Origin of the sequence: Pelomonas aquatica, from assembly GCF_026712205.1 — a bacterium.
GTDB classification, from domain to species: Bacteria; Pseudomonadota; Gammaproteobacteria; order Burkholderiales; family Burkholderiaceae_C; genus Pelomonas; species Pelomonas aquatica.
The window spans coordinates 1-57,671 of the sequence record NZ_JAPPUW010000023.1 but is presented as its reverse complement, the minus strand read 5'-3'; the positions used below and the strand labels follow the sequence as shown (position 1 = coordinate 57,671).

General features: G+C 69.5%; 48 protein-coding genes (1 of these 48 running past the window's edge). 14 read left to right on the top strand and 34 right to left on the bottom strand.

Annotated elements, in window-relative coordinates; all coding sequences use genetic code 11:
• On the bottom strand, window positions 1-365 hold the 5' end (the start) of the coding sequence (locus NYP07_RS20100) for a BMP family lipoprotein (RefSeq protein WP_268153517.1). The gene continues 613 nt to the left of window position 1, outside the view; only the first 365 of its 978 coding nucleotides appear in the window; its start codon is at window positions 363-365; the stop codon falls past the left edge of the window.
• A 158-nt stretch (window positions 366-523) separates the two neighbouring features.
• The gene (locus tag NYP07_RS20095; RefSeq protein WP_268153516.1) at window positions 524-1,873 is read right to left on the bottom strand and encodes an MATE family efflux transporter; all 1,350 of its coding nucleotides are present in this window, start codon (window positions 1,871-1,873) and stop codon (window positions 524-526) included.
• Between the two features lie 345 nt (window positions 1,874-2,218).
• Between NYP07_RS20095 and acnA the strand changes: the two genes are divergently transcribed.
• Entirely contained in the window at window positions 2,219-4,930 is a 2,712-nt protein-coding gene (gene acnA, locus NYP07_RS20090; protein WP_268153515.1) for an aconitate hydratase AcnA, read from the top strand.
• 76 nt (window positions 4,931-5,006) lie between these two features.
• Window positions 5,007-5,483, top strand: coding sequence for a cupin domain-containing protein (locus NYP07_RS20085; RefSeq protein ID WP_268153514.1), 477 nt, complete (start codon window positions 5,007-5,009; stop codon window positions 5,481-5,483).
• 50 nt (window positions 5,484-5,533) lie between these two features.
• Here the strand turns inward: NYP07_RS20085 and NYP07_RS20080 are convergent, their stop codons facing one another.
• The 17 genes from NYP07_RS20080 to NYP07_RS20000 all read right to left on the bottom strand — a co-directional run bounded on the left by NYP07_RS20080 (window position 5,534) and on the right by NYP07_RS20000 (window position 26,075).
• Complete coding sequence (locus tag NYP07_RS20080; protein ID WP_268153513.1) at window positions 5,534-7,201, bottom strand: ATP-binding protein; 1,668 nt, start codon at window positions 7,199-7,201, stop codon at window positions 5,534-5,536.
• Between the two features lie 2 nt (window positions 7,202-7,203).
• Window positions 7,204-8,184 carry a type 1 periplasmic-binding domain-containing protein gene (locus NYP07_RS20075; RefSeq protein WP_268153512.1) on the bottom strand — a complete coding sequence of 327 codons (981 nt, stop codon included), beginning with the start codon at window positions 8,182-8,184 and terminating at the stop codon, window positions 7,204-7,206.
• Between the two features lie 55 nt (window positions 8,185-8,239).
• Window positions 8,240-10,324, bottom strand: a complete 2,085-nt coding sequence (locus NYP07_RS20070; RefSeq protein ID WP_268153511.1) for a TonB-dependent receptor plug domain-containing protein — start codon at window positions 10,322-10,324, stop codon at window positions 8,240-8,242.
• A gap of 32 nt (window positions 10,325-10,356) precedes the next feature.
• Complete coding sequence (locus NYP07_RS20065) at window positions 10,357-11,181, bottom strand: citrate synthase family protein (RefSeq protein ID WP_268153510.1); 825 nt, start codon at window positions 11,179-11,181, stop codon at window positions 10,357-10,359.
• Window positions 11,178-11,975 (bottom strand): citrate synthase family protein, encoded by a 798-nt coding sequence (locus tag NYP07_RS20060; protein WP_268153509.1) that lies wholly within the window; start codon window positions 11,973-11,975, stop codon window positions 11,178-11,180. Before NYP07_RS20060 ends, NYP07_RS20065 begins: the two co-directional genes overlap by 4 nt.
• Window positions 11,972-13,801: a thiamine pyrophosphate-binding protein gene (locus NYP07_RS20055; RefSeq protein ID WP_268153508.1), complete on the bottom strand. Its 1,830-nt coding sequence runs from the start codon at window positions 13,799-13,801 to the stop codon at window positions 11,972-11,974. Before NYP07_RS20055 ends, NYP07_RS20060 begins: the two co-directional genes overlap by 4 nt.
• Before the next feature lie 376 nt (window positions 13,802-14,177).
• Entirely contained in the window at window positions 14,178-14,615 is a 438-nt protein-coding gene (locus NYP07_RS20050; protein WP_268153507.1) for a Rid family detoxifying hydrolase, read from the bottom strand.
• 117 nt (window positions 14,616-14,732) lie between these two features.
• Window positions 14,733-15,410: a response regulator gene (locus tag NYP07_RS20045; RefSeq protein ID WP_268153531.1), complete on the bottom strand. Its 678-nt coding sequence runs from the start codon at window positions 15,408-15,410 to the stop codon at window positions 14,733-14,735.
• A 17-nt stretch (window positions 15,411-15,427) separates the two neighbouring features.
• Entirely contained in the window at window positions 15,428-18,121 is a 2,694-nt protein-coding gene (locus NYP07_RS20040) for a DUF4118 domain-containing protein (protein WP_268153506.1), read from the bottom strand.
• Window positions 18,121-18,747: a potassium-transporting ATPase subunit KdpC gene (kdpC, locus tag NYP07_RS20035; RefSeq protein ID WP_268153505.1), complete on the bottom strand. Its 627-nt coding sequence runs from the start codon at window positions 18,745-18,747 to the stop codon at window positions 18,121-18,123. The genes NYP07_RS20040 and kdpC overlap by 1 nt, the downstream gene beginning before the upstream one ends.
• A gap of 14 nt (window positions 18,748-18,761) precedes the next feature.
• Complete coding sequence (locus NYP07_RS20030) at window positions 18,762-19,487, bottom strand: TorF family putative porin (RefSeq protein ID WP_268153504.1); 726 nt, start codon at window positions 19,485-19,487, stop codon at window positions 18,762-18,764.
• A gap of 17 nt (window positions 19,488-19,504) precedes the next feature.
• Window positions 19,505-21,559 carry a potassium-transporting ATPase subunit KdpB gene (gene kdpB / locus NYP07_RS20025; RefSeq protein ID WP_268153503.1) on the bottom strand — a complete coding sequence of 685 codons (2,055 nt, stop codon included), beginning with the start codon at window positions 21,557-21,559 and terminating at the stop codon, window positions 19,505-19,507.
• Window positions 21,556-23,352, bottom strand: a complete 1,797-nt coding sequence (gene kdpA, locus NYP07_RS20020; protein WP_268153502.1) for a potassium-transporting ATPase subunit KdpA — start codon at window positions 23,350-23,352, stop codon at window positions 21,556-21,558. The genes kdpB and kdpA overlap by 4 nt, the downstream gene beginning before the upstream one ends.
• Window positions 23,349-23,441 (bottom strand): K(+)-transporting ATPase subunit F, encoded by a 93-nt coding sequence (gene kdpF, locus NYP07_RS20015; RefSeq protein WP_268153501.1) that lies wholly within the window; start codon window positions 23,439-23,441, stop codon window positions 23,349-23,351. Before kdpF ends, kdpA begins: the two co-directional genes overlap by 4 nt.
• A 177-nt stretch (window positions 23,442-23,618) precedes the next feature.
• Window positions 23,619-24,323: a riboflavin synthase subunit alpha gene (locus NYP07_RS20010; protein ID WP_268153500.1), complete on the bottom strand. Its 705-nt coding sequence runs from the start codon at window positions 24,321-24,323 to the stop codon at window positions 23,619-23,621.
• A 46-nt stretch (window positions 24,324-24,369) separates the two neighbouring features.
• Window positions 24,370-25,575, bottom strand: coding sequence for an ammonium transporter (locus tag NYP07_RS20005; RefSeq protein WP_268153499.1), 1,206 nt, complete (start codon window positions 25,573-25,575; stop codon window positions 24,370-24,372).
• 131 nt (window positions 25,576-25,706) lie between these two features.
• Complete coding sequence (locus NYP07_RS20000; protein WP_268153498.1) at window positions 25,707-26,075, bottom strand: arsenate reductase; 369 nt, start codon at window positions 26,073-26,075, stop codon at window positions 25,707-25,709.
• A gap of 51 nt (window positions 26,076-26,126) precedes the next feature.
• On the opposite strand from NYP07_RS20000, the gene NYP07_RS23990 reads away from it, so the two are divergent.
• From NYP07_RS23990 to NYP07_RS19980, 3 genes are read left to right on the top strand one after another with little or no spacing between them, the layout of a single operon-like run.
• On the top strand, window positions 26,127-27,932 hold the full coding sequence (locus tag NYP07_RS23990; protein ID WP_276597550.1) for a methyl-accepting chemotaxis protein: 1,806 nt from the start codon (window positions 26,127-26,129) through the stop codon (window positions 27,930-27,932).
• The gene (locus NYP07_RS19985; RefSeq protein WP_268153497.1) at window positions 27,929-28,663 is read left to right on the top strand and encodes a leucyl/phenylalanyl-tRNA--protein transferase; all 735 of its coding nucleotides are present in this window, start codon (window positions 27,929-27,931) and stop codon (window positions 28,661-28,663) included. Before NYP07_RS23990 ends, NYP07_RS19985 begins: the two co-directional genes overlap by 4 nt.
• Window positions 28,660-29,400, top strand: coding sequence for an arginyltransferase (locus NYP07_RS19980; RefSeq protein ID WP_268153496.1), 741 nt, complete (start codon window positions 28,660-28,662; stop codon window positions 29,398-29,400). The genes NYP07_RS19985 and NYP07_RS19980 overlap by 4 nt, the downstream gene beginning before the upstream one ends.
• Here the strand turns inward: NYP07_RS19980 and NYP07_RS19975 are convergent.
• Together NYP07_RS19975 and NYP07_RS19970 are read right to left on the bottom strand one after the other, a co-directional pair.
• On the bottom strand, window positions 29,397-30,659 hold the full coding sequence (locus NYP07_RS19975) for a pyridoxal-dependent decarboxylase, exosortase A system-associated (protein WP_268153495.1): 1,263 nt from the start codon (window positions 30,657-30,659) through the stop codon (window positions 29,397-29,399). The genes NYP07_RS19980 and NYP07_RS19975 overlap by 4 nt on opposite strands.
• Entirely contained in the window at window positions 30,656-32,245 is a 1,590-nt protein-coding gene (locus NYP07_RS19970; RefSeq protein WP_268153494.1) for an acyl-CoA ligase (AMP-forming), exosortase A system-associated, read from the bottom strand. The genes NYP07_RS19975 and NYP07_RS19970 overlap by 4 nt, the downstream gene beginning before the upstream one ends.
• A 134-nt stretch (window positions 32,246-32,379) precedes the next feature.
• On the opposite strand from NYP07_RS19970, the gene NYP07_RS19965 reads away from it, so the two are divergent.
• From NYP07_RS19965 to NYP07_RS19925, 9 genes are read left to right on the top strand one after another with little or no spacing between them, the layout of a single operon-like run.
• On the top strand, window positions 32,380-32,640 hold the full coding sequence (locus tag NYP07_RS19965; RefSeq protein ID WP_268153493.1) for an acyl carrier protein: 261 nt from the start codon (window positions 32,380-32,382) through the stop codon (window positions 32,638-32,640).
• On the top strand, window positions 32,637-33,452 hold the full coding sequence (locus tag NYP07_RS19960; protein ID WP_268153492.1) for a hydrolase 2, exosortase A system-associated: 816 nt from the start codon (window positions 32,637-32,639) through the stop codon (window positions 33,450-33,452). Before NYP07_RS19965 ends, NYP07_RS19960 begins: the two co-directional genes overlap by 4 nt.
• On the top strand, window positions 33,449-34,294 hold the full coding sequence (locus NYP07_RS19955) for a hydrolase 1, exosortase A system-associated (protein WP_268153491.1): 846 nt from the start codon (window positions 33,449-33,451) through the stop codon (window positions 34,292-34,294). The genes NYP07_RS19960 and NYP07_RS19955 overlap by 4 nt, the downstream gene beginning before the upstream one ends.
• Before the next feature lie 31 nt (window positions 34,295-34,325).
• Complete coding sequence (locus NYP07_RS19950) at window positions 34,326-35,276, top strand: hypothetical protein (RefSeq protein ID WP_268153490.1); 951 nt, start codon at window positions 34,326-34,328, stop codon at window positions 35,274-35,276.
• Between the two features lie 35 nt (window positions 35,277-35,311).
• Entirely contained in the window at window positions 35,312-36,046 is a 735-nt protein-coding gene (locus NYP07_RS19945; protein WP_268153489.1) for a tetratricopeptide repeat protein, read from the top strand.
• 3 nt (window positions 36,047-36,049) lie between these two features.
• Window positions 36,050-36,994: a glycosyltransferase family 2 protein gene (locus NYP07_RS19940; protein ID WP_268153488.1), complete on the top strand. Its 945-nt coding sequence runs from the start codon at window positions 36,050-36,052 to the stop codon at window positions 36,992-36,994.
• Complete coding sequence (locus tag NYP07_RS19935) at window positions 36,991-38,097, top strand: glycosyltransferase family 4 protein (RefSeq protein WP_268153487.1); 1,107 nt, start codon at window positions 36,991-36,993, stop codon at window positions 38,095-38,097. Before NYP07_RS19940 ends, NYP07_RS19935 begins: the two co-directional genes overlap by 4 nt.
• Window positions 38,094-39,203: a GNAT family N-acetyltransferase gene (locus tag NYP07_RS19930; RefSeq protein WP_268153486.1), complete on the top strand. Its 1,110-nt coding sequence runs from the start codon at window positions 38,094-38,096 to the stop codon at window positions 39,201-39,203. The genes NYP07_RS19935 and NYP07_RS19930 overlap by 4 nt, the downstream gene beginning before the upstream one ends.
• Window positions 39,204-39,219: 16 nt before the next feature.
• Window positions 39,220-40,893: an asparagine synthetase B family protein gene (locus NYP07_RS19925; RefSeq protein WP_268153485.1), complete on the top strand. Its 1,674-nt coding sequence runs from the start codon at window positions 39,220-39,222 to the stop codon at window positions 40,891-40,893.
• 39 nt (window positions 40,894-40,932) lie between these two features.
• Here the strand turns inward: NYP07_RS19925 and NYP07_RS19920 are convergent, their stop codons facing one another.
• From NYP07_RS19920 to NYP07_RS19860, 13 genes are all read right to left on the bottom strand, one after another.
• Window positions 40,933-42,735, bottom strand: coding sequence for a hypothetical protein (locus NYP07_RS19920; protein WP_268153484.1), 1,803 nt, complete (start codon window positions 42,733-42,735; stop codon window positions 40,933-40,935).
• Window positions 42,736-42,800: 65 nt separating this feature from the next.
• A complete protein-coding gene (locus NYP07_RS19915; protein WP_268153483.1) occupies window positions 42,801-43,898 on the bottom strand; it encodes a DegT/DnrJ/EryC1/StrS family aminotransferase in 1,098 nt (365 codons plus the stop codon).
• Window positions 43,899-44,486: an N-acetyltransferase gene (locus NYP07_RS19910; protein WP_268153482.1), complete on the bottom strand. Its 588-nt coding sequence runs from the start codon at window positions 44,484-44,486 to the stop codon at window positions 43,899-43,901.
• Window positions 44,487-44,489: 3 nt separating this feature from the next.
• Window positions 44,490-45,560: a Gfo/Idh/MocA family protein gene (locus tag NYP07_RS19905; RefSeq protein WP_268153481.1), complete on the bottom strand. Its 1,071-nt coding sequence runs from the start codon at window positions 45,558-45,560 to the stop codon at window positions 44,490-44,492.
• 5 nt (window positions 45,561-45,565) lie between these two features.
• Window positions 45,566-47,059, bottom strand: coding sequence for a lipopolysaccharide biosynthesis protein (locus NYP07_RS19900; protein ID WP_268153480.1), 1,494 nt, complete (start codon window positions 47,057-47,059; stop codon window positions 45,566-45,568).
• Window positions 47,056-48,330 carry a glycosyltransferase gene (locus NYP07_RS19895; RefSeq protein WP_268153479.1) on the bottom strand — a complete coding sequence of 425 codons (1,275 nt, stop codon included), beginning with the start codon at window positions 48,328-48,330 and terminating at the stop codon, window positions 47,056-47,058. Before NYP07_RS19895 ends, NYP07_RS19900 begins: the two co-directional genes overlap by 4 nt.
• Complete coding sequence (locus tag NYP07_RS19890; protein WP_268153478.1) at window positions 48,330-49,289, bottom strand: polysaccharide deacetylase family protein; 960 nt, start codon at window positions 49,287-49,289, stop codon at window positions 48,330-48,332. The genes NYP07_RS19895 and NYP07_RS19890 overlap by 1 nt, the downstream gene beginning before the upstream one ends.
• Window positions 49,286-50,599: a putative O-glycosylation ligase, exosortase A system-associated gene (locus NYP07_RS19885; protein WP_268153477.1), complete on the bottom strand. Its 1,314-nt coding sequence runs from the start codon at window positions 50,597-50,599 to the stop codon at window positions 49,286-49,288. The genes NYP07_RS19890 and NYP07_RS19885 overlap by 4 nt, the downstream gene beginning before the upstream one ends.
• The gene (locus tag NYP07_RS19880; RefSeq protein ID WP_268153530.1) at window positions 50,592-51,788 is read right to left on the bottom strand and encodes a glycosyltransferase family 4 protein; all 1,197 of its coding nucleotides are present in this window, start codon (window positions 51,786-51,788) and stop codon (window positions 50,592-50,594) included. Before NYP07_RS19880 ends, NYP07_RS19885 begins: the two co-directional genes overlap by 8 nt.
• A gap of 5 nt (window positions 51,789-51,793) precedes the next feature.
• Window positions 51,794-53,017, bottom strand: a complete 1,224-nt coding sequence (locus tag NYP07_RS19875) for a glycosyltransferase family 4 protein (RefSeq protein ID WP_268153476.1) — start codon at window positions 53,015-53,017, stop codon at window positions 51,794-51,796.
• The gene (locus NYP07_RS19870; RefSeq protein WP_268153475.1) at window positions 53,014-54,330 is read right to left on the bottom strand and encodes a nucleotide sugar dehydrogenase; all 1,317 of its coding nucleotides are present in this window, start codon (window positions 54,328-54,330) and stop codon (window positions 53,014-53,016) included. Before NYP07_RS19870 ends, NYP07_RS19875 begins: the two co-directional genes overlap by 4 nt.
• Before the next feature lie 22 nt (window positions 54,331-54,352).
• The gene (locus tag NYP07_RS19865) at window positions 54,353-56,272 is read right to left on the bottom strand and encodes an XrtA/PEP-CTERM system amidotransferase (RefSeq protein WP_268153474.1); all 1,920 of its coding nucleotides are present in this window, start codon (window positions 56,270-56,272) and stop codon (window positions 54,353-54,355) included.
• A 126-nt stretch (window positions 56,273-56,398) separates the two neighbouring features.
• Window positions 56,399-57,556: a TIGR03088 family PEP-CTERM/XrtA system glycosyltransferase gene (locus NYP07_RS19860; RefSeq protein WP_268153473.1), complete on the bottom strand. Its 1,158-nt coding sequence runs from the start codon at window positions 57,554-57,556 to the stop codon at window positions 56,399-56,401.
• Window positions 57,557-57,671 lie beyond the last annotated feature (115 nt).

Below are 57,671 nucleotides of genomic sequence, written 5' to 3'. Positions count from 1 at the left end.
ACGGACTGCACGTTGGGCAGGTCGACCTTGGCGTCGATGATGGCGAACTGGGTCTTGGGGAAGTCCTTGGCCACCTGCTGCAGCGCCGACGCCTGCGCGAAGCCGATGCTGATGATGGGGCTGGCGCCGCGCTCGGCCATGCGGCGGATGGCCTGCACGCGCTGGGTGTCGTTGCTGATCTCGAACTCGAGATAGGCCTTGCCCGTTTCCTTCCTCCACTGCTCGGCGCCCTGGTAGCCGGCCTGGTTGAAGGATTTGTCGAACTTGCCGCCCATGTCGAAGATCACCGCGGGCTGCTGGGCCTGGACCAGGGCCGAAGCGGCGACCAGGGTCAAAGCCGCAAGACGGGGCAGGGAAGACTTCATGGGATTGGCGTGGGCTGGGCGAAAGGGGCGCATTGTAGAAAACATCCCTCAAGTTTTACTGGTCAGGAAAACACCGACCCCTCGACCGCCTTTCGGCGTTCGGTCCCCCAAGGGGACGCAGGCCGGCTTGGGGCGGCCCGGCGCTCGGCCTGACGGATTCACCCCGCCTTGGCACGGCGCAATTTGCGATGCGAGGCGCGGGCATGGGGCAGCCAGCCGAGTGTCGCCCATCGCCGCCACATCAACAGGCCTCGAATCCACTCGTCCGCCGCGTAGGCGATCCAGACACCCACCAGGCCCCAGCCCAGGTACACGCCGAGGAACCAGCTGCCGCCCGCCAGCACGATGGCCATCGAGGCCGCCCCGGCCATCACGGGGTAGCGCGCGTCGCCCGTCGCCCGCAGCGCGTTGATGACGACGAGGTTGAAGCTGCGCCCCGGCTCCAGCAGCACGGTCCACCACAGCAGCGTGCAGCCGAGCGCGATGATCTCGGGGTCGGACGTGAAGCGCGCCAGCAGCCAGGGCCCAGCCAGCGCGAAGCTGCCGGCCACGACGAAGGCGACGACGAAGCCCAGGGCCAGCGAGCGCCGCACCAGCCGGTGGGCCGCGTGCAGTTCCCCGGCGCCGATCATGTGGCCCACCAGGATCTCCACCGCGAAGCCAATGGCCAGGCTGAACATCAGGATGACGTGCAGGAACTGCATCGTGTAGGCATGCGTGGCCAGCGCGTGCGCGCCGAGCTGGGCCACGGCGGCCAGGCTGGTCATGAAGGCCAGGCGCCAGGAGATGTTCTCGGCCGCGCCCGGGATGCCGATGTGCAGCACCGTGGCCAGCGGCGCGCGCACCAGGCGCCACCAGTCGGCCGCGCGCAGCCGCAGGTCCAGCCGCAGCCGCCACAGCGCGATGTGCAGGCCCAGGCCGATGCCGCGCCCGCAGATGCAGGCCAGCGCATAGCCGACGAGGCCCAGGTGGGGCATGGCCAACAGGGCGACCGCCAGCGTGACGACCTGGATCGCGACGACGACCACCAGCGCCTCGCGGCTGCGCAGATGGGCGCGCATGACGCTGGACATGGTGGCGTTCAGCGCGTCCAGCAGCAGGGCCGGCGCCAGTGCCTGCAGCAGCGTGCGCGCCAGCGGCGCCACCTCGGGCGGCGTGTTGACGACGGCCAGCAGCGGCCCGGCCGCCACCAGCGCCAGCAGCGCGCCCGCCAGGCCCAGCCAGGTGCTGGCACCGACGACGGCGCGGGCCACGGCGTCGGCCTGGTCGCGCCGGCCGGCGCCCAGGGCCTGGGTCACGGCCACGCTGACGCCCGCGCCGATGACGCGGAACAGCACGAACAGCGCCGCGAACACCTGGTTGGCGATGCCGAAGGCCGCGCCGCTGTCGTCCGACAGCCGCGCCGCCAGCGCCGTGCCGATGATGCCGATGCCGATGCCCAGCAGCAGCTCCAGCAGCAGCGGCCAGGTCAGGGGGAACAGCCGGGGGCGAGCGGACGGAGCCGTCAAGGCCGACTCCGTTCAAAGGTATTCACACAAGTCACGACAAGCTCGCCAGAATCATTAGGGTCTGTTGACCTATGAATCGTCCCCGCGTGAGGCCCCGCTCAGGGCCAAATCTAGGCGCAAGGCGGAGCCGGGATGGGCACCCGGCGAGCACTTGCAACAACGAGTTGGCCCTGAGCGGGGCCTCACCCTTCGGGCTGGGGCGGCCAAGGGCGCAGCGCGTTGTTGCAACCCTTGCCCAGGCGTCCAGCCTGGGCGGCGGACTGCGCCTAGCTCTGCGCCCTTGGCCGCCCCAGCGCGGGGACGATTCATAGGCCAACAGACCCTCTGCATCCTAAAGGAGTAACCATGCCGAAACCCGCCGCGCACGCCTTCGCCCACACCCAGGCCGAATTCAAGACCGCTTCCGGCAAGGCCGGCAGGCTGTTCTCGCTGCCCAGGCTGGCCAGGACCTTCCCCAACGTGGGCCGCATGCCCGTGTCCATGCGCATCGTGCTGGAGAGCGTGCTGCGCAACTGCGACGGCCAGAAGGTCACGAAGGAGCACGTCGAGCAGCTCGCGAACTGGCAGCCATCAGCCGAGCGCGTGGACGAGATTCCCTTCGTCGTCGCCCGAGTCGTGCTGCAGGACTTCACCGGCGTGCCGCTGCTGGCCGACCTGGCCGCGATGCGCAACGTGGCCGCCAAGCTCGGCAAGAACCCCAAGACCATCGAGCCGCTGGTGCCGGTGGACCTGGTGGTGGACCACAGCGTCATGGTCGACTACTACGGCACCAAGAAAGCGCTGGACCTGAACATGAAGCTGGAGTTCGAGCGCAACCGCGAGCGCTACGAGTTCATGAAATGGGGCATGCAGGCCTTCGACACCTTCGGCGTCGTGCCCCCGGGCTTCGGCATCGTGCACCAGGTCAACCTGGAGTACCTGGCCCGCGGCGTGCACAAGACCAAGGGCGGTATCTACTACCCGGACAGCCTCGTCGGCACCGACAGCCACACGACGATGATCAACGGCATCGGCGTCGTCGCCTGGGGCGTGGGCGGCATCGAGGCCGAGGCCGGCATGCTGGGCCAGCCGGTCTACTTCCTGACGCCGGACGTCGTCGGCTTCGAGCTGACCGGCCGGTTGCGCGAAGGCGTCACGGCCACCGACCTCGTGCTGACCGTCACCGAGATCCTGCGCAAGCACAAGGTCGTCGGCAAGTTCGTCGAGTTCTTCGGCGAAGGCACCGAGAACCTGTCGGTGCCCGACCGCGCGACCATCGCCAACATGGCGCCCGAGTACGGCGCGACGATGGGCTTCTTCCCGGTAGACGACAAGACCGTCGATTACTTCAGGGGCACGGGCCGCAGCAAGGCCGAGATCGAGGCCTTCGAGGCCTACTGGAAGGCACAGAAGATGTTCGGCATCCCGAAGAAGGGTGAGCTGGACTACTCTGCGGTCGTCACGCTGGACCTCGGCACCGTCGCGCCCAGCCTGGCGGGCCCCAAGCGCCCGCAGGACCGCATCGAGATCACCCACCTGTCGACGAAGTTCGGCGAGCTGTTCAGCAAGCCCGTGGCCGAGAACGGCTTCAACCAGCCGGCGGACAAGCTGGCCAAGACCTTCAAGACCGAGTCCGGCCTGGAGATCAGGAACGGCGACGTGCTGATCGCGGCCATCACGTCCTGCACCAACACCAGCAACCCCGGCGTGCTGCTGGCCGCCGGCCTGCTGGCCAAGAAGGCCGTGGAGGCCGGCCTCAGGGTCCAGCCCCACATCAAGACCTCGCTCGCGCCCGGCTCGCGCATCGTCACCGAATACCTGGAGAAGGCCGGCCTGCTGCCCTACCTGGAGAAGCTCGGCTTCAACGTCGCCGCCTACGGCTGCACGACCTGCATCGGCAACGCGGGCGACCTGACGCCCGAGCTGAACCAGTTGATCCAGGAGAACGACCTCGTCTGCGCGGCCGTGCTGTCCGGCAACCGCAACTTCGAGGCGCGCATCCACCCCAACCTGAAGGCCAACTTCCTCGCCAGCCCGCCGCTGGTCGTCGCCTATGCGATCGCCGGCAATGTGACGCGCGACCTGATGACCGAGCCCGTCGGCGTCGGCAAGAAGGGCCGTCCGGTCTTCCTCGGCGACATCTGGCCGAGCAGCGACGAGATCTACAAGCTGATGAAGTACGCGATGGCGCCCAAGGCCTTCAAGGCCAACTACGACAAGGTCGGCACCAAGCCCGGCAAGCTCTGGGACGCGATCAAGGGCGTCAAGGGCCAGGTCTACGACTGGCCCAAGAGCACCTATATCGCCGAGCCGCCCTTCTTCCAGGGCTTCGCGATGGCGCCCAAGGCGCTGGAGGCCGGCGTCAAGGGCGCCAAGGTCATGGCGCTGTTCGGCGACTCGATCACCACCGACCACATCAGCCCGGCCGGCTCCTTCAAGGAGACCACGCCCGCCGGCAAGTTCCTCATCGAGAACGGCGTGCTGAAGGCCGACTTCAACTCCTACGGCGCGCGCCGCGGCAACCATGACGTGATGATGCGCGGCACCTTCGCGAACGTGCGCGTGAAGAACCTGATGCTGCCCGCCAAGGCCGACGGCTCGCGCGAGGAAGGCGGCTACACGCTGAAGGACGGCCGCCAGATGGCCATCTACGACGCGGCCATGGAATACATCGCCGAGGGCACGCCCACGGTGATCTTCGCCGGCGAGGAATACGGCACCGGCTCCAGCCGCGACTGGGCCGCCAAGGGTACGCAGCTGCTGGGCATCAAGGCCGTCGTGGCCAGGAGCTTCGAGCGCATCCACCGCAGCAACCTGATCGGCATGGGCGTGCTGCCGCTGCAGTTCAAGGCCGGCGACTCATGGGAGGGCCTGGGGCTGACGGGCAGCGAGACCATAGACATCGCGCTGGCCGACGAGATCAGGCCGCAGGGCGACGCGCTGATGACGATCACCTGCACCGACGGCACGACGCAGTCCGTGCCGCTGACGCTGCGCATCGACACCGCCATCGAGGTGGACTACTACAGGCACGGCGGCATCCTGCCTTTCGTACTGCGCCAACTGCTCGCGGCCTGAGGCCGCGGCTACCCGCGCCGCGAAGCACGGTCGCGGCGGCGGGCCCCATCGTCGACCGTGCGACAAGGAGATCGAGATGAGCCGTCCTTCCGGTCCTGTTCTTCTGTCCTGCGCCGCGGCTGCGGTGCTCGCGCTGGCCGTGCCCGCCTGGGCCGTGCACGGCGGCGACGGCATGCACTGGGGCGACCCGCCGCCGGCCCTGGCCAAGGGGGCCAAGCTCGCCGTGCTGATGGGCGACCCCGGCAAGCCGGGGCCCTTCGTCATGCGCCTGAGCGCGCCGGCCGGCTACAAGGTGATGCCGCACTGGCACAGCCAGACCGAGAACGTCACCGTCATCTCGGGCACGCTGATGATCGGCATGGGCGACAAATTCGATCCCAAGGCCATGAAGACGATGAAGGCGGGCAGCTTCGGCTCCGTCCCGGCCAAGGAACACCACTTCGCCGCCATGAAGACGGCGACCGTCATCCAGATCCACGGCGAAGGCCCCTTCGACCTGACCTACGTCAACCCTGACGACGACCCGCAGAAGGGCGCGGCCGCGCCGAAGTAGGCGCCGTTCGCGGTCCACGCGGCGGACTGCTGCCGGCGTGTGAGCAGGCCCTAGGCCGCTGGCTGAACCGGCACGCTGATCTCGAACCAGAAGCAGCTGCCCTCGCCCGGCCGGCTCTCGAGCCGGATCTCGCCGCCCATCATGCGCACGAGCTGCCGGCTGATGGCCAGGCCCAGGCCGGTGCCGCCGGTGCGCTGCTCGGCATTGCCGGCCTGCTCGAAAGGCTCGAACAGGCGCACGACCTGGTCCTCGGCGATGCCCACGCCGGTGTCCCTCACCTCGAAGCGCAGCAGCGCCTCGCCGGCCGCGCCGCCGGCCGGCACGGCGACGGCGGCGCGCAGCGTCACGCCGCCCGCATGGGTGAACTTCACCGCGTTGCCGAGCAGGTTGATGAGCACCTGGCTCAGGCGCTTGTCGTCGGCCTGCACGACGGCCGGCAGCGCGGGGTCGAGCTCCAGCGCCAGGCCGATCTGCTTGCCCTCGGCCATCACGCGCACGATGTCGGCGACCGCGTTCAGCCGCGCCGGCAGCTCGACCGGCGCGACGCGCAGCTCGGCCTTGCCCGCCTCGATGCGCGCCAGGTCGAGGATGTCGACGATCAGCGTCAGCAGATGCTGGCCGCTGCCGTGGATGATGTCCAGGCCGTTGCGCTGCTTGGGGCTGAGGCCGTCGTCCATCTTCAGGATCTGGGCATAGCCCATCACCGCGTTCAGCGGCGTGCGCAGCTCGTGGCTCATGCGCGCGAGGAACTGGCTCTTGGCCTGGCTCGCGATCTCGGCGCGCTCCTTGGCGTCGCTGAGCTCCAGCGTGCGCTCGCGCACCAGATCCTCGAGGTGGTCCCGGTGCGCGGCCAGCTCGGCCTCGCGCTCCTGCAGCGCGGCGATCATGCGGTTGAAGGTGTGGGCCATCGCGGCGATGTCGCGCGGCCCGCCGGCCGGTGCGCGCGCGTCGCTGTCGCCGCGCTCGACGCGCTGCATCGCATCGGACAGCGCCGCCAGCGGCCGGGTCAGGCGCAGCGCCAGGAAGCGCACCGCAAGCAGGAACAGCGCCGCGAACAGCAGGGCCACACCAAAGTTCGCGACGAACAGCGAGGCCTGGGCGCGATGCAGCGCCGCCTTGCTCTGGATGATGCGCACCTGGCCGAGCAGCTGCGGCGGCTTCAGCGTGACGTCGAAGGGCGAGGGTTCGGGCCGCGTCCAGACCGGCGCCGCGAAGGCCCAGCTGTCCTCGGTCTCCTGGTCCAGCCAGGGCACGCTGGCGGCGCGCTCGGGCAGCGCGGCGACCGTCGCGGCGGGCAGGCGGTCGCGCTCCGCCCCCAGCGCCAGCAGCAGCCGCGCCTGCGTGTCGCGGATCTCGATGGCCATCACGTCGGGGAAGGCCAGCGACGCGCGCACGGCCTCGTCGGCGTTGTCGGCCGCCGCGTAGAGCAGGGCCAGCGAGCTGTTGGAGGCCAGGTTGGCCGCGACGCGCCCGCCCTGCTCCATCAGCATCGCACGCACCTGGCGCCCGCCCTGCCAGGCGTTGACGGCGGCCAGCAGCAGGGCCAGGCCGAGCGCGCCCAGCATGACGGCCACGCTGAGCTGGCGGCGGAACGAGGCCTCGCGCAGCCAGCGCGCGTACACGCGCTGCAGCCACGGCCGGGGCGGCGCCGCGGGCGGGCTCGCCGCCTCGTCCTGCAGCAGGAGCGGCGGCTGGCTGTCGAGTGGGTAGAGCGGCATCTTCAGTTGTTGGGGTAGACGAGGTCGAACCCGGGCTGCACCGCTGCCACGTCGATGCCGAGGTGGGCGGCGGTGCGGATGTTGATGGCGGCCAGCGCCTGGCGCAACGGCAGCACCCCGGCCGCGCCGGCCGCAGCCTTTGGGCTGCCCAGCAGGCGCTGGGCCGACGCGGCCAGCGTGCGGCCGAGCTCGCGGTTGTCGGGGTAGAGCGAGAACAGCGCGCCGCGCTTCACATGGGCCAGGTGGCTGGAGAACACCGTGATGCCGCGGTTCCAGCTCTCGCGCAGCACCAGCGGCAGCACGGCGTTGTCGTCCACGGTGGTCGGATCCTGCGGCAGCCACAGCGCGTCGCGCGCGGGGTCGGCGCCGGCCAGCAGCAGGGTGTAGGCGCGCAGGGCCTCGGCCTGGTCGGCGGCCTCCTGGGCCAGCAGCTCCAGGCCTTCCACGCGCGCGGCCTCGCGCGCCAGCCGCGCCAGCCAGCCGTTGAGCCTGGCGTCGTGGACCAGGTGCACGCGGCGCGCGGCCGGCCGCAGCCGCCGCAGCCGTGCCAGCAGCAGGGCCGGGTCGGGTGCCAGCGTGTGGACCGGGAAGGCGCGCGCCTCGGACTCCTGCACCGACACCACGCAGCCGACCAGCACCGCCAGCTCGCCGGCCAGCGCGGCGGCCACGCGCATGCCGCCGCGGCCCAGGCCGATCAGCGCCTGCGCATCGCGCCTGCGGACGTCGTCGGCGACCTGGGCCGGGTTGGCATTGCCGCCCATCGCGAAGCTGGCGACGGCGCCGCCGGCCCGGTCCGCGATGCCTTCGATGATGGCGGCGAAGACCTGCCGGAACGGTTCGCCCAGGTCGGGGTAGGCCACGGCCAGCGGGCGCGCACCCTCGGCCGCGAACGCGCCCTTCCCCGCCAGCCACACGGCGCCGCCCAGGGCCTGCTGCAGCAGCGCGCGGCGTGTGGCTTGGGCGGGGCAGCCGTGCTCAGTCAAGTGGGAAATGCCGCGAGGCGGAGGCCGAATGGAGGTGCGGCATTATGCAAAGGGATCAGTAGTGGTACTGGGCCTGCACATAGGCGGCCCGCGGCACCACGGGCAGGTCGTTGACGATGCCGCTGCCGGCCAGGCTGGGCTCGCGCGCGTCGGCGTTGAAGACGTTGCGCAGCATCGCGGCGAGTTCCCAGTGCGACGCGCCGAGCCGGGTCCGCGCCGACAGGTCCAGCGTCGTGTAGTCCCTGACCGGCGGGCGCGCGTCGCCGGCCGGCCGGCAGCGGCCGGCCACATGGTTGATTTGGGCGCTGAGCGTGGCACCGCGCACCCCGGCCCAGTCGGCCTGCACATAGGCGTGCTGGTGCGGCGCGTAGCCGGCGTCCAGCCGCGTCGCCTCGTCCACGGAACGCTGGTAGGCGTAATTGCCCGTCAGGCGCAGGCTGCGCGACGCGTCCCAGACGGCCTCCAGCTCGGCGCCGTGGCCGTCCTGGCCGCCGCGGTTCTGGATCAGGTTGGCCGGCGGCGCGGCGGGGTTGGGCGCGCCGCGGATGATGTCGCGCATCGCGTAGCGGAACAGGCTGAGGTTGAGCTGCAGGCCTTCGGACGGTGCCCAGGCCAGCGCGGCCTCGGCGGTGCGGATCTTCTCGGGCTTGACGGCCGGGTTGCCGCCCAGCACCGGGTTGTTGATGCTGTGCTGCTCGTTGAAGGACGGCGCCCGGAAGGCCTGGCCGTAGAGCAGCTTGGCCGTCAGGTCGTAGGCCGCGCTCCAGACCAGGGCCAGGCGCGGGTTGGTCGTCGAGCCGAAGTCGGAGTAGTGGTCACGGCGCACGCCGGCGGTCAGGATCCAGTCCGGGTGGAAGCGCCACTCGTCCTGCGCATAGGCATAGTCCACGCGGCGGCGCTGCGGCAGCATGAACTTCAGCAGCGTGTCGGAGAAGTCGGTCACGTCGGCGAAGGAGCCGGTGCCGATGCGGCTGTAGTTGGGATTGAAGTTCTTGTATTCGGTGGTCTTGTAAAGGTCGAGGTCGTCATGGCCCAGGCCCAGGCGCAGGCTGTGGCCGCTGAAGCCCGTGTAGGTGGCGAAGCCCGACAGGCGCAGCTGCCGCTCCCATTTGTTGGGCCCGCCGATCAGGCCGTCGGTGAAGCCATTGCCCGGCCCCAGCGTCGTGCCGGCCGGCAGCAGCACGTAGTTGGTCGTGGCCTGCTCGACATAGCGCAGCACGCTGGCCTGCAGGCCGGCGCCCCAGTCGGCGGCCAGCCGCGGCTCGGTCCACGACAGGTCGCCGTTGATGCGCTCGCTGCGGCCCTTGCCGACCGGATCCAGCGCCGACGCGACGCCGGCGCCGCTGCCGACATGGCTGCGCAGCTTGTAGCCGAGGCGCCCGCGCCAGGCTCCCTGCCCCACCTCCAGATTGCCGTCGACCGCGTCGTGGCCGACGTTGATCGGCCCCGGCGCGCGCGTGACGGCCGGGCGGGCGGCGTCCTTGTCGATGAGGCTGCGCGCGCCGTCGGTGCTGCCCACGCGCAGATAGGCCGACACGTCCAGCGGCCCGAGCTTGCCGCCGTGCAGCACCCAGCCGTCGGCGCTGCCGAAGGAACCGCCGCGCAGGCCGACGCGCGTGCCCGGCGTGTCGGCCGAGGACTTGGTGATGATGTTGATGACGCCCGCGAAAGCGTCGGCGCCGTAGAGCGCCGAGCCCGGGCCGCGAATGAGCTCGATGCGCGCGATGTGCTCGACGGGATAGCCGGCCCAGACATTGCCCTTGTTGCCGACGAAGAGGGTCGTCATCGGCACGCCGTTCTGCAGCACCAGCACCTGCGACGTGAACTGGCTGTAGATGCCGCGGAAGATGTAGAGCGGCATGTACTGGTTGGCCGCGCGCCCGACATGCAGGCCGGCGACCGACTCCAGCACCTCGTCCAGGTCTGCCGCCCCCATCGCCTGGATGGCCTCGGCCGTGATGACGCTGGCCACCGCGGGCGCCTGGCGCAGCGGCTGCACGCTGCCGGCCGCGATGCTGACGGAGCGCTGGTCGCCGTAGGCCAGCGTCAGCTCGTCCTCGTCGGATTGCGCCCAAGCCCCAGCCGAGCCCAGGGCCAGGATGGTGGACAAGCCCACGAGGCCAGCAGAACGACATGCCATAGCTCACCTGCGGAAAGGGAATCCGGCCGCGATTATGGGTGGCGCACCACCGCCCTTTGCGACCAACTGCGGGGCGCCGGCCCCTCATAACTCACGTTCTCGCAGGGCATGGGCATCAGGCTGCCCTCGGGTTTCTCCGCGGCCTCGACGATGCAGGGCGGCATGCCGGCCAGCGTCTTCAGGATGTTGTAGAGCTGGTACTGCCGCGCACTGAAGCCGAGGTCGGCCGCCAGCGCCGCCGTCAGGCCGGCGAAGTTCAGCTTCAGGAAGGGCTTGCGGCGCAGCAGCGCCTGCTCGACGTCGAAGGCCAGGCGGTAGTGCCGGCCCTGGTCCAGGCCCTCGCGCTCGACCAGGCGCATCAGCGGCGGCAGCCGCTCGTCGTTCGCATGGATGGGGCGGCCGAAGCCGAGCACGCGCCGGCCGGCCAGCAGCTCCGCCGCGACGATGGCCTCGGCCGACGCGCCCGCGCGCAGCTGCGCGCCGGCACGCAGGAAGAAGTCGATGGCCTGCAGCCCCGGCCCGCCGCCGAACACGCCGGCCTCGGTCGCCGCGATGGCCGCCGACAGGCCCAGCACCGAAGCGCTGCGCGCGTTCGCCGCCAGCGCCGCGACGCGGTTGTTCCACAGCCGCGTGTCGGGGTAGCTGGTCAGCGTCCAGATGCCTTCCAGCACGCGCAGCTCGTGGGCCGCGAAGCGCCGGCCGGTGATGCCGAACACATACAGGCCCATCCAGCCGATGCCGTCCAGGTCGCGGTGCAGGTCCTGGCCGCGGAAGACCGCGCGCGTGCCCGGCCAGCAGGCGCCGACGCGCGTGCGCAGCACCTCGGCCTGCGCGGCCAGCATGTCCGGACCTCTCATGCCCGCGCCTCGGATCGGGCCGGGTCGTCCTGCAACTCGACCGGCGGGAAGGGGAAGCGCTTGTAGCCCAGCGCGCGCTGCTCCAGCGCATGCGCGGCGGCCCCCGGCAGGCGCAGCAGCAGATGCAGCATCTCGCCCTGCTCGGGGCTGAAGCCGAGGTCGGCGAGCACGGCCGCCGCCAGGCTGGTCATGGCCAGCGGCAGGCCCGCCGCGGCCTCCAGTTCGGCGCGGTGCGCGGCCAGCCAGCGCAGGCGCTGCGCCTCGGCATGCGCCGACAGCCGCTGCAGCGCCTGCAGCACGATGCCCGCGGTGCGCAGCCCGTGCGGCTCGAAGCCCGCGGCGCGCTCGGCGGCGGGCCAGATCTCCAGCCGCTCGGGCCGGGCCTCGCCAAGCCTGGCCTGCCAGGCGGCCAGCTCCATGCCGCATTCGGCCCAGCCCGTCATCGCTTCGAACACGTCGCGCGCGCCGCCCAGGCGCCCGGCGCCCGTGGCCAGCGCGGCCATCAGCGCGGCGGCGGCCGGCGCGCCGCCGGTGCTGCTGGCCATCGCGGCCTGCACGGCGGGGTCGCGCGGGCCGGCATTGGCCAGGGCCACGGCCAGGGCTTCGAGCAGTTCGGCCTGCTCGGGCCAGGGCGCCTCGCCGCGGAACAGCAGGAAGAGCATCTCGGCCCAGCGCGCCTGGCCCAGCATCTCGCCATAGACGTCGTAGCCGTGGCAGAAGGCCGCGCTCGCCGCGAAGGCGTTGTCGGGCTCGGCGTGCTCGCGCCAGATGCGGGTCGTCAAGGTCTGCGTCATCTGGCCGTCCCGAGGGTGCGCATGCGCAGGTTCATCGGCGGCACTTCCTCGCCGTCGATGCGCACGTCCAGCAGCGTCGGCCCGCGGCGCGACAGCAGCGCGCCGAAATCCAGCGCATCCAGGTCCTGCGTCGAGCGGACGACATGGCCGGGGATGCCCATGGCCGCGGCCATCGCGGCGAAGTCGACCTGGGGCAGCTGGAAGCCGATGGGCTCGGCGCCCGCCAGGCGCTGGCCGTGCTTGACCATGCCCAGCGCGCCGTCGTTGAGCACGACATAGAGCACGGTCAGGCCCAGTTCGGCCGCGACGGTGATCTCCTGGCCGTTCATCAGATAGCTGCCGTCGCCGGTCAGGCAGACGACCGGGCAGCGGCGGTTGGCCAGCGCGATGCCGACGGCCGAGCCGATGGCCCAGCCCATGGGCGCGAAGTCCATCGTCACGCGCAGCCAACTGGAGCTGCGCATGCGCCTCTCCTGGCCCGCGGGCAGGAAGGCACCGCCCGGCATGCGCGCGCTGCGCTGGTCGTGCGGCGCGAGGTAGTGCACGGCCCAGGCCGCGCTGTTGCCGGCGTCGGCGACGAAGCGGGTCTGCGGCGGGCAGCGCTCGCCCAGGCTGGCGACGAGGCGCTGCGGCTTCACGGGCGCGCTGTCGCCGCGCAGGGCCTGCGGGCTGTCGACCATGGCCTCGTAGGCCTGGCGCGCCATCTGCGGGTGCAGGAAGGGCAGCAGCTGCGCCTCCTGCCCCTGGTGCGACGGCGCGAGCAGCGCGATCAGCTGCTCGCAGACCGACTTGATGTGGCCACGCACGTGCAGCCGCGCCATCGGCGAGCGCATCAGGTTCTCGTCGCTGTCGTCGACATGGACGAGGCGGCTGTTCAGCAGCGCGGTGGACCAGCCGCCGCTGCTGAACTCGCCGAAGCCCGTGCCCAGCGCGATGACGAGGTCGGGCTCGCCCTGCAGCAGCTCGGCCGCGCTCGCATGGCCGCCGAAGCCGAACACGCCCCGGTAGCTCGGGTGGCGCGGGTTGATGAAGCCCTTGCCGTCCGGCGTCGTGATGAAGCGGCCTTCGGTGCGCCGCACGAGCTGCATCAGCTCGTTGGCCGCCTCGCCGCAGCCGTCGCCGATCAGCCAGACCGGCTGGCGCGCCGAGAACAGCAGCCGCGCGAGCTGGCGCACCGCGGGCAGATCGACGAGGGCCGGCGCGCGGCGCAGCAGGCCGGCGAAGTCCGGCGCCTCCAGCCCGTCGGCCAGCGGCTGGCGCAGGATGTCCACCGGGATGGACAGGTGGCTGGGGCCGCTGGGCGCGCGCTGGGCCTGCATCAGCGCATTGAAGAGCTTGGTCGGCAGCTGCTCGGCATGCGAGACCAGCGAGTTGTAGCGCGTGCAGGGCCGGAACATCGCAACGGTGTTGATGCCCGTGCAGCTCGACTCCTGCAGCGCGCCCCGGCCGAAGTTGCGAATCGGCGGCTGGCCGGTGATGACCAGCAGCGGCACGTGGTTGTCGTAGGCGCAGGCCACGCCGGTGATGAGGTTGGTGGCGCCCGGCCCGGAGGTCGCGATGCACACGCCCAGCCGCCCGGTCTCGCGGGCATAGCCGTCGGCCATATAGGCCGCGCCCTGCTCGTTGCGCGCCACGACGGCCTGCGGGCCGCCGCGGCGGGCGCTGCGCGCCAGCGCGTTGTAGAGCGGCTCGACGGCGCCGCCGGGCACGCCGAAGACGTAGTCGACGCCCAGGGCCGCCAGCGCAGCGACGATCAGGTCGGCGGCGTCCTGCGCCGGTTCGGTCACCCGGGCGAAGGCCGGGGCAAGAGCAGTGTTGGCTTCCACGTTGCAAGCAGGCAAGGGACGCCGCACGTGGCGAGGCGGCGGGCGCTGAGAAAGCGCCTCGCCCCCGTCGGGACCGCACGGCATCGGGAACGGATTGAGCCCACCGGGATGGGCTCGCGAGCAGCCGTGGACGGTCGTCCGGGCGGCCTCTTCCCCCTGCGTGCGCTTCGGGCAAAAGCCCTGCGGCATCTATGGCCTGCGCATGAATGCCATTGGCAACCGCGCAGTGAGATCAACTGTATCCATTTGCAACGGCGGCGCATCCCCGCGAATGCGGGCGACGGAGTCAGGGCTTGCCTGATGCTGCCGCATGCGGCAGCGCGGCCACGCCGGCGCCTGAGCGCCGGTTCAAGCGCTCTTCGTCGGGCGATCGGACTCAGCGCGCCGCGATGGCCGAGATCTGGATGAGTGCGTCCCGGGGCAGCCGGCCGGCCTGGATCGTGGCCCGGGCGGGCGGCTTGTCCTGGAAGAACTTCGCGTAGACGGCGTTCATCTTGCCGAAGTCGTTGATGTCCTTCAGGTAGACCGTCGTCGACACGACGTCCGCCATCGTCATGTGGTTAGCGGCCAGCACGGCCTTCAGGTTGTCGAGCGCCATCGCCGTCTGTTCCTCGATGGGCCCGGTGCTCAGCTGGTTGGTCTTCGGGTCGATGGCGGCCTGGCCGGACAGGAACAGCAAGTTGCCCACCCGCACGCCCTGCGAATAGGGGCCGATCGGTGCGGGAGCATCCTTGCTCACGACGACCTCCTTCACGAGGGGCGGGGCAGCGCAAGCCGACAGGGCGAGCAGCAGAGGAAACAACACACGCTTCATGCGACCTCCAGGACGACAGGTTGGCGGCGTTTCGTCGCTCCGCTTCGCCGCGGCAGCCTCCGATGGGAGCGACGCCGCAGTCTGCCGCCCGGCGCCTGAAAGCGCAACGCGGCCGCGTCAGGTCTTGAGCCGGTAGCCCACGCCCGCCTCGGTCAGCAGCCACTGCGGCCGGTTGGGGTCGGCCTCCAGCTTCTTGCGCAGATTGGCCATGTGCACGCGGACGTAGTGCACGTCCTCGGCATGGCCGGGGCCCCAGACGGCCTTCAGCAGGTGCTGGTGGGTCAGCACGCGGCCCGGCGCGGCGGCCAGCTCCTGCAGCAGCCGGTACTCGATGGGCGTCAGGCGCAGCTCCTCGCCGCCCCGCGTGACGGTGCGCAGCGCGCGGTCCACGGCGATGTCGCCGAAGCGCAGCACGGGGTCGGCATCGTTGCCGCCGCCGCCACCTCCCCTCGTGAAGCGGCGCAGCTGCACGCGCACGCGAGCCAGCAGCTCGGCCACGCCGAAGGGCTTGACGAGGTAGTCGTCGGCACCGGCGTCCAGGGCCTGCACCTTGCGCTCCTCGCCCTCGCGGGCCGACAGCACCAGCACCGGCGCCTGCGACCAGCCGCGGAACTCGCGGATGAAGTCCAGGCCGTCGCCGTCGGGCAGGCCCAGGTCCAGCACGACCAGCTCGGGGCGGCGCGTCGCCGCGTCGATGAGGCCGCGGGCCAGCGTGGCCGCCTCGAAGACCTCGATGCCCTCGCTCTCCAGCGCCATGCGCACGAAGCGCCGGATCTCCGGCTCATCCTCGATCATCAACACGCGTGCGGCGCTCACTCCGGTTTCTCCTGTGGCGGCTGACCGAGAGGAAGTTCGATGCGAACGCAGGCGCCGCCGGTCGCCACATTGTGGGCGCTGATGCGCCCGCCATGCGCCTCGACGATGGCCTTGCAGATGGCCAGGCCCAGGCCGACGCCGGGCGTGGCGCTCTCGCGGTCGCCGCGCTCGAACTTGTCGAAGAGCTGGGCCTCGCGGCCCGCCGGAAAGCCCGGGCCGCTGTCGCTGACATCGATCTCGACCTGCCGCCCCGCCGTGCGCGCGGCGACGCGGATGGGGCCGGACGCGTACTTGGCCGCGTTCTCCAGCAGGTTGACGAGCACGCGCTCGATGAGCACGGCGTCCAGCTCGACGAGGGGCAGCTCTGCCGCCAGGTCCACCGCCACGTCGCGGCCGGCCAGCACTTCGTCCAGGCCGGCGAGCGCGCTGCCGACGACCTCCTGCAGCGGCAGCCAGTGGCGGTTGAGCTGCACCGCGCCGGACTGCAGCCGCGCCATGTCCAGCAGATTGCCCACCAGCGCGCTCATGCGCAGCGCCGAGCGGCGCACCGCGTCGGCCACCTCGGCCTGGGGCGGGTTCAGCGGCGTCAGCTTCAGCGCGTCGGCCAGGCCCACGAGGGCGGCCAGCGGCGTGCGCAGGTCGTGGGAGACGGCCGTCAGCAGCGAGTTGCGCAGGCGCTCGCTCTCGATCTGCAGCGTGCTCTGCTGCGCCACCTCGATGTAATGGATGCGCTCCAGCGAGATGGCCAGCAGCGCCGCACAGGTGTCCAACAGCTCGCGCTCGTCGGGCAGCCAGCGCCGGCCCTGGCCGTCGACGGCGAGCACGCCGCGCAGCCGCATCGGCGCCGTCAGCGGCAGCATCAGGCAGGGGCTGGCGGGCAGCGTGTCGGTGCCCTGCCCGGCCGGCTGGCCGTGGTCGAAGGCCCATTGCGCAACGCCCAGGTCGGGCTGGGCGCTGCCCGAGCCCTGGACGGGCAGCACGGAAAGCACCTCGCGGCCGGGCGTGGCGCCGAGCGGCGGCGCGAGCACGGCCGACGCGACGCCGAACTCGGCGCGCAGGAAGCGCGTGCCGATCTCGGCCACCTGCTCGGGCACGAGGGCGGCGCCGAGGTCGCGCGACATCGCATACAGCCCGCGCACGCGGCGCTCGCGCTCCCGGGCCGCACGGGCCTGGGCCTGCAGGCCGGCCGCGAGCTGGCCGATGACCAGACCCACCAGCAGCAGCACGGCGAAGGTGACGAGGTATTGCGCGTCACTGACGGCGAAGGACCAGCGCGGCTCGACGAAGAAGAAGTCGAAGGCCGCGACGCCCGCCAGCGCGGCCAGCGCCGCCGGTGCGCGGCCGAAGCGCAGCGCCACGCCGACGACGTTGAGCAGGTAGAGCATCGCGATATTGGTCACCGCGATGAGATCCAGCAGCAGTCCGTTGATGGCCGTCGTCAGCGCGACGCCGGCCAGCGCCGCCGCGAAGCCGCGCAGCATGTGCGGCGCCAGCAGGCCGCGCGGCATGCGCGGCTGCGGCTCTGCGTCGCGCGCCACGGTCGGCAGCGCGACCTGCAGCACGTCCATGTCGTCGGCCAGGCGGTTCAGCGCCTCGGCCAGCGAGAGCCGGCCCGGCCAGCGCCAGGCGCTCTCGCGCCGGCCGACGACAAGGCGGGCCAGGTTGTGCTCGCGCGCATAGCCCACCAGCGCCGCCCCCACCTCGGGCGCCGACAGCAGGGCCGTGCGCGCGCCCAGGCTCTTGGCCAGCTCCAGCGTGCGCTGCACGCGCTGGCGGTCCGCGTCGCCCAGCGCCCTTGCCGTCTGCACATGCACGGCATGCCACTCCAGCCCGAGCTGCTGGGCCAGGCGGGCCGCGCTGCGCACGACCTTGTCGCTGTTGCCGCCGGGGCCGACGCAGGCCAGCAGCGATTCGCGGTTGGGCCAGACGGCCCCCTGCGCCAGCTGCGTGTGCTCGCGCCGGTAGGCCTGCATCTGGTCGTCGACGCGGTCGGCCGTGCGGCGCAGCGCCAGCTCGCGCAGCGCGAGCAGATTGCCCTTGCGGAAGAAGTTCTTGGCCGCGCGCTCGGCCTGCTGCGGCAGATAGACCTTGCCTTCTTTCAGCCGCTGCAGCAGCTCGTCGGGCGGCAGGTCGACGACGACCACCTCGTCGGCCTCGTCGAAGACCTTGTCGGGCAGCGTCTCCCAGACGCGGATGCCGGTGATGCCGCCGACGACGTCGTTCAGGCTCTCCAGGTGCTGCACGTTCAGCGTCGTCCAGACCTCCACGCCGGCCTCGCGCAGCTCCTGCGCGTCCTGCCAGCGCTTGGCATGCCGCGAGCCGGGCGCGTTGCTGTGGGCCAGCTCGTCCAGCAGCAACACGCCGCCGGGTTCGGCCGCGCCCCAGGCCAGCGCCGCGTCGAGGTCGAATTCGCGCAGCGCCTGGCCGCGCCCGGCCACCTCCCTCAGCGCGATGCGCGGCAGGTCGCGGGCGATGGCCTCGGTGTCGGCACGTGCATGGGTCTCGACGACGCCGATGCGCACCGGCCGGCCCTGCAGCTTGGCGGCATGCGCGGCCGCCAGCATCGCGAAGGTCTTGCCGACGCCGGCATTGGCGCCGAAGAAGATCTTCAGCCGGCCGCGCTTGGCGGCGGCTTCGTCGCGCTGCACCTTGGCCAGCAGCGCATCAGGGTCGGGGCGGTCGTCGGTCATCAGGCGTGCGGCAGGGCATCAAGTGCGAGATTAAGCCTCAGCACATTGACGCGCGGCTCGCCGATGAAGCCCAGCCAGCGGCCCTCGGTGTGCTGCTCGACGAGGGCGCGCAGCTTCGCGACCGGCAGGCCGCGCACGCGCGCGACGCGGGCCAGCTGGTAGTCGGCGGCGGCGCGGCTGATGTGGGGGTCCAGGCCGCTGGCCGAGGTGGTCACGAGGTCGACCGGCACGGGCAGCATGTTGCCCGGATCGGCCGCGCGCAGCGCCTGGATGCGCGCCTTGACGGCATCCGCCAGGGCCGGCGCCGTCGGCGCGAGGTTGGAGCCGGACGAATTGCCCGCGTTGTAGGGCATGGGGCCGGTGGCCGACGGGCGGCTCCAGAAGTGGCCGGGGTCGGCAAAGGTCTGGCCGATCAGCGTCGAGCCGACGGGCTTGCCGTCGCGCGCGACGAGGCTGCCGTTGGCCTCGTCAGGGAACAGCCCCTGCGCAACGCCGGTGACGACGAGCGGATAGGCCAGGCCGGTGACAAGGCTCAGCACGACGAACAGCGTCAGCGCGGGCCGCCACAGCGGCACCTCGGCCGTGGCCGCCGAGGCGGCGGGAGGGGTGGAAAGCGTGGTGGTCATGACGGGTTTCCTGTTCAGAAGGTCTTCTTCAGGCCGACGACCAGCGCGGTCTTGCCCATGAATTTTCCATTCACGGGACTGGCATAGGTCGTCTTGTCGGCGTCCGTGCCGACGAGGGATCCGCTCAGTACCAGGCCGGAGAAGTCCTTGGCCAGCGTCAGCGAGTAGTCGGTGTAGGAAGCGGCCGCGAGATGCCTGACTGTCTGGTGGCCGACGTGCGGCGCCAGGCTGAAGCCGTCGCCGATGTCGAAGTTGGCCGTCACGTCGAGGTAGCCGCTGTTCCTGCTGTCGGCGTAGCCGAACAAATTGGTCGTGCTGTGCGAATACTTGGCCGTCACCGGGCCGAAGCTCACCGCGCCGTAGAGCTCGAAGGTGTTGGCGCTGGGGTTGAGCTTGTTGCTCGGGTAGACGTACTGCAGCACGCCGACGTCCAGCGTCAGGCCCTTGGCGACCTCGGTCCTGTAGCCGCCGTACAGGTCGACCTCGACGTCGCCGTCGCCACCGGCGTCCTTGACCCACTTGATCGTCGAGGCCCAGGTGCCGACATAGAAGCCGTTCGCGCCGGCGTAGTCGATGCCGCCTTGCAGAGCGGGCCTCAGGCGGCTCTGCGAGATGCCGCGGTAGCGGTACTCGCTGACGACGCCGACATTGAAGGACAGCGGATCTGCCGCGGGCGCGGGTTCGTCGGCAAAGGCGGGAATGGCGGCCGCGAGGGCCAGCAGGGAAACGAGTGTTTTCATGAAATTTGGAAGTGGGTTCAAGCCAGGCCGAGCGCGACGAGGATGAGGTCGATGATCTTGATGCCGATGAAGGGCACGATGACTCCGCCCAGGCCGTAGACCAGCAGGTTGCGGCGCAGCAGCGCGGCCGCGCCGATGGCGCGGTAGCGCACGCCCTTCAAGGCCAGCGGGATCAGCACGACGATGATCAGCGCGTTGAAGATGACGGCGCTCAGGATGGCCGAGTTGGGGCTGGCCAGGCGCATCACGTTCAGCGCCGACAGCTGCGGGTAGGTCGACACGAAGGCCGCCGGCAGCACGGCGAAATACTTGGCCAGGTCGTTGGCGATGGAGAAGGTTGTCAGCGACCCGCGCGTCATCAGCATCTGCTTGCCGGTCTCGACGACCTCGATGAGCTTGGTCGGGTTGCTGTCGAGGTCGACCATGTTGCCCGCCTCCTTGGCGGCCTGGGTGCCGGTGTTCATCGCGACAGCCACGTCGGCCTGGGCCAGGGCCGGCGCGTCGTTGGTGCCGTCACCGGTCATCGCGACCAGCTTGCCCTGCGACTGCTGCTCGCGGATCAGCGCCAGCTTGGCCTCGGGCGTGGCCTCGGCCAGGAAGTCGTCCACACCGGCCTCCGCCGCGATGGCTGCGGCCGTCAGCCGGTTGTCGCCAGTGACCATGACCGTCTTGATGCCCATGCGGCGCAGTTGCGCGAAGCGCTCCTTGATGCCGGGCTTGACGATGTCCTTCAGTTCGACGACGCCGAGGATGCGCGCGCCGTCGGCAACCGCCAGCGGCGTGCTGCCGCGGCGCGCGGCCTCGTCCACCGTGGCCTGCACGCTGGCGGGCCAGCGGCCACCCAGGGCCTCGACATGGGTGCGCACCGCGCTTCCGGCGCCCTTGCGGATGCGGCGCTCGCCGAGGTCGACGCCGCTCATGCGCGTCTGCGCCGTGAACGGCACGAACTCGCCGTGGCCGGAGGCCGGGGCAGCGGGGCCGAACTTGCGGTCGGCCAGGGCCACGATGCTGCGGCCCTCGGGCGTCTCATCGGCCAGCGAGGCCAGGCGCGCCGCGTCGGCCAGCCGGGCCTCGCTGACGCCGTCCAGCGGCCAGAAGGCATCGGCCTGGCGGTTGCCCAGCGTGATGGTGCCGGTCTTGTCCAGCAGCAGCACGTCGACGTCGCCGGCGGCCTCGACGGCGCGGCCCGACGTGGCGATGACATTGGCCTGCAGCATGCGGCTCATGCCCGCCACGCCCACGGCCGACAGCAAGCCGGCGATGGTGGTCGGGATCAGGCAGACCAACAGTGCGACGAGCACGACGATGCCAACCGGCTGCCCGGCGCCCGCGACCGCCACGCTGAACTGCGAGAACGGCAGCAGCGTGGCGCACACGCCCAGGAAGACCAGCGTCAGCGCGACGAGCAGGATGGTCAGCGCGATCTCGTTGGGCGTGCGCTTGCGCTGCGCGCCTTCGACCATCGCGATCATGCGGTCGACGAAGGTCTCGCCGGGGTTGACGGCCACGCGGGCGACGACCCAGTCGGACAACACGCGCGTGCCGCCGGTCAGCGCCGAGAAGTCGCCGCCGCTCTCGCGGATGACGGGGGCCGATTCGCCGGTGATGGCGCTCTCGTCCACGGACGCGACGCCGTCGACGACCTCGGCATCGGCCGGCACGACGTCGCCGGTCTCGATGAACACCAGCTCGCCCTTGCGCAGCGTGCTGGCCTCGCGCGGCGTCCACTTCAGCGACTCGCGTGGCGCGCCGGCCTTCCAGCCGGCGAGGACCTTGGCCCAGGTCTCCTTCTTCAGGCCACGCAGCGACGCGGCCTGCGCCTTGCTTCGGCCCTCGGCCAGTGCCTCGGCGAAGTTGGCGAACAGCACGGTGAACCACAGCCACACGGTCACCGCGATGACGAAGCCATTCGGTTGGGCGATGGACAGGGCCGTCGTCAGCAGGCTGCCCAGGTAGACGACGAACATCACCGGGTTGCGCAACTGCGTGCGCGGGTCCAGCTTGCGGAAGGAATCGGCCAGCGCGGCGCGGGTCAGCGCGGGGTCGAACAGGGAGAAACCGGCGCGTTTCATTGCGCACCCCACAGAGTCAGATGCTCGACGACGGGCCCCAGGGCCAGCGCCGGCACATAGTTCAGAAGACCGACCAGCAGCACGGTGCCGATCAGCAGCACGACGAACAGCGGGCCGTGCGTGGGCAGCGTGCCCTCGCCGGGGGCGAGGCGCTTCTTGGCCGCCAGCGAGCCGGCCATGGCCAGCACCGGCACGATGACGCCGAAGCGGCCGATCCACATCACCAGGCCCAGCAGCAGGTTGTAGAAGGGCGTGTTGGCCGACAGGCCGGCGAAGGCGCTGCCGTTGTTGTTGCCGGCGGACGAGAACGCATACAGCACCTCGCTGAAGCCATGCGCGCCGGGCGCGGCGATGCCGGCCTTGCCCGGCTCCATGACGACGGCGATGGCCGTGCCGACGAGCACGGCGAGCGGCGTCAGCAGGATGGCCAGCGACACCATCTTCATCTCGTGCGCCTCGATCTTCTTGCCGAGGTATTCGGGCGTGCGGCCGATCATCAGCCCGGCGACGAAGACGGCCAGGATGGCGAACACCAGCATGCCGTACAGGCCCGCGCCGACGCCGCCGAAGACGACCTCGCCGAGCTGCATCATGACCAGGGGCACGAGGCCGCCCAGCGGCGTGAAGCTGTCGTGCATCGCGTTGACGGCGCCGCAGCTGGCGGCGGTCGTGATGACGGCGAACAGCGACGAGGCCTCGATGCCGAAGCGCACTTCCTTGCCCTCCATGTTGCCGCCGGACTGCGCAATACTCTGGGTCGCGTCGACGCCGAGCTTGGCGAGCTGCGGGTTGCCGGCCTGTTCGGCCGCCGTGGCCACGACGACCGCGACGACGAACATCGCCGTCATCGCGCCCAGCAGCGCCCAGCCCTGGCGCATGTCGCCCACCTGCCGGCCCATGACGAAGCACAGCGCCGCCGGGATCAGGAAGATGGACAGCATCTGCAGCGCGTTGGTGGCCGCGCTGGGGTTCTCGAAGGGATGCGCCGAGTTCGCGTTGAAGAAGCCGCCGCCGTTGGTGCCCAGCATCTTGATCGCGAGCTGCGAGGCCACCGGGCCGAGGGCGATGCTCTGGCCCTGGCCGCTCTTGTCTTCCATGACGGGCTGGCCGTCGGCGCCCTTGAGCGGCTGGCCGTCGGCGCCGACCTTGGGCTCCTGCCAGCTCTGCGCCTCGAGGGTCGTCACGTCCTGGTAGGGCCTGAGCGTCTGCACGACGCCCATGCCGGCCAGCACCAGCGCGAACACCAGGGACAGCGGCAGCAGCACCCACAGCGTCGCGCGGGTCAGGTCGGTCCAGACATTGCCGATGGCCTTGCCGCTGTGGCGGGCGAAGCCGCGCACCAGCGCGACGACGACGGCGATGCCGGTGGCGGCGGACAGGAAGTTCTGCACCGTCAGCGCGAGCATCTGGGTCAGATAGCTCATCGTCGTCTCGCCGCCATAGCCCTGCCAGTTGGTGTTGGTCACGAAGCTGACGGCGGTGTTGAAGGCCGAGTCGGGCGTGACGGCGGCCAGGCCCTGCGGGTTCAGCGGCAGCCATTGCTGCAGGCGCTGCAGCGCGTAGACGGCGAAGACGCCCAGCGCATTGAAGATCAAGAGGCCGAGCGCATAGCTCAGCCAGCCCTGCTCGGCATCGGCATCGACGCCGGCCAGCCGCAGCAGGCCACGCTCGACGCGGCGCAGCCAGCCCACGCGGCCTTCCATCGCCGCGTGGATCCAGCGCGCCAGCGGCCAGGCCAGCGCGAACAAGACGACGAGGAAGACGATCAGCTGAATCCAGGCGGACGTGCTCATGACAGGTCCTCCGGGAACAGCAGCGCCCAGAACAGATAAGCGACCAGCCCGACGACGAGGATGGTCGCAGCGATTTCGAAGCCGCTCATGACTTCCTCCTCGCCAGCTTGTCGCAGCCCCAGGCCGCGAGACCGGTCACAAGCGCGAGAGCCGCGCAGAGACCGAGAAAAACGATGTCCATGACACCTCCATAACGATGGAGGTCATTCTGGAAATCGGGCCGTCAAGCCGCCGACAAGAACGCGGCGGGCGGCATCAAGAAAGCATCAAGATTTGGGCAGCGCGAGCTGGGTGATGTCGATGCCGCGCTCCGCGGCGATGGCTTCCAGCACCGGCAGCAGCGGCCCCAGCTTCTCGTCCAGCGCGTCGCGCACGGTGTCGACGACGACCTGGGTGCTGCGCTCGATCTCGATGTGCACCGCGTCGCCAACGTCCTTGTCGCCGAAGGTCGTCATGCGCAGCGTCTCGGGGATGAGCCAGACCTCGAACCAGCCCGAGCCGTCGCGCTCGCGCCGGGCCTCGGCCACGGTCAGGCTGCAGCCGTTGACGCCGATGTATCCCTTGGCGAAGACATAGCGCATCCACGGCGCCGGCAGCGCGAAGCGGATGACGTGGTTGTTGTCGGGCCTGCGGATCTCTGCGATGCGGGCAGACACGTCCACATGCCCCGACAGCGGATGGCCGCCGATCTCGACGCCCTCCTTCGCGGCGCGCTCGACGTTCAGGCCCGAGCCCACCATCAGGCCGCCCAGCGTCGTCAGCCTGAGCGTCTGCGCCATCACGTCGAAGCTGGCCACGCCGGGCGCCGGGCGCTCGGTGACGGTCAGGCAGACGCCGTCGCAGGACACGCTAGCACCGATGGCCAGTTCCGCGTCGAAGCCCTGCGGGAACTTCAGGTGCAGCGTGTGCAGGCCCTCGCGGGCCTCGATGGATTCGACGCGGGCGACGCCCTGGACGATGCCTGTGAACATGATGAAAAAGGGCCCCGAAGGGCCGCCTGGAGAGAGTCGGGCCAGCTTACCAGCTGACCTCGCGGTCGGGGGTCGAGCCGATCTTGTGGATGGACAGGTCGGCGCCCTCGAACTCCTGCTCGGCGTCCAGCCGCAGGCCGACGAAGCGCTTGATGACGCCGTAGACGACGAAGCCACCCGCCAGCGCCCAGGCCACGCCGCCCAGCGTGCCCAGCAGCTGCGCACTCAGGCTGACGCCGCCGATACCGCCCAGCGCCTTCTGGCCGAAGATGCCGCAGGCGATACCGCCCCAGGCGCCGCACAGGCCATGCAGCGGCCAGACGCCGAGCACGTCGTCGATCTTCCAGCGGTTCTGCGTCAGCGTGAAGAACTGGACGAACAGCCAGCCGGCCACGCCGCCGGTCACCAGCGCGCCCAGCGGGTGCATGAGGTCCGAGCCGGCGCAGACGGCCACCAGGCCGGCCAGCGGGCCGTTGTAGGCAAAGCCGGGGTCGTTGCGGCCGAGCAGCGTGGCCACCAGCGTGCCACCCACCATGGCCATCAGCGAGTTCACGGCCACGAGGCCGGACATCTTGTCCAGCGTCTGCGCGCTCATCACGTTGAAGCCGAACCAGCCCACGGTCAGCACCCAGGCGCCCAGGGCCAGGAAGGGGATGCTGGATGGCGGGTGGGCGCTCATCGCGCCGTCCTTGCGGTAGCGGTTCAGGCGCGGGCCGAGCAGCAGCACGGCCGCGAGGCCGATCCAGCCGCCCACCGCGTGCACGACGACGCTGCCGGCGAAGTCATGGAACTCGGCGCCCGTGGCGGCCTTGAGCCAGGCCTGGATGCCGAAGGCCTGGTTCCAGGCGATGCCCTCGAAGAAGGGGTAGACGAAGCCGACGATGATCGACGTGGCCGCCAGCTGCGGGCCGAAGCGGGCCCGTTCGGCGATGCCGCCCGACACGATGGCGGGAATGGCCGCCGCGAAGGTCAGCAGGAAGAAGAACTTGACGAGCTCGTAGCCGTTCTTCTGCGCCAGCGTCTCGGCCCCGGAGAAGAAGTGCGTGCCGTAGGCGACGAGGTAGCCGATCAGGAAATAGGCCAGCGTGGACACGGCGAAGTCCACGAGGATCTTCACCAGCGCATTGACCTGGTTCTTCTTGCGCACGGTGCCCAGCTCCAGGAAGGCGAAGCCTGCATGCATGGCGAGCACCATGATGGCGCCCAGCAGGATGAAGAGCGCGTCCGCGCCCTGCTTGATCGATGACTCCAACGCTGTCTCCGGCCCCAGGTTCCAGGCTTGGGCGACATGCACCAAGCCGAACCGGCATGCACCGAAACAGCAAATTCAATGCCCGCTTTTAAGGCGCAGTCTTTTGGCGGGAAGGCACCACAAGGCGGCGATCAGCCCTTGTTTGGTGCGCTGAGCGCACTCTTCTCGAACGCTTCCGCACTGAATCCGAGCGTCAGCCGGCCGTCCGGCCAGCGCACCACCGGTCGCTTGATGACGCTGGGCTCGGCCAGCATCAGGGCCGTGGCGCTGGCGTCGTCGACGACGCCGGCCTGGGTGGCATCGTCCAGCCGGCGCCAGGTCGTGCCGGCGCGGTTGACCAGCCTGTCGCGGCCGAAGGCCTGCAGCCAGGCCGGCAGCAGTTCCGCGGGAACGCCCTGCTTCTTGAAGTCATGGAAGACGACCTCCAGGCCCTGTCCGGCCAGCCAGGCGCGGGCCTTCTTGACGGTGTCGCAATTGGGAATGCCATAGACGGTGATCATGGGGCGCGAAGCTACCATGAGCCGGTTGCCATCCAAGCCAACGGAGATGCGATGCTGAAGACGATCAAGAGCCGCCTGCTGGCGGCATGCCTGGGTCTGATGGTGGTGTCGGTGCTGCTGGCCACGCTGACCAGCTACCGCGCCGCGCGCAGCACCATCCTGCACGACCTGGCCGCGCAGCTCGGCGCCAACGGCCAGGCGCAGGCGGACCGCATCGCCTCCTGGGCCAAGGGGCAGAAGCATGTCGTGCAGGCCATGGCGCCGGCCCTGGCCGCGGCCGACCCGGCGCCGGCGCTGCAGCAGGGGCTGACCTCGGGCGCGCTGGACCTGGCCTATGTCGGCGGCGCCGACAAGCGCATGGTCTCGGTGCCGGACCGCCAGCGCGCGGCCGACTACGACCCCACGTCGCGCACCTGGTACAAGCTCGCGTCCACGAGCCCCGAGCCGGTGCTGACGGCGCCCTATATCGCCGCCTCGTCCAAGAAGCTGGTCGTCACCTTCGCCTATGCGATCCGCGCCGGTGGCGAGATCAAGGGCGTGGCCGGCTCCGACGTGACGCTGGACGAGGTCGTCACGACGATCAACCAGCTCAAGCCCACGCCGTCGGGCTTCGCCTTCCTGGCCGACAAGGCTGGCAAGATCATCGCCCACCCGGATGCCGCGCTGACGCTCAAGCCCATGACCGAGCTGGCGCCCGAGCTGACGCCGGCCAGGCTGACCGGGGCCGGCGCCGACGAACTCGTCGAGGTCAACGTCGGCGAGCACGGCTTCTTCCTGCGCGCAGCGCCCGTGGCCGGCACGGACTGGCTGCTCGTCACGGCGGCCGAGCGCGGCGAGGCGCTGGCCTCGCTGAGCGCGCTGCTGCGCGACGCCGGCATCGCCCTCGTGCTGCTGCTCGTCGGCGCGACGCTGTTCGCGACCTGGCTGGTCAACTCCCTGCTGCACCGCCTCGTCGTCGTGAAGGACGCGATGCTGCAGATCGGCAGCGCCGGGGGCGGCGACCTGACCCAGCGCCTGAACGACGCCGGCGAGGACGAGCTGAGCGACATCGCGCGCGCCTTCAACCAGTTCGTGTCGCAGATCGAATCCGTCATGCGCGGCGTGGCCGCCAGCGCCGAGTCCATCGCGACGGCCTCGCGCGAGATCGCGGCCGGCGCCCAGGATCTGAGCGGCCGCACCGAGAGCGCCGCCGCCAGCCTGGAGCAGACGGCCTCGTCCATGCAGCACATCACGCAGACCGTGCAGCGCAGCGCCGACCAGGCGCAGGAGGCCGACGGCCATGCCCGCGGCACCGCCGACGTGGCCCAGCGCGGCGGTGAGGTGGCCCAGCAGGTGGCCTCGACGATGCAGGAGATCAGCGCCAGCTCGGTGCGCATCAACGACATCATCGGCACCATCGACGGCATCGCCTTTCAGACCAACATCCTCGCGCTGAACGCGGCCGTGGAAGCCGCGCGCGCCGGCGAGCAGGGCCGCGGCTTCGCGGTCGTGGCCGGCGAAGTGCGCGCGCTGGCCCAGCGCAGCGCCGAGGCGGCCCGGGAGATCAAGGGCCTGATCGGCAGCAGCGTGGAGCGCGTTGCCGACGGCAGCCGCCTCGTCGACGAGAGCGCGCAGACCATGCAGGAGATCCTGCGCAGCGTGCAGCGCGTGACGGCCATCGTCACCGAGATCAGCGCCGGCGCGGCCGAGCAGAGCCGCGGCATCGGCGAGGTCAACACCGCCGTCTTGCAGCTGGACCAGATGACGCAGCAGAACGCCGCCCTCGTCGAGCAGTCCGCCGCCGCGGCCGAGAGCCTGAAGGACCAGGCCGCGCAGCTGTCGCAGATCGTCGCCACCTTCCGCATCGGCCGCCGATGATCGACTGGCTGGACGAGGCCACGCTCGACTTCCCCCCGAGCTCGCACGCCCTCGGTGCGCGCACCGACGCACCCGGCCTGCTCGCCGCCGGCGGCACGCTGACGCCGCAGCGACTGGAAGCCGCCTACCGCCGAGGCGTCTTCCCCTGGTACGGCCCCGGCCAGCCGCCGCTGTGGTGGGCGCCCGACCCGCGCATGGTGTTGAAGACGGCCGACTTCAAGCTGTCGCGCTCGCTGCGCAGGACGGTGCAGCGCTTCGCCGCGACGCCCGGCTGCGAGATCCGCGTCGACCATGATCGCGCCGCCGTGCTCCAGGCCTGCGCCGGCGCGCCGCGCGACGGGCAGGCGGGCACCTGGATCGTGCCCGAGCTGCAGGCCGCCTACCTGGCCTGGCCGGCCCTGCACAGCGTCGAGACCTGGGTGGACGGCGAGCTCGCCGGCGGCCTGTACGGCGTCAACCTCGGCCGCATGTTCTACGGCGAATCGATGTTCATGCGCCGCACGGACGCGTCCAAGATCGCGCTGTGCGCGCTGGTCTGCCTGTGCCGGGAATTCGGCATCCCGTGGATCGACTGCCAGCAGAACACCCGGCACCTGGCCTCGCTGGGGGCCGCCGAAGTGCCCAGGAACAGGTTCGAAGCCCATCTTGCCGCCCATGTCGACGAGCCCGCGCCGCGGCCGTGGACCTATCATCCGGACTACTGGCACCAGCATCTGCTGAATCCGACGTGACCCATCCCAAAGAACTGCCGCTTGCGCAGATCCAGTTCTATGCCACGGCGGCCTATCCGTGCAGCTATGTGCCGGGCCGCCAGGCGCGCTCGCAGGTCGCCACGCCCAGCCACCTGATCCACGCCGACGCCTACTCCAACCTCGTCGCGGCGGGCTTTCGCCGCAGCGGCCTGTTCACCTACCGCCCCTACTGCGACCAGTGCCGCGCCTGCGTCGCGCTGCGCGTGCCGGTCGACCGCTTCCTGCCCAACCGCAGTCAGAAGCGCGCCTGGAAGGCCCATCGCCAGCTGCAGGCCAAGGTCATGCGCCTGGGCTACTCGCCCGAGCACTACGCCCTCTACCTGCGCTACCAGGCCGGCCGCCACAGCGGCGGCGGCATGGACCACGACAGCGTCGACCAGTACACGCAATTCCTGCTGCAGAGCCGCATCAACTCCCGCCTCGTCGAGTTCCGCGAGCCGATGCCGGACGGCAGCGCGCCGCTGCGCATGGTGTCCATCCTCGACATCCTCAGCGACGGCCTGTCGGCGGTCTACACCTTCTACGACCCGGACGTGGACGCCAGCTACGGCACCTATGGCGTGCTGTGGCAGATCCAGCAGACCCGCGAGCTCAAGCTCAGCCACCTCTACCTGGGCTACTGGATCGAGGAGAGCCCGAAGATGGCCTACAAGGCCGGCTTCAGGCCGCACCAGATCCTGCAGAACGGGGTCTGGACGGACGCCGCAGAAAGCTAGACCAGCACTTCCACACAGGCCGGGTGGCCGAGGAAGCCCTCGGGGCTGGCGCTGCGTCCATAGGCGCCGCTCTGGTAGACGACCGCCAGGTCACCGACCTCGCCGCGGGCAATGTCCATGCGGTCCGCCAGCAGGTCCAGCGGTGTGCACAGCGGGCCGACGATGCTCGCCGGCTCGGTGGCCGCTTCGCGGCGGCCCTGGGGCTCGACGGAGGCCGGGTAGTTCTTGCGCAGCACCTGGCCGAAGTTGCCCGAGGCCGACAGGTGGTGGTGCAGGCCGCCGTCCGCCACCAGGAAGACCTGGCCGCGCGACAGCTTGCGGTCGACGACGCGGCTGACGTAGATGCCGGCCTCGCCGACGAAATAACGGCCCAGTTCGATGACCAGCTTGGCCTGCGGCAGGTCCGCCCTGGCGCGCTCCTGCAAGGCCGCGAGGTTGGCCGCGATGGGCGCCAGGTCCAGCCGCGTCTCGCCCGGGAAATAGGGGATGCCGAAGCCGCCGCCCAGGTTCAGGAAGCGGACCGGCGCTGGTGCCGACTCGGACAGGCGCAGGGCCAGCTCGTAACTCTTGAGCTGGGCCTCGCAGATGGCCTCGGCCTTCAGGTTCTGCGAACCGGCGAACAGGTGGAAGCCCTCGAACGCGAGGCCGTCGCCGCCGAGGCGGCCGACCTCGGCCAGCACCTCGGGCAGCGCCTCGGCATCGATGCCGAACTGCTTGGGCCCGCCGCTCATGCGCATGCCCGAGCCCTTGAGCTCGAAGTCCGGGTTCACGCGCAGCGCGACGCGCGCCGGCTGGCCCAGGCGCTGCGACGCCCTGGCCAGCGCCGCCAGTTCGCGTGCCGACTCGACGTTGACAAGCACGCCGGCCGCGACGGCCTGGGCCAGCTCGATGTCGCGCTTGCCGGGGCCGGCGAAGCTGATCTCGTGCGGGTCGGCGCCCGCGTTCAGCGCCACCTGCAGCTCGCCGGCCGAGGCCACGTCGATGCCGTCGACCAGGCCCGCCATCAGCTGCACCAGCGCCGGCATCGGGTTGGCCTTCATCGCGTAATGCAGTTCGATGCCCTTGGGCAGGGCCGCGCGCAGCTCGGCCACGCGGGCCTTCAGCAGGCCGCGGTCGTAGGCATAGAAGGGCGTCTGGCCGACGCGCTCGGCCAGCACGGACAGGCGCTGGCCGCCGACGAGCAGTTCGCCACTGGCGTCGCGGGGAAAGAGGACGGGCGCGTGTTCGAGCACGCGCTTCGGGGCAGTGGGTTCGCTCATGCTGCGTGGCGCTCGGCCCAGTCGGTCGAGAGGGTCTTGCGGTCGATCTTGCCGTTGGGGTTGCGCGGCAGCGGGCCGCTGCGGGCAGCGATGCCGTGGGGCAGCATATAGGCCGGCATGCGGGCCTTGCAGGCGGCGGTCAGCGCGGCCAGATCCAGTTCGCTCGCGCCTTCGGGCGGCGTCACGATGACCTGGATAGCCTGGCCCAAGGTGTCGTGATCGACGCCGAAGGCGACGCACTCGCCCACCAGGCCGGTCGCGTACAGGATTTCCTCGACCTCGGTCGGGCTGACGCGGTAGCCCGAGGTCTTCATCATCTCGTCGCGGCGGCCGACGAAGTACAGGAAGCCCTCGGCATCGCGGCGCACCGTGTCGCCGGAGAACACGGCGAACTCGGGCAGCTGCAGGCCGCCCTCGCGCCCGCCGACGCCGACCGGCAGCGGCTTGTAGCGCTCGGCCGTCTTCTCGGCGTCGTTCCAGTAGCCCAGGCCGACGAGGGCGCCGCGGTGCACCAGCTCGCCGGGCTCGTCGGGCGCGCATTCCGTGCCGTCCTCGCGCAGCACCAGGATCTCGGCGTTCGGGATGGCGCGGCCGATGGAGTCCGGGCGGCGGTCCACCTCGCTCGGCGGCAGATAGGTCGAGCGGAAGGCTTCCGTCAGCCCGTACATCAGGAAGGGCCTGGCGGACGGCGCCTTGGCGCGCAGCAGGTCCAGCGTCGCGCGCGGCATGCGGCCGCCGGTGTTGGCGAAATAGCGCAGATGGGCGTCGATGGCGGCGGGCCATTCGAGCTGGGTCAGCTGGATGTAAAGCGGCGGCACGGCGGTCAGGCCCGTGACCTTCTCGCGCTCCATGGCCTTGAGCACGTCGCGCGGCAGCAGATAGTTCAGCAGCACGACGCGGGCGCCGCTGTGGAAGGCCGTCGTCAGCTGGCTGAAGCCGGCATCGAAGGACAGCGGCAGCGCGGCCAGCAGCGTGTCGCTGGCGCGGTTCTCGAGGTAGCCGGCCACGCTCTTGCCGCCGGCCACCAGGTTGCGGTGGGACAGCACGACGCCCTTGGGCCGGCCCGTCGAGCCCGAGGTGTAGAGGATGGCCGCCATGTCGGTGTCGATGACACGGTGACCATCGCGCGCCGATGCGCCCAGCAGCGCCGCCCAGTCATGCACCGGCACCGGCGCCGCGCCGGCGCCGCCGGTCAGCACGACATGGCGCAGCGACTGGCACTGGGTCAGCACCTCGCCGAGCTGCGACAGGCGCTCGGGCGAGGTGACGAGCACCCGCACGTCGCAGTCGCGCAGGATGAAGCCGACCTGCTCGGGCTTGAGCAGCGGATTCAGCGGCACGAAGACAGCACCGGCGGCCGGCGCGCCGAAGCTGGCGACGACCGTCTCGAAGCGCTTCTCGAGGTAGATCGCGACGCGCTCGCCGCGGGCCAGGCCCAGCTGCATCAGCCCGCCGGCGAAGCCGCGCACGGCCGCATCCAGCTCGCCGTAGCCCAGCGTCGCCGCGCCGTAGCTCAGGGCCGGGGCGTCGGGCGTGCGCTCGGCGGCGACGGCCACCAACTCGTTCAGCAGGGTCGATTCGGGCATGAAGGCGCGGCCGCAAAGCGGGCGTTGACAGTGAAAAAAGTATCGCACGCGACCCCGAGGCCAAGGGGTGGCCGCCCCCGGAGGCAAGGGGGCGGGCCGCTAAACTGCGCGGCTGCTTTTCTTGCGTCAAATCCATGGACAACGCCCAGGTGCTCAGCCATGTGCTGAGGCTTCTCGACGACGTGCTGAGCCTGAACGGCCGCGCCCAGATTTCTTTCACCCGCGACACCGCCCTGCTCGGCGCCCTGCCCGAGCTGGACTCGATGGCCGTGGTCAGCCTCATCACGGCCATGGAGGAACAGCTGGGCATTGCCGTCGACGACGACGACATCGACGGCGACACCTTCGCCACCGTGGGCTCGCTGGCGGACTTCGTCGCCGCCCGGCTGGGTTGATCCCTCGCCCCGACGTCTTCTTCCTGCCCGCCGCCGGCGGCGAGCAGCGGCTTTGCCTCTTCCATACGCCGGCCCCGGAGTTTCGTGAAAGGCCGCGCAGCCGGCTCCTCTACCTGCATCCGTTCGCGGAGGAGATGAACAAGTCGCGCCGCATGGTGGCGCTGGCCTGCCGCGCGCTGGCCGAGGCCGGGCATGCCGTGCTGCAGATCGACCTGCGCGGCTGCGGCGACTCGTCGGCCGACTTCGGCGACGCGAGCTGGGCCGACTGGCAGGCCGACGTGCGCCTGGGCCTCGAATGGCTCGATGCCCGCGTGCCCGACGCGCCGCTGTGGCTCTGGGGGCTGCGCGCGGGCTGCCTGCTGGCAGCCACCGACTGGGGCCGGCCGGTCAACCACCTGTTCTGGCAGCCGATGGCGGGCGGCAAGCTCGCGTTGCAGCAGTTCCTGCGGCTGAAGCTGGCCGCCGAGATCGCGGGCGGCGCGAGCAAGGGGCTGATGGAGCAGTTGAAGGCCGAACTGGCCGCGGGCCGGCCGGTCGAAGTGGCGGGGTATCGGCTGGGCTCGTCGCTCGCGTCCGGCCTGGAGGCTGCGAAACTCGCGCCGGCCGGCACGCCCGGCCGCGTCGAGTGGCTGGAGCTCAGCACGCGCGAGGACGCCGTGCTGACCCCCGTCAGCGAGCAGGCCATCAAGAGCTGGCAGGACGCCGGCTGGGCCGTCCACCCGCTGATCGTCCAAGGCCCGGGCTTCTGGGCCACCAGCGAGATCGAACTCGCGCCGGCGCTGATCGCGCGCACCGTGGAGGCGCTGTCGTGAAAGAGTCGACCCTCAGCTTCGACTGCCAGGGCGAGCGCCTGGTCGGGATCCTGGCCGAGCCCGTGACCGGCGAGCCGGCGGAGGTCGGTGTCGTCATCGTCGTCGGCGGCCCGCAGTACCGCGCCGGCAGCCACCGCCAGTTCACGCTGCTGGCCCGGCACTTTGCGGCTCATGGCATCACGGCACTGCGCTTCGACTACCGCAGCATGGGCGACAGCCCGGGCGAAGCGCGGGACTTCCTCGGCGTCGACGCCGACATTGCCGCGGCCATCGGTGCGCTGAGGGCAGCGCGGCCCGGCGTCAAGCGTGTCGTCCTGTGGGGCCTGTGCGACGCGGCTTCGGCGGCGCTGCTCTATGTCGAATCGACGAACGATCCACGAATTGCGGGATTGATCTTGCTGAATCCGTGGGTACGCTCGGCCGCCACATTGGCGCGGACCCATGTGAAACACTACTACTGGCAAAGGCTGCGTGAGCGAGAATTTTGGTTGAAGCTGCTGCGCGGCGGCGTGGGTCGCACGGCGCTGAGCACGCTCGGCGCCAATTTGCGCCTGGCGCGCGGCGCGCATGAATCCGCCGCCGATTCACGCAGTTTTCAACACCGCATGGCGGATGGCCTGAGCGGGTTTTCCGGCGCGGTCCTGCTGATCCTGAGCGGCGACGACCTCACCGCCAAGGAGTTTTTCGAGCATGCCTTGCCATCGCAGGTCTGGCAGAAATTGCTCAGCCGCCCCAACCTGCGCCGCGTCGACCTGGAGCACGCCGACCACACGCTGAGCCGAACATCCGACCAGGACCTTGCGTTCACCCTGAGCCTCTCCACCGTTCAGGCGCTCGCTTGAACCGCCAAGCCCACCCACCATCGCGCTCATCATGACCCAGATGTTCGAGCTCCCGACCGAGCAGACCAACTACCTCGCCATGGCGTCCGGCATCGGGAACTGGGAGGCATTCAACGGCTCGCCCTTCACCCTCCACGACGTGCTGCGCGAGGCGCGCAAATGGTCGCAGGTCACGGCCGGCCACAACAAGCTGTGGCTGTGCTGGAACGTCGACCCGGCCTGGTGCCTGATCCAGCAGGCCATGGCGCTGGAAGTGGGCTGGACGCCGCTGGTCGGGTTCGACCCGCGCGTGGGCCCGCCGCCGCTGCTGCCCGGCGCGTTGTCGATCGACTTCAACGAAGGCTTCGGCTTTCGCACCATGTACCCGCACTTTCCTCTGGAATTTGCGTTCGCCTTCATTCCGGACAAGCTGGCGTTCTGGCACTCGGACCTGCTGGTCCCTTTGCCGCAGTTGAAGCGTTATGCGCAATCCTTCGAGGACATGCCGGCCGGCCAGATCATGGCCACGCAGGAAGACATCTCCATCGCCGACCGGCTGCGCGGCAAAAAGCTGACGCGCGCCTGGGAGCTGCTCGGCTGCGTGAGCCGCGCCGGGAGCCAGCACGCCTTCGAATCCGGCTGCGGCTGGTGGATGTGCTTTTACCTGCACCCGATGCTGCGCGGCCATGAGGAAAGGCGCCGCCGCGTGCAGGAGTATTGGGACCACGGCACCGGCATCCTGTATTGGCACAAGCACTGCGGCGGGCCGCTGCAGCTGATTCCGAACCAGGAGATCGATGCCGGCCATTTCACGCGCATCGGCCGCCGCGACACCTATAAGGTGCACGGCCATGACGACTGGCGGCGCAACCTCGCGATGGAGCTCTCCGCCAACTTCGAACTCGAGAAAGCCTGCGCCTCGATGGGCTTGTCGGACCTCTGGAATACCGTCAAGAAAATGCTGGCCGAGTCGGATGTGAGGCTGACAAGCAGCCCCGCCTGATCCGCACACACACAACGCCATCCTGCTGGACCCCTATGCACCCCAAAGTTCTGCGCTGCGTACACGTCATGCTGGGCGGGCTCCTGGCCGTCAACCTGTCGGCCCACGCCGTCTCGGTCCAGAAGGCGCCTGCGCCGGAGGGCTGCGGCCAATACCCTGGCAACTACTTCGGCCCCTTCGACTACCGGACCACGCCGCAGCAGCGGCGCGACATCGTCGAGGACTACCACTTCACGCCGCAGGTTGAACACCTGCGCGCGGGCATGACGGGGCCCATCGGAGGTGACATCAGCTACACGCTGGGCGCGTTTCCCAACCACCCCCGCGCCATCGTCTCGATGATGCAACTGGTGGACAAGCTCAAGCAGGACCCGGCTCCTGGCGCCATGATGTCCCTGGAGTGCTATTTCCTGCGGGGCATCCGGTATGCGCCGGACGACCTCGTGTTCCGCATGTATTACGCGTTCTTCCTGATCTCGCGCAACCGCATGCCGGAAGCCTCGAAAGTCGTCGATCAGGTCGTGACCGATACCGAGCCAGACAACGCCTTCACCCATTTCAATGCGGGCATGCTGTATTTCGACATGAAGGAATACGACAAGGCCTTGGCCCAGGCCCACCGCGTCATGGCGCTGGGCTTCAAGCGCCAGGAGCTGCGCGAACGGCTCACGGCCATCGGCCGCTGGACCGAGCCTCCCGCCGACGCCGCTTCCGCGCCGGCGTCCGCCCCGGCCGCCGCCTCCGCACCCGCATCCGCCGCCTCGCAGTGACGCATGAGCGCCCTGCCCCGCGTCAGCGTCGTCGTCCCCTGCTTCAACACCGAGCGCTACATCGCCGCCACCTTGCGTGCCGTGCTGGCACAGGCCGGCGCTGAGCTCGAGGTCATCGTCGTCGACGACGGCTCGACAGACGGCTCGGCTGCGCTGGTCGAGCGCGAATTCCCGCAGGTCCGCCTGATCCGCCGCGCCAATGCAGGCGTGGCCGCTGCGCGCAATGCCGGCATCGCCGCCGCCACGGCGCGGTGGGTTGCGTTCTGCGACGCCGACGACATCTGGCTGCCCGACAAGCTCGTCGCCCAGTTCGAGGCCATGGCGGCCATGCCCGGCTGCCGCATGAGCTATGCGGCCTGGCAGGTCTGGCCCAGCGACGAAGCCGCGCCCGACCCGGCGCTGCTTGAGCAAGTGGCCGCCGAGTCGCAAGACACCCCCCGATGGGCCGGCGCCACCGGCTGGCTCTACCCCGAGTTGCTGCTGGACTGCGTCGTCTGGACGTCCACCGTGCTGATGCGGCGCGACCTGCTGGACGAGATCGGCGGCTTCGACACTGAGCTGCGCATCGGCGAAGACTACGACCTGTGGCTGCGCGCCTCGCGCGTGACGCGCATCGAGCGGGTCGCGCGGCCACTGGCGCTGTACCGCAAGCACCCGGCCAGCATCACGCGCAGCGCCCCGCGCGACAACTACCGGGGCCGCGTGGTGCAACGGGCCGTCGACACCTGGGGCCTCGCGGGCCCCGACGGCCGCCAGGCCGATGCAGCCGCCGTGCGCGAAAGGCTGGCAGGCAGCTGGAGCGAGTTCGCCTATGCCCAGCTCCAGGCCGGCCAACGTGCCGCGGCGCGACGCAGCGCTCGCCAGGCGCTGCGGGTGCAACCCGGCCACTGGCCCGGCTGGAAGCTGCTGCTGCGCTCCTGGCTGCCGGGCGAAGGGCGGGCGGCATGAAGATCGGCCTCGTAGCCCGCTGCCTGAACACGGCCCACGTGCGCGGCATGGGCAAGTACGTCATGGAGTTGCTTCGCCACAGCAACGCAGACATCGACTGGCACCTGTTCGCCGACGACCCCCGGCACCCGTTGCAGCATCCCGAAGGGGCGCGCCTCACGCCGGACATCTTCGAGTTCCGCGGTGACCGCTTCCGTTTGTGGGAACAGCTGGGGCTGCCGTTGCGGGCGCGGCGCCTGCCGCTGAGCCTGCTGCACTGCACCGAGGGCGCGCTGCCGCTGTGGCAGCCCCTGCCCACCGTTGTCACGCTGCACGACACGCTCGCGTTCGAAGACCGCCCCGACACCGCAGCTGATCGCCTGTACTGGGATCGCATCATCCCGGCCGCGTTGCGCAGGGCTGCCCACGTCATCACCATCAGCGAATCCTCGCGTCGCGACATCCTCGCGCGCTGGCCCGAACTGGAGCCGCGCCTGACGGTCATCCACCATGGCATCGACACGACCTATTTCGCCCCCCCGACGGCCCCCGTCCCCGTGGCGCTGCGCCAGGCGCTGGACTCGGCAGCCTATGCCGTCTACGTCGGCGGCCCCATGAAGCGCAAGCGCTTCGACTGGGCGCTGCAGGTGCTGGCCGCGCAGCCCGACCCCCGGCTCAAGCTCGTGGCCTGCGGCTTCGGCGCCGCGGCCCGCGAAGCGGCGCGCGCGGCGCTGCCGCACGCACTGCAAGCGCGCGTGCTATTCGCCGACTTCCTGTCCGACGCGGAACTGCTGGCCCTCTACAAGGGGGCCGCTGCCGTGCTCTATCCGACGCTGTACGAAGGCTTCGGCTTCCCGGCCATCGAGGCCCAGGCCGCCGGCGTGCCGGTCCTCTTCAGCCCGCTTGGCAGCCTGGCCGAACTCGTCGGTCCGTTGACAACGCTCGTGCCTGCCGACGACCTCGGCGCCTGGGCCGCTGCGCTGCACGCTGCCGTGACGCTCGGCGCCGAGGCACGGGCCGAGAAGGCCGACCAGGCGCGCGCCTGGGCGCGCCATTTCCGCTGGGCGCGGAGCTGGGAGCGCCATCAGGAGGTGTATCGCAAAGCGGTGGGCACGCGACCATGACCGACGGCACGAGCACCCGCGTCGACACCTACCGCCACGTCCGTGAGCTGCCGGCCGAGGCCCTTGCACTCCTGGCCCGGGCGGAAGAGCGCCACATCGAATTCGGCGCCGACTGGCATGCCAACCTCGTCGATGCTGTTTACGCGCACGAGCCGCAGACGCACGAAGTGCGCTTCCAGGTGCTGCACGGCCAGGGCCGCGTGCTCGCCGTGCTGCCGACCGTGGCGCACGCCGGCACGCTGGGCCGCGAGGTCAGCGCGCTGTCCAACTACTACACCGCCATCTACGCCCCGGCGCTCGCGGACGACCTCCAGCCCGAGGACCTGCTGCCGCTGACCCGCGCGCTGCGCAAGAACGGCGCGCGCGCCGCGGCCTACCGCTTCGCGCCGATGGACCCGGCCTCGCGCGAGTTCGCCCTGCTCAAGCGCGCGCTGGCGCTGGCGGGCCTGAGCAGCCATGCCTACTTCGCCTTCGGCAACTGGTACGAGCCGGTGCGCCAGAACTGGGCAGACTACCTCAAGGACCGCGCCGGCCAGGTACGCAGCACGATCAAGCGCAATGCCAAGAAGTTCGCCGCCGAGGGCGGCCGGCTCGAGATCGTGCAGGGCGGCGAACGGCTGGAAGCCAGCATCGCGGCCTACCAGGCCGTCTACGCGCAAAGCTGGAAGGTGGCCGAGCCCTACCCCGACTTCGTACCCGGGCTCATCCGCCTGAGCGCCAGGCGCGGCTGGCTGCGCCTGGGCCTCGCGTGGCTCGGCGAGAAGCCGGTCGCCGCGCAGATCTGGATCGTCGCCAACGGCCGCGCCGACATCTACAAGCTCGCCTACGATGAGGCCCACAAGGCCCTCGCCCCGGGCACGCTGCTGACGGCCCTGCTGATGGAGCAGGCCATCGACGTTGACGGCGTTCTCGAGATCGACTACCTGATCGGCGACGACCCCTACAAGGCCGCCTGGATGAGCCGGCGCCGCGAGCGCTTCGGCCTCGTCGCCTACGACCCGCTGACACCTCGCGGCCTGCTCGGCCTCACCCGCCAGGCCGTCGGCGAAGCCTGGCGGCGCCTGCGCGCGAAGCCGGCACCCCGCGCCGACAATCCGTCCGCCTGATCCGACAAGACCCGAGATGCAAGCCCAAGCCCTGCCGCCCGACACACCCTTCGCCTCCGGCCTCCCACGCTTCTCCGCGCCCGCTCCTATCGCCCTGGCCGCCTGGCAGCAGGCCTACGCCGCGCGCGGTGCAAGCTGCGCGGCCGACGTGGGCGGCGAGTTCGCGGTGGCGCTGGACCTGCCCGGCGGCGGTGCCTGGCTCGCCGTCGACCGCTTCGCCATGCACAGCCTCTGCTACGCGGTGCAGGGCGGCCGGCTGCACTATGCGACGCGCGCGAACGACCTGGCCCGCCGCCTCGGCATCACGGCGCTGGACCGGCAGGCCATCTTCGACTACCTCTTCCACCACTGCATCCCGTCGCCGCGCACGATCTACGCCGGCATCCTGCGCCTGCCGCCGGCCCACTACGCGCTGTTCGAGAACGGCAGGCTGACCGTCGCACCCTACTGGGTCGCGCGCTTCGTGGAGCAGGCCGACCCCGACTTCGACGCGCTGCGCGACGAGTTCCGCGGCATCCTGCGCGCGGCGGTCAAGGACCGCCTCGGCAGCGACGGCAGGACCGCCTGCTTCCTGAGCGGCGGCACCGACAGCTCGACGGTTTGCGGCCTGCTCGGCGAGGCCACCGGCAAGCCGGCAGCCAGCTACTCCATCGGCTTCGAGGCCGAGGGCTATGACGAGATGGCCTATGCGCGCATTGCGGCCAAGGCCTACGGCGCCGACCACCACGAGTATTACGTGACGCCCGCCGACCTCGTGAACGCCATCCCCGACGTCGCGGCCCACTACGACCAGCCCTTCGGCAACTCCTCGGCCGTGCCGGCCTTCTATTGCGCGAGCAAGGCGCGCGCCGACGGCTACACCCGCATGCTGGCCGGCGACGGCGGCGACGAACTCTTCGGCGGCAACGTGCGCTACGCCAAGGAGCGCGTCTTCCACGTCTACAGCCAGATCCCTTCACCGCTGCGCGCCGGCGTGCTGAACCCGCTGTTCGTGAACCCGATCACCGGCAACATCCCGCTGCTGAAGAAGGGCACCAGCTACATCCGCCAGGCCCGCGTGCCGATGCCGGACCGCATGCAGAGCTACAACCTGCTGGACCGCCTGGGCCTGGCCGACGTGCTGACGCCGGCCTTCCTGGCGGCCGTCAGTACCGATGCGCCGCGCGAGCACCAGCGCGCCACCTGGAACGGCGGCCCGCACGACGCCAGCCTGGTCAACCAGATGCTGGCCTTCGACTGGCGCTACACGCTGGCCGAGAACGACCTGCCCAAGGTCGTCGGCACGACCGGCCTGGCCGGTGTGGACGTCAGCTTTCCGCTGCTGGACACGCGGCTGCTGGACTTCTCGCTGAAACTGCCGACCCACTACAAGCTCAAGGGCCTGAAGCTGCGCTGGTTCTTCAAGGAAGCGTTGCGCGGCTTCCTGCCGGACGAGATCCTGACGAAGAAGAAGCACGGCTTCGGCCTGCCCTTCGGCCCCTGGGCCGTCAAGGACGCGGCGCTGAACGCGCTGGCCGCCGAGTCGCTGCGCGGCGTCGCCGCGCGCGGCATCGTGCGCACCGAGTTCGTCGAGAGCCTGCTGACCCACAGACTCAAGGAACACGCGGGCTACTACGGCGAAATGGTCTGGATCCTGATGATGCTGGAGCAGTGGCTGCGCCGGCATGCGCCGGACTGGCGCCTGGCTTGAAGCAGCGGCGGCGAGCCCCTCCGGCCCGCGTCGCTGCGGTCAGCGCGGACTGGGTCGGGCGGGCCGCCACAAAGCAACCCTCCACGTTCCCGGAGAATCCCGCACCCAATCGTAGGGCGAGCGGATTTCAACAGTCGCTGCAAGCTCGTGGGAGCCTTGCCCGAGTCGCTGCTCAAGGATGCCGTGCCAGTTCGGGATCGAACGCGGGTTGTCTTCCGAACTGATAAGCCAGGCGTTCGCCAGCGCCTGTTTGTCGACGCCGGACAGCAGCTTCGATGCGGCCGCTTCGGCGCCGGGATAGCCGCCACTCATCCATGCCGCGGCCAATGGCCGGCCGCCCAGGATGAACACAATGCCGGCGCCGTCGCCGGTGAAGTCCTGGACAGCCGTCCCCGACTTGAACCCGGCCTTCGACGCTGCGACTTGCAACGATTGGATGGCGCTGCTGGTTGCCTCGTCCACGAGAAGTCGCGAGCCCGCAGGGCCGACATGGACCTCGAGCTGCTGCGCGCCCAAGGGCACGCGCTGCCGATAGTTGGCGCTCAGATCCGCAATCAGCCGCCATTGGCCGACGACGGCCGGCAAAGCCAGCAACAGCAGGCAGAGCGCAGCACCGCCACGTCCCATTCGCCCTTGCCTGTATGCCGTCATCGCGATCAGGCACACCCCCAACATCGCCGGGGCTGCCGCCGCTTCACAGTGGGCCAGCACCCTGCCGTTCGTACCGAAGGAGAAGGCAAGCGGCAAGCTCATCAGCAGAAACGGCAGGCTGGCCTCCTCGACGGAACGGCCCCGCGCGTCGGTCGTCGACGAACACCGCTCCGCAGGGGCAAACGACCACAGCAGGCCCAACGCGGCCAGCAACAACCAGAGGTGCGACCAGGCGGAACTGGTCTGTGCCGCAACGCTTGCGAGCAAGCATGCAGCGAACACGGCGCGGTATACCCAGGCTGCGATGCGGCCGGGCCACCACCTCTGGGCAGCGGCCAACGCCAGCAGCCCGACAGGAACGAACCAATATTCGCTCACCTGTCGCTGAACGTCCCAGCGAAGCAAGTTGACGAGGCTGGCGGGCCCATAACGGTCGTCGACGATGCGGGACAAGGACAAACCCATGCTCAGGATGGCAGCAGCCTTAGGCTGCAACACCAGCACCGCGCCCGCGACAAGCGCAAAACCGAGCACGGCACCGATCGCCGCCTTGCCAATGGCCACCGGTCTGGGCCCACGAAGCAACAGGCCGAAATAGACCAGGTGGAGCAGGGAGCCCAGCAAGGCCGTGGACACCTTGCCAGCAGCACACAGCCCGAGCGCAACGCCATAGATGACGGCCCGCAGAAAATACGCCTCACCAGCGCGCTGCGCCGCCGAAAGACCCAGCATGGCGCCGGTTGCAAACATCAAGGCGCACAACGCCAGCAGGTTGTAGGACGGCACGCGAAGGACACCAAACACCGTGTAGAACTGCATGGCCGTGCCCATGACCACCAGCACCACGAACCCGTCCAATCCCGGCTCAGCGGAGCGCCGTCCGGCGGCGGCGAATCGAAGGGCCGCCCTGGCCATGTAGGCACTCGAGCACAGCAGCGCGAACATGCCCGCCAGCCGGAACACCACGATGCTCTGTCCAAGGAGTTCGAACGGTCCCCCCAGCACCACGCCGAACAGCGTGGGCGAGGAAGAAATCTCGCGCCACGAGGTCAGGCTGAGCAGGTAGAAGGACTCATCGGTGTACTCGAAGCCGCGTGGCGCCAGCCAGACGAAGATGGCCACCGTCACCAGCAGGACGCTGCCGGCAATACCTCTCCAGAAGCTCCAGGAGATTTGCTCAATCGGCTTCATCGCAGCTTGATCTCAGCATTGCAAGGCGCCGAACCGCGCGCCTCGAAAACAGGGCCATCAGCCGGTCAGCCCAGCGCGGCGGTCAATGCAGTCACGACGCGATTCAGCTGCTCGTCGGAGAGATCCGCGCTCATCGGCAGGCTCATCACGCGCTCGGCGGCGGCGATGCTGTGCGGGCAGTCCTCGGGCCTCGCGTATTGCGCGTAGGCCGGTTGGTGGTGCAGCGGCCGCGGATAGTGCACGGCCGTCGGCACGCCGGCAGCCTTGAGCCTGGCCTGCACGGCGTCGCGCTCGTCGACGAAGACGGTGTACTGCGCCCAGACGCAGTCGCGATCGTCGCGCACGGCCAGCGGCTGCAGGCCCGGGATGGCCGCGCTCAGCCTCGCGCGGTAGGCATCGCCCAATTCCAGGCGGCGCTTGATTTCCCACTCGAAGCGGTCCAGCTTGCCGAGCACGACGGCGCATTGCAGCGTGTCCATGCGGCCTCCGACGCCCAGGCGCGTGTGCAGATAGCGTTGGCTCTGGCCGTGGATGCGGATCTCGCGGCAGGCCTGAGCCAGCCTGTCGTCGCTCGTGAAGATGGCGCCGCCGTCGCCATAGCAGCCCAGCGGCTTGCTGGGGAAGAAGCTGGTGCAGCCGAAGGTGGAGAGGTTGCAGCTTTTCCTGCCCTTGTAGCTCGCACCGAAGCTCTGTGCGGCGTCTTCGATGACGGCGATGCCATGCTTCTGCGCAATCGCGTTGATCGCGTCCATGTCGGCCACCTGGCCATAGAGGCTGACCGGCATGATGGCCTTGGTCCGGGGCGTGATCGCCGCCTCGATGAGATTGGCGTCGATATTGGCCGTATCGGGCTCGATGTCGACGAAGACGGGCACGCCACCGGCCAGCACGATCATCTCGGCCGTGGCCGCGAAGGTGAAGGGGCTGGTGATGATCTCGTCACCGGGCTGCAGGTCCAGCGCCATCAGGCAGATCAGCAGCGCCTCGGTGCCGCTGGCGACGCTGATGCAGTGCCTGGCGCCGGTGTAGGCGACTAGGGCCTCCTCCATCTCCCTGACCTCGGGGCCGAGGATGTACTGGCCGTGGTCCAGCAACTTCTGGATGCGGGCGTTGATGTTGTCGCGCAGGGCCGCGTACTGGCTCTTGAGGTCGATGAAGTCCATTCAGCTCTCGATCAGTTGGAGTTGTTGTCCACTCAGGACATAGCGGTCGCCGGTGTGGGGGCAGACGGCCTCGACGGGCTGCTCGCTCGCCAGCGGCAGTTCCAGGCGCTCGCCGAAGCGGCTCATCCAGCCGATCTGCCGGGCGGGCACGCCCACCATCAGCGCGAAGTCGGGCACGTCGCGGTTGATGACGGCGCCGGCACCCACAAAGGCAAAGCGGCCGACCGTCGTGCCGCAGACGATGGTGGAGTTGGCGCCCAGCGTCGCGCCCCGCTTCACCAGCGTGCGGCGGTACTCGTCCTTGCGCGTGACGGCCGAGCGCGGGTTGTAGACATTGGTGAACACCATGCTGGGGCCGCAGAAGACGTCGTCTTCCAGCGTCACCGCGTCGTAGACCGACACGTTGTTCTGGATCTTGACGTTGTCGCCGATCGTCACGTCGTTGCCGACGAAGACGTTCTGGCCGAAGGAGCACTTCGCACCGATGCGCGCGCCGGCGCTGATGTGCACGAAGTGCCAGACACGGCAGCCGTCGCCGAGCCGGGCGCCGTCGTCGACGATGGCGCTGGGGTGGATGGTTGTCGGCATGCTTCAGTAGGCCAGCGGCAGGTTGATGCGCTTGCCGTCACGGGCGCTCAGATACATCGCGATCAGCAGTTCCAGCGACTTCAGACCCTCGCGGCCATCGGTCTCGGCCTGGGCCTCGCCCCGCAGCGTGCCAATGACGTTGTCATAGTAGAGCGGGTGGCCGAAGCCGTAGACGGACGTGGTCTGGTAGCTCGCGTCGGCGATCTGCGCGTCCATCTCGTGCGGCGCCTCGAACTGCCAGTGCTGGATCTCGTTGACGGCGACGCCGCCGATGCGCACGGAGCCCTTCTCGCCCAGGATGGTGATCGAGCCTTCGAGGTTCTTCGGGTAGGTCAGCATGCTGACGTTGACGGTGCCCATCGCGCCGTTGCGCCACTTCAGCGCGGCCACGCCGCTGTCCTCGACCTCGATGTTGCGCGCCAGCGTGCCGGTGTAGGCCATGACGCTTTCGACCGGGCCGCAGACCCAGTCCAGCAGGTCGATGTAATGGCTGGCCTGGTTCATGAAAGCGCCGCCGTCGAACTCCCAGGTGCCACGCCATTCGGCGCTGTCGTAGTAGGCCTGTGGGCGGGTCCAGAACACGTTGACGGCGATGTTGTACAGGCGTCCGAAGCGGCCCTCGGACACGGCCCGCTTGAGCAGCTGCAGCGTCGAGTTGCGGCGGTTCTGCTTGACGACGAAGAGCTGCACGCCGGCGTCATCGCAGGCCTTGACCATGGCCAGGCCATCCTGCCAGCGCGTGGCCATGGGCTTCTCGGTCATCACATGGAGGCCGGCCTGGGCCGCCTCGATGGCCTGGCGCGGGTGCAGTCCGCTGGGCGTCGTCAGCACGACGCAGTCGATGTTCAGGTCGACACGGGCCGCCAGCAGTTCGGTCAGCGACACGAAGCCGCGTGCGCCTGTCTTGGCGACAGCCTCGGCCAGTGCCGTCGCATCGACATCCGCCACAGCCACCAGTTCGGCTCGGTCGGCATGCTTCTTGACGGCTTCGAAATGGTTCTGGGCGATGCGGCCACAGCCGATCAGCGCGAAGCGGACCTTGCGGTCTTTGACAAGGGAATGGGACTGGCACATGGGATTCATTCGGTTTTGTCGATCCGGGGCGGATTGTCGTGCCGGCGGTGCCGCCAAAAGCATGTCAGCCTCGCAAATGCGGGGTCCGAGGCCAATGGGTGGCGGCACCAGGACAGCGCCAGCAGCCAACCCAGAATGCAGCCGACGATGGCCAGCGCAAAGCCAGGCCAGGGCATGGGCTGCCCCGGCGAACAGGGCAGCAGCAGTTTCAGCAAGAGGGGCAGAGTCAGCGCCAGCACCGCGACGAGTGCACTACGCGCCAGATTGCGGCGCAATGCCGGCCAGTCGTTGGACAGGAAACGGGCCTTCACGCTGTAGATCAACGGCAGTTGCAGCAGCAGGGTCAGCGCGAATGCGGCAGCGCAGGCCCAGGGCTGACGCCAATAGGCCGCCATCGCTACGACGAGGGCAGCACGTACGGGCTGGAAGAACAGCTCCATGCGCGTCAGCAGATCCATGCGGCCCATCGCGACCGTCAGATTGCCCATCAGGTTGCCAATCGCCGCAAACGCCCCTCCTAGACAGAACAGTGGCACCAGGGGGGCTGCGGCATCCCACTGCGGGCCGAACAGCAGGCGCAAGGTCTCCAGTGCATACAAGGAGACGAAGCCGTAGAAGGGCCAGGCGACGACGCAGACATAGTTGACGCTGGCCACATAGAGCGGCTCCATCTCCTGCCGCTCCCGCACAGCCTTGGCATAGGCCGGGTATGCAACGTTGCGCACTGCCCCCATCAGGTCACGGTAAAAGAGATACATCAGGCCCTGAGCACGGCTCAGCAGTGCCACCGGCTCGAAGCCCATCAGCTTGCCAACGGCCAGATCGTTGATGTCCATGGCGACCGACGTGACGATGCCCACGGCCGAGCTCTGGGCACCGAAGCGGAAAAGGCTGCGCCAATGCGACAGGCTTGGTCGCAACAAGCGCCGCTCCCCCTGCGCCACCCAAGCCGTAAAGCCAGTTGTTGCGCTGACGACGAGGGTTCCCGCCACCAGGCCGAGCGGTCCAAACCCCGCCCAGGACAGGCTGACACTGGTGATCGCCCCAGCCACCGTGGCGACGAGGCTCACGCCCGCGACGGCCTTGAAGGCCATGCGCCGGCGCAGCAACGCCAGCGAGATCGTCGAGAAGGGCAGCAACAGAAAGTTCAGCGAGGCCAGCCAGACCAAGCTACGCATGTGTGGCTCTCGATAGAAATCCGCCACCCAGGGTGCGGCCACGGCCAGCACCAGAGCCAGGCTGATGCCGATGGCCAGCGTCACGCCCAGCGCCGTGCGGACATGGTCATCGGTGAGTTCCTTTTCCTGGATCAGGTAGCTGGCGATGCCGAAGTCGCGCAGCGTCTGAGCAATGCTCATAACGGCCAACGTCACCGAATAGACACCGATCTCGGCCGGCGTCAGCAGGCGGGCAATCAGCAGATTGCTCGCCAGGTTGATGACGATCAGCGCGTAGCGCTCCGCGAAGGAGAACAACAACGCACGCCGCACGACGCTCACGGCAAAGACTCCGGCGCCTGACCGTCAGCTGCCGCGGTCAGCACCTGAGCCAGGTGCTTCGCCGTCGCCGCTCGGCTGTAGCGTTCAATGCCCGACGGTGGCGCTACGCTGGCCTCGCCGCGCAACCAGCCCAACAGCATCCGAGCCAGCCCCTGCACGTCGCCTGGCTCACAGCGCACACCGCCGCCAACTTCGTCGAGCACCCTGGCCACCTCGCTACGCTCGGGCACGACGGCGAGGATGGGGCGACCGCAGGCGAGGTATTCGAACAGTTTGCCAGGCAGCGATGCGGTAGCGTAGTAGCCCGTCGGCACAGGCAGGTAGAGCAGGTCGGCCTGCTTCATCAGTGTCAACGCCTGGCCATGGGGCACCGGGCCGAATTCGGTCACCCAATCTGTGACACCAGCCTCGGCGGCTGGCCCGGGCGCAAAACCAGCCGCCCGCACCCGCAACCGTTCCAGTTCGGCGTAGCCCTGCATCTTCAGTAAGGCAACGGCCGCGTACAGATCCTGCAACCCATAGCCCGGGCGCCAGACACCGGTATAGCTGATGCGCAGCAAGCCGTCCCCGACAGGCGCCACATCGCCGGCAAAGTCCTTGGACTCGAAGCCGTTCGTGATCAGGTGCAGGTCGTCACGGCCACAGTCGCGGCCGATGCTGTCCACAAGAGCCTGGGTCACGGTAATGACGGCCGCAGCATCACGAGCTGCGAGACGCTCCAGCGCTGGGTTCTCACGCGCCTGCGCAGGCGAGACCGACTCCCAGGCCATGTCACCGCTGGGCGCCCATTGATCACGATAGTCCAGAACATAGGGCTTGCCGGTGCGGCGCGACACCTCGCGTGCGATCAGGAAGGCCGTCCAGGGCCATCCACTGGCATAAATGGCATCGAAGCCTGCACTATCGTGCCAGGCCATCGCCCGCTCGACAGCTGGTGCCATCCAGCTCGCTGCCTGATCAGGCACTTCGGCCCGAGCCTCGAGCCTCCAAGCCAGCGCGTCGGCAGCTCGCTCGCCAAGCCGGCCTGGCAGCCAGCCTGCCCAGCGGCGCGCATGCAGCCGACTCTGTAGCGCAACCCTCTCGACACGCGTGCCAACCCGGACCTCGGCCAAAAGTTCGGCATCCAACGCTGCGCGCGGCTCAGGCTCACAACTCAGTACCAGTGGCTCCCAGCCAAGGTCCGGCAGGTGATTTGCGAAGGCAAGGCTGCGCCGAGTGCCGGAATTGGCAATCGGCGGAAACAAGTAGGCAATGAAGAGGACGCGACGCATCAACTGATGAGATTGCGCGCCAACCTGAGGCCGAACTTCAGGCGGTCGCGATCCCAGGGTGTGAACCGTGGGATCTGGAACACATCATCGCCGCGACGCGCCGTTGCCCAACGCGTGGACACGGCTGCGTCGAAGCCGAACTCGCGCACGAGGGCCGGATGCACGTCGGGCAGGTAGTCGGTACCGGGTTTGCCGTTCGGGTAAGCAAACAGGCCAACCCTCTCTCGGAGCAAAGCCTGCAGCTGGTTACGGCTGCCAACGATCTCGTCCGCAGCCTTCAGCGCGTCGAGCTTGGCCAGGATGGGATGGCTAACCGTGTGGGCGCCAATCTGCATGCCAGCACGTTGAAGGCCACGAACTTGCTCGCTGCTCATCATCAGGTCGTCCGGCGGTTTGACTTCGGCGCGCATGGCGATCGCGTCAACGCAGGCCTGACGGGGCGCAGGCGGCAGGTACTTGACGCGTTCGACAAGGCGTCCCAGCGCGGCACGGCGGCAGTCGTCATCGCCAAGGGCATGCTGGCCGAGATCCTCGCCACGGCCATCGGCAAGACCGCGCAGGTCCAACATCGAAAGGCTGCTCAGCCGCACGGATTCGATCAGGGTGTCGTTCCACATGCGCCCACCATCGAGAAAGCCAGTGGCGATGAAGAAGCTGCACGATAGGCCGTGCTTCAGGAGCAGCGGTAGCGCAATGTCGTGGTTGTCGGCGTAGCCATCGTCGAAACTCAGCGCCGCTGCGCGCGCAGGCAGACAACCTTCGTGCAGTTGCCGGATCGCAGTGTCCAGAGGCAGCACGTTGAACCATGACTTGACCCAAGCCAGCAGTTCGTCGAAGCGCGCGGCGTCGACTTCGTCGGGGAAGAGTGGGTCGGGCTCGCGCAGCACGCGATGGAAGATCAGCACGGTCAGGCGCGCACGCGCGCCGGCCGGGGACAGCAGGCTGAACAAGGTCTTCATGGCAACGGAGCGTTCTTCTTGTTGAACCGCCTCTTCAGGAAATCCGGCCAGTAGATGACAGGCTCATCCTTCTCGCGCAGCCATTCCTTGCGCTCAAGCCAACGCCGACCGACGACGGCCAGCACCAGCAGGTTGTAAGGAAGATCCCAGTAGCTCAGGCTCAGGAAGGCGCCGCCCACCGCATAACCGGCCAGGCTCACCTGCAGCATGCCGCCAAGATCCGACAACCACTGGGTCTCCGGCTTGCCACGCGCCTTGGTGCGGATGGTGCCGGCCGTGAACCAGACCATCAGGAACAACGTGAGGAAGATGAAGAGGCCGATGAATCCCTGCTCGCCCAGCACCATGAAGTAGATGCTATGGGCGGCATGCACGTCGTTGGGGTCAGGCCCGTAGATGGCGAAGATGACGCCGGTCCAGACCATGAAGCCACCGCCGAAGAAATTCGCCTTGGCCAGATTCCACGCCATGCCCCAGGCGTTGATGCGCCCCAGGGCCGAATCGTCCTGCTGGTAGGTCTTGATGGTGTTCATGCGGTCCCACCACTCGGCCGGCATTAGCGACAAAAGCGCGACGGCGATGGCGACCATGGTGATCGCTCCGACGAACTTGTTCTTGCCACGCCACCACAGCACCAAGGCCATTGCTGCAATGGCCAGCAGCGCACCGCGCGAATGGCTGCCCAGGGCAGCCATCGCCATCAACACCATGCAGATGGTCATGGTCACCTTGGCCCATTTGGACTGCATCTGCATCTGCAGGAAACGCATCAAGGGAATGACGATGACGATGGCCAGCGCGACCTCGTTGTTGCCGTCGATATAGGTGTTCTCCGGCCCCCAGACCCTGTAGCTCCCCCCCGTCAGGATGGTGAACGCCCCCCCCTTCACGCCGAAGAAGCCGATGGAGATGACCAGCGTCCAGACCAGCAGCATCATGTGGCGCTTGCTGTGCAGCAGGACTATCGCAACGAGGATCATCAGATCGATCTTCATGACCCGCTTCCACAACTCGAAGCTCTCGTCGAAGAGCATCGAGAACGGCAGCGTGATGCACATCCACAGCATGAAGATCATCAAGGTGACGTTCTCGCGGTTCAGCGAGTAGTCGCACCGGTCCTTGGTGATGAACAAGCCCACCAGCGTGGCGCCGCCGATGACCGCAGCGAAGGGCATGGTCCGCAGCGTCCACGACAGTTGATGCGGGTTCATGATGCTAAGCCAGGTCCAGCACATGATGCCGATCCAGGGGCGGCGGAAGGCTTGCAGGAAGCACCAGCCGATGACAACCAACAGCATCAAATCACGCACGGCCGCCCTCTCCCTTGATGGCGTTGAACAGCCTCAGCTGGCCGTCCGTCGTCGACTGCCAGCTGAAGCCTTCGGCATAGCGGCGCGTCGCCGCACGGTCGGTGCCATCGGCCAGCAGTGCCTCGATACCTGCGGCAAACGCTGCGCCGGTCCGCTCCGCAACCAGCCGCCCGGCCTCGGGTGCCGCAACGACCTCGGGCGTGCCCCAGATGTCGGTGGCGACGACCGGCGTGCCGCAGGCCATGGATTCGAGCAGCACATTCGCCCAGCCCTCACGGCTGGAACACAGCAGCAGCACGTCCGCGGCGCTATACCACTTCAGCAGTTCGGTGTTGGGCAGCGAGCCGGTCAGGCGCAGCTTGTCGTTCACGCCCAGGCGCGCGGCCAGCGCGGTCAGGGCTGCGCGCTCCTGGCCCTCGCCGATGACGAGCAGGCGAGCGCCCGGACGCGTCTTGACCATCTCGGCCAGCGCCTCGATCGCGACATGGTGACCCTTGCGCTCGATCAGGTGGCCGACCGACAGCAGCAAGGGCTCGCCGCCTACACCCAACTCGGCGCGCATCCGATCCTGCGGCAGGGGCTTGAAGCGCTCCAGGTCCACGCCGTTGCGCAGCACGTTCAACCGCGCCGGATCGTGGCCCCAGCCGCGCAGCACGTCCATCAGCGCCGCGCACACGCCGATGGAGCCGGCCGCGCGGCGGGCGGCCCACTCGATCATGCGCCTGGGCAAGGCGTACTGCGAGATCAGGTTCAGGTCCGTCCCGCGGGCGGTGATGGTCAGCGGCTTGCCGAACCATTTCGCAAGCAGGGCCGCGGCGACGCCATCGGGGTAGTAGTAGTGGGCGTCGATCAGGTCGAAGTCGAAGCCTTCGTCGATGAGCTCCCGGACAACGGCCCGGGCGCCCAGGGCCAGCGTCAGCGGCGCCAAGGTCATGCCCACCTTGGGGGCCAATAGGTAACGAGGATGCCGCACGTCCAGGCCATTGCGCTGTTCGCGCAGCGGCGTGGCGGCGAACCTGGCGTAATCGCCCCAGCGCGGGTTCGTCGATGGGAACCAGGGCACCGGTGCGATGACGCGCGACTCGACCTGGCCGCTCTTCAGCAGTTCGCGCAGCCGCGTCTCGACGAAGATGCCGTGGCTAGGCCGCACGCTGCTGGGAAACAGCGTCGAGAAAGTCAGGATCTTCAGCGGCCTCACTGCGGCGCCTTCACGGCCTCTATGGCCGCCACGGCTTCCAGGAGGATGCGGCCGAAGGCCTCTGCCGCGACACGGTGGCCGAACTGGGCTTCGACGAGTTCGCGTGCCGCGCGTGACAGCCTCAGGCGCAACGCGCCGTCGGCGATGAGCCGCAGCGTCGCATCGGCCAGCGGCTCGGCACCATCGGCGCGCAGGAAATGGGTGCCGTCCTCGACATCGAGGCCCTCGATGCCGATGCTGGTCGACACGACCGGCAGGCCCATGGCCATCGCTTCGAAGGCCTTGATGCGTGTGCCACCGCCGACGCGCAGCGGAATGACGAAGGCCTGGGCGCCGCGCGCATGGTCGCGCACGTCGTCGACGAAGCCGGTGAAGCTCACGCCGGGCACGTCGTGCTGCACCAGCGCCGCGGGCGGGTTCTTGCCGATGACGCGCAGCAGCGCGCTCGGCAGCCTGGCGCGCACGCGCGGCCAGACTTCGTCGATGTAGAAGCGGATGCCGTCGACATTCGCTTCCCAGTCCATCGAGCCCGTGAAGACGACCGTCGGCACGCCGTCGGCCGGTGCCTGCCACGAGAAAAAGTCGAGGTCGACGCCCGTCGGGATGGCACGCACGGTCGTCAAGCCATCGTTCTTCTCGAACATCTTCGCGTCGCGCTCGGACACGGCGACGACGCGGGTGAACCTGGCCAGCGCCTCGCGCTCGAAGCGGCGCATCTTGGCTGCCTGCGAAGCCCACAGCCAGCGCAGCGGCGTGCTGGCGGCCATCCTGGCATGGCGCTCGAATATCTCGGCCTCGACGTTGTGCGTGAAGCAGACCGTGGCGCACTTCAAGCCCACCGGGCGCAGCACGGCGGCGTGGACGAAGTCGAACACGACCACGTCGAAGCGCTCGGCGGCCAGCGCCTGCTCGACGGCGGCCACGGCGGCCGGCGTGCGGTCCGCCGCCACGTTGATCGGCAGGGACGACAGCAGGTCGGGCGCGCGCTGCCAGCGCGGGCGCGGCGTGCTCGGCGTCCAGCCGATGAAACGCTCGCACCGCTTGTCCAGCTCGCCCTGCCATTCGCGCTGCTGCTCCACCGTGGCCGGCGACAGCAACGTGATGTCGAACCGGCCGCTCTCCTTCAGACCGCGCAGGATGTTGCCGGTGCGGATCTTGCCGCCGGCATCGGCCGGGAACAGGAAGACCGGCGAGACGAAGGCGACCTTGAGTCGAGTCACCAGCAGATGCCCTCGTACTGCGCAAAACCAGCGGCGCGCAGGTCGGCATAGCCGTTCAAATCCACCACGCGGGCGTTCCTGGCGACGGCGATGATGCGCTGGCGGGTGTCGGCGTCCGCATGGCCCACGACCACGATCTCCGCCCGCGCCAGCGCCGCGTCGGGCGTTTCCTGCAGCAGCTTGTCGAGGTGGGGGATCTCGCGGTCGATGTATTCCTTGTTCTTGCCGAGCAGCCGCGCGATCTTGACGAACTTGTCGTAGATCGTCAGGTCGAAGCCCTTGCCGAGCAGCTTCTCGGCCAGCACGACCAGCGGCGAGTCGCGCAGGTCGTCGGTGCCTGGCTTGAAGGCCAGGCCGAACAGCGCGACCGGCTTGCGGCCGGCCGCGGCGATGATGTCGTAGGCACGGCCGATGTGCGCCTCGTTGCTGTCCAGCAGCGAGCCCAGAACGGGGATCTCCACGCCACGCTCGCGGGCGATGGTCAGGAAGCCCTTGACCTCCTTGGGCAGGCAGGAGCCGCCGAAGGCGAAGCCGGGCCGGAGGTAGGCCTTGGAGATGTTGAGCTGGGTGTCGCGGCAGAACAGCTCCAGCACGTCGCGCGAGTCCAGGCCCGTCTCCTTCAGCACGGCACCAGCCTCGTTGGCGAAGACGATCTTCAGCGCGTGGAAGACGTTGCACAGGTATTTGACCGACTCGGCCACGCCGACGTCGGCCGCGACGAAGCTGCCGGGCACGCCGCTGTAGAGCCGGCGCATGACCTCCACACCGGCCTCGTCCATACTGCCGACGATGGTCTGCGGCGGGTTATGGAAGTCGGACACCGACGAGCCCTCGCGCAGGAACTCGGGGTTGAAGACCAGCGACAGGCGCTCGCCGACCTTGCGGCCAGCCGCCATTTCCAGCAGCGGCGCAATGCGCTCGCGCGTCGTACCCGGCGCGACCGTGCTGCGGATGACCAGGGTGTGGTGGCCGTCCTTCTTCGCGATCTCCGCGCCGATCTGGCCGACGACGGCGTCCAGTGCGGTCAGGTCAGGCATGTAGTTGGGCAGCGACGGCGTGGCCACCGAGATCAGCGACACCTCGGTGGCCCGGACGGCCGCGGCGACGTCACGCGTGGCCGTCAGCTTGCCGGCCTTGACTGCGGCGGCGATCAACTCCTCGATACCCTCCTCCACCACCGGCGACTGGCCCGACGCGATCAGCTCGACCTTGAGCGGGTTGATGTCGACGCCGACGACGTCATGGCCCAACTCCGGAAGGCAGGCGCAGGAAACCGCGCCGACGTAGCCGAGACCGAAAACCGAAACCTTCATCGTTCTTGTCCTTTGAAATTCTTCAGGCCGCCGCGCGCGCCGAGGCGGTGCTCAGGCCCGCGTTGCGCAGGAAGGCGTCGAACATCAGCAGCGTCCACAGCGGCTGGGCATGGTCCATGGCGCCGCGCTCATGCTGGTCCAGCAGCCGGGCGATGGTGGCGGCGTTGAACCAGCCGGTCTGCGCCAGCGCGCCCTGCTGCAGGGCCTGGCGGGTCTGCTCGCGCAGCGGGCCGCGCAGCCAGCGCGCCAGCGGCACGGCAAAGCCCATCTTTGGCCGGTAGAGCACGTCATGCGGCAGCATGGGCTCCAGCGCTTTTTTGAACAGGTATTTGCCTTCCTGGCCGCGCAGCTTGAGGCTGGATGGCAGCGTGGCGAGCCATTCGACCAGTTGGTGGTCCATCAGCGGCTCGCGCACCTCCAGGCTGTGGGCCATGCTGGCGCGGTCGACCTTGGTGTTGATGTCGCCCGGCAGATAGGTGTGGATGTCCAGGTACTGGATCAGCGCCAGCGGATCGTCCGTCTCGGCGCGGCGGGCGTGGTGGTGGAAGACCTCGCTGGCATGCCAGCCCTGCAGCTCGCGCTTGAAGCCGTTGCTGAAAAGCTGCTGGCGCAGCGGATCGCGCACCAGGCCCATCGTGTTGAAGTAGGCATCGACCGAATTTCGCGCGATGGCCTGGAAGGTGGTCTTGGCGCGGAACACCCGCGGCGCCCAGTCGGCCTTGGGATAGAGCCTGGCCAGCGGCCCGAACACGCCGCGGCGCAGCGCCAGCGGGAAGGCGCCCCGCATGCGCTCTTCCATCATGTGCATCTTGTAGCGGCGGTAGCCGCCGAAGCTCTCGTCGCCACCGTCGCCACTCAGGGCCACGGTGACGTGCTTGCGGGCCAGTTCGCAGACGCGGTAGGTCGGGATGGCCGACGAGTCGGCATAGGGCTCGTCGTAGAGATGGGCCAGCAGGTCGACGAGGCCGAAATCGTCGCTGTTGACGACCTCGACGCGGTGGTTGGTGCGGTAGCGGTCCGCCACCTGCTGCGCGAACTCGGTCTCGTTGAACTTGGGATCGTCGAAGCCGATGGAGCAGGTGTTGACGGGCTGCTCGTCCAGTTGGGCCATCGCGGCGACGACGGCGCTGGAGTCGACGCCGCCGGACAGGAAGGCGCCAAGCGGCACCTCGGCCTTCAGCCGCAGCTTGACGGACTCGGACAGGCGCCGGCGCAGTTCCTCGGCCGCTGCCTCCTCGCCGATCCTGGCGTCCAGCGTGAACTTGACGTCCCAGTAGCGCTGCGGCTCGCCCAGCGGCTGGCCGCGCTTGACCAGCAGGCGGTGGCCGGATGCGAGCTTCTGCGCATGGCGGTAGATGGTCCAGGGGTCGGGCACATAGCCCAGCGCGAAATAGGCCTCGACGGCGCGCGGGTCGATCTGCTGGCGCAGGCCGCCGTGGGCCATCAGGCTCTTCAGCTCGGACCCGAACAGCAGCCAGCCGTCCTCGGTCAGCGCATAGTGCAGCGGCTTCACGCCCAGGCGGTCGCGCGCCATGAATAAGCAGTCGCGGCGGCGGTCATGGATCATGAAGGCGAACATGCCGCGCAGGTGGTGCACGCAGTCCTCGCCCCAGTGCTCCCAGGCGCGCACGATGGCCTCGGAGTCGCTCTTGGTGCGGAACACGTAGCCGTGGCCGCGCAGTTCGTCCATCAGTTCGAGGTAGTTGTAGACCTCGCCGTTGAACACCAGGGCCACCGACCTGTCGTCGTTGAAGATGGGCTGCTGGCCGGTCGCGATGTCGATGACCGACAGGCGCCGGTGGCCGAAGCCCACGCCGGGCTCGATGTGCAGGTCGCCCTCGTCAGGCCCGCGGTGGTGCTGGGACTCGTTCATCCGGTGCAGGCGTTCGCGCTCGGGGAGGCGCTGGCCACGGATGTCGAACAGACCGGTGATGCCGCACATGGGTTGGACCTGATTCAGCCAATCATTGGGAAAGCCGCGCGTCGCAGGCACGGGCAACGACGGATTCTTACCGAGCTTGGTGCCGCCATCGGCCATTCCGCCGGCTGGGCGTGATGTCGGCCACGCCTATCCCCCTGACCGAGGGAGGTCGCCGGCATACAGGTGGCCATAGGCGGTGACCATACGGTCCAGGCTGAACTGTTCGCGCACGCGGGCGAGCGAGGCCGCAGCCAGGCGCTGGCGCAGCGGAGGCTCGGCGACAAGGCGCGCCAGCGCGGCAGCCAACGCCTCGCTGTCCTGAGGCGGCACCAGCAGGCCGTTGCCGCCCTCGCCTGCCTCCACCAGTTCGGCATTGCCCCCCACATCGGTTGCAACCGGCGCACAGCCGCAGGCCATGGCTTCCAGCAACGTGTTGCTGATGCCTTCGGCCTGCGATGGCAGCACAAAGATGTCGAACTGCGGCAGCAGTTGCGCGATGTCGCTGCGGTCACCCGGCAACCAGGCCTGGCCCGCCGCGCCCGTGTCGGCCAGGCGCTGCTGCACGGCCTCCAGCAGCGGGCCACCGCCCAGCATGATCAGGCGCAGCCGCGGCCAGTCGGCCGGGCACAGCTCGCGCAGGCGCAGGAAGGCGTCGACGAGGTTGAGCGGGTCCTTCACGGCCTGCATGCGGCCGACCGCACCGATGACGAGGTGCTCGCTTCGACGGTAGAGCCAGGCGTCAGGCACGGTCGTGGACGGCGCGAAGCGCAGCGTGTCGACACCGTTGCAGATGCGCTGGACGCGCTCTGCCGCAAAGCCGACCGGGCCGGTCAGGTAGTTCTCGATGGCCTTGGACAACGCCACGAAACGCTGCGTGCCGACGCCGTAGACGCGGCGCAGGCGCTGGTTGGTGACGCTGACACCGCCCAGGTCATTGGTGTCCCAGCCATGCTCGCTGTGCACGCGCAGCGGCACGCGCGCGGCCCAGGCCGGCAGCTGGAATTCCATCGCGCCGAGGTTGCGCGTGTGCACGACGGCCGGGCGCAACTCGCGCAGCAGCCTGTAGACCCGCGGGTAGAGCCAGAAGCCTTGGCCGGGCGGCTTGTTCAGCGCAATGAATTGCGTGCCGGGCGCCTTGACGCGCTCCTTGAACGCCGTGATCTCCGTCACCGCCACCACCGCATGCCGGAAAGCCGGCAGATGGTTGATGACGCTGACGACGCCATTCTCCAGCCCGCCGGTGTCGAAGCGGTGCAGCAGGTGCACCACCAGCGGCCGTGCATCGGCAGCGCCGTTCGGGCTCACAGGCGCCAGAGGCGGAAGCCCGCGTCGATGAGCGCCTTGCTGTCGAAGGCCGCCTTCACGTCGATGAAGGCCCCGCCCTTGACCAGCTTCCTGCCGATCTCCTGCGCCGTCAGGC

What these genes read in the sequence shown, in the direction of transcription:
- NYP07_RS19950 (WP_268153490.1), top strand. Translation starts at nt 34,326, where the DNA reads ATGACCCAGATGTTCGAGCTCCCGACCGAGCAGACCAACTACCTCGCC.
- NYP07_RS20085 (WP_268153514.1), top strand. Translation starts at nt 5,007, where the DNA reads ATGAGCCGTCCTTCCGGTCCTGTTCTTCTGTCCTGCGCCGCGGCTGCG.
- NYP07_RS19925 (WP_268153485.1), top strand. Translation starts at nt 39,220, where the DNA reads ATGCAAGCCCAAGCCCTGCCGCCCGACACACCCTTCGCCTCCGGCCTC.
- NYP07_RS20050 (WP_268153507.1), bottom strand. Translation starts at nt 14,615, where the DNA reads ATGAAGCGTGTGTTGTTTCCTCTGCTGCTCGCCCTGTCGGCTTGCGCT.
- NYP07_RS19920 (WP_268153484.1), bottom strand. Translation starts at nt 42,735, where the DNA reads ATGAAGCCGATTGAGCAAATCTCCTGGAGCTTCTGGAGAGGTATTGCC.
- NYP07_RS19985 (WP_268153497.1), top strand. Translation starts at nt 27,929, where the DNA reads ATGATCGACTGGCTGGACGAGGCCACGCTCGACTTCCCCCCGAGCTCG.
- kdpF (WP_268153501.1), bottom strand. Translation starts at nt 23,441, where the DNA reads ATGAGCGGCTTCGAAATCGCTGCGACCATCCTCGTCGTCGGGCTGGTC.
- NYP07_RS19965 (WP_268153493.1), top strand. Translation starts at nt 32,380, where the DNA reads ATGGACAACGCCCAGGTGCTCAGCCATGTGCTGAGGCTTCTCGACGAC.
- NYP07_RS20000 (WP_268153498.1), bottom strand. Translation starts at nt 26,075, where the DNA reads ATGATCACCGTCTATGGCATTCCCAATTGCGACACCGTCAAGAAGGCC.
- NYP07_RS20060 (WP_268153509.1), bottom strand. Translation starts at nt 11,975, where the DNA reads ATGACGCAGACCTTGACGACCCGCATCTGGCGCGAGCACGCCGAGCCC.
- kdpA (WP_268153502.1), bottom strand. Translation starts at nt 23,352, where the DNA reads ATGAGCACGTCCGCCTGGATTCAGCTGATCGTCTTCCTCGTCGTCTTG.
- NYP07_RS20045 (WP_268153531.1), bottom strand. Translation starts at nt 15,410, where the DNA reads ATGATCGAGGATGAGCCGGAGATCCGGCGCTTCGTGCGCATGGCGCTG.
- kdpB (WP_268153503.1), bottom strand. Translation starts at nt 21,559, where the DNA reads ATGAAACGCGCCGGTTTCTCCCTGTTCGACCCCGCGCTGACCCGCGCC.
- NYP07_RS20030 (WP_268153504.1), bottom strand. Translation starts at nt 19,487, where the DNA reads ATGAAAACACTCGTTTCCCTGCTGGCCCTCGCGGCCGCCATTCCCGCC.
- NYP07_RS19865 (WP_268153474.1), bottom strand. Translation starts at nt 56,272, where the DNA reads ATGTGCGGCATCACCGGTCTGTTCGACATCCGTGGCCAGCGCCTCCCC.
- NYP07_RS20040 (WP_268153506.1), bottom strand. Translation starts at nt 18,121, where the DNA reads ATGACCGACGACCGCCCCGACCCTGATGCGCTGCTGGCCAAGGTGCAG.
- NYP07_RS19975 (WP_268153495.1), bottom strand. Translation starts at nt 30,659, where the DNA reads ATGAGCGAACCCACTGCCCCGAAGCGCGTGCTCGAACACGCGCCCGTC.
- NYP07_RS20010 (WP_268153500.1), bottom strand. Translation starts at nt 24,323, where the DNA reads ATGTTCACAGGCATCGTCCAGGGCGTCGCCCGCGTCGAATCCATCGAG.
- NYP07_RS19915 (WP_268153483.1), bottom strand. Translation starts at nt 43,898, where the DNA reads ATGGACTTCATCGACCTCAAGAGCCAGTACGCGGCCCTGCGCGACAAC.
- NYP07_RS19890 (WP_268153478.1), bottom strand. Translation starts at nt 49,289, where the DNA reads ATGAAGACCTTGTTCAGCCTGCTGTCCCCGGCCGGCGCGCGTGCGCGC.
- NYP07_RS19945 (WP_268153489.1), top strand. Translation starts at nt 35,312, where the DNA reads ATGCACCCCAAAGTTCTGCGCTGCGTACACGTCATGCTGGGCGGGCTC.
- NYP07_RS19870 (WP_268153475.1), bottom strand. Translation starts at nt 54,330, where the DNA reads ATGAAGGTTTCGGTTTTCGGTCTCGGCTACGTCGGCGCGGTTTCCTGC.
- NYP07_RS20070 (WP_268153511.1), bottom strand. Translation starts at nt 10,324, where the DNA reads ATGGCATGTCGTTCTGCTGGCCTCGTGGGCTTGTCCACCATCCTGGCC.
- NYP07_RS20080 (WP_268153513.1), bottom strand. Translation starts at nt 7,201, where the DNA reads ATGCCGCTCTACCCACTCGACAGCCAGCCGCCGCTCCTGCTGCAGGAC.
- NYP07_RS23990 (WP_276597550.1), top strand. Translation starts at nt 26,127, where the DNA reads ATGCTGAAGACGATCAAGAGCCGCCTGCTGGCGGCATGCCTGGGTCTG.
- NYP07_RS20065 (WP_268153510.1), bottom strand. Translation starts at nt 11,181, where the DNA reads ATGAGAGGTCCGGACATGCTGGCCGCGCAGGCCGAGGTGCTGCGCACG.
- acnA (WP_268153515.1), top strand. Translation starts at nt 2,219, where the DNA reads ATGCCGAAACCCGCCGCGCACGCCTTCGCCCACACCCAGGCCGAATTC.
- NYP07_RS19930 (WP_268153486.1), top strand. Translation starts at nt 38,094, where the DNA reads ATGACCGACGGCACGAGCACCCGCGTCGACACCTACCGCCACGTCCGT.
- kdpC (WP_268153505.1), bottom strand. Translation starts at nt 18,747, where the DNA reads ATGACCACCACGCTTTCCACCCCTCCCGCCGCCTCGGCGGCCACGGCC.
- NYP07_RS19910 (WP_268153482.1), bottom strand. Translation starts at nt 44,486, where the DNA reads ATGCCGACAACCATCCACCCCAGCGCCATCGTCGACGACGGCGCCCGG.
- NYP07_RS19895 (WP_268153479.1), bottom strand. Translation starts at nt 48,330, where the DNA reads ATGCGTCGCGTCCTCTTCATTGCCTACTTGTTTCCGCCGATTGCCAAT.
- NYP07_RS19940 (WP_268153488.1), top strand. Translation starts at nt 36,050, where the DNA reads ATGAGCGCCCTGCCCCGCGTCAGCGTCGTCGTCCCCTGCTTCAACACC.
- NYP07_RS19905 (WP_268153481.1), bottom strand. Translation starts at nt 45,560, where the DNA reads ATGTGCCAGTCCCATTCCCTTGTCAAAGACCGCAAGGTCCGCTTCGCG.
- NYP07_RS19935 (WP_268153487.1), top strand. Translation starts at nt 36,991, where the DNA reads ATGAAGATCGGCCTCGTAGCCCGCTGCCTGAACACGGCCCACGTGCGC.
- NYP07_RS19970 (WP_268153494.1), bottom strand. Translation starts at nt 32,245, where the DNA reads ATGCCCGAATCGACCCTGCTGAACGAGTTGGTGGCCGTCGCCGCCGAG.